The organism is Pseudomonas sp. V98_8, from assembly GCF_029967975.1.
Taxonomy (GTDB): domain Bacteria; phylum Pseudomonadota; class Gammaproteobacteria; order Pseudomonadales; family Pseudomonadaceae; genus Aquipseudomonas; species Aquipseudomonas umsongensis.
The window spans coordinates 1-54,396 of sequence record NZ_JASCAE010000052.1 but is presented as its reverse complement, the minus strand read 5'-3'; the positions used below and the strand labels follow the sequence as shown (position 1 = coordinate 54,396).

The window sequence follows — 54,396 nt, the reverse complement described above, 5'->3', positions numbered from 1 at the left end:
CAGAGCATTGGCGTCTTGGGCAACTCACCGTGCAGGGTCACGTCGAAGGGCAGGGCGTTGCCAAGGCGTGCCATGAAAAACCGCGACCAGCGCTGGCGGCGTTCCATCGAGTGAGCCAGCCCCAGGCGTTCGAACATACCGAACACGCTGGCCATGCTCAGGCCGAGCGCGACCACCAGAAGCACCCGGGCGACTCGCGCGTACACGCGCAAGCGACTCATTAGACAGCCGCCTTGAAGTGTTTGGCGTAACGCGGGCAGAGTTCGTCGCGCTTGAGCAGGATGAACACATCGGCCACCTGGAAATCTTCGTCCCAGCACGGCTCGCCGCAGATCTTCGCGCCCAGGCGCATGTAGGCCTTGAGCAGTGGCGGCATTTCGGCGATCACGTTCGAGGGAATATCCAGGGTGGGCAGCGGCTTTTTCGGTTCGGCCCGCAAGTGTTCGGTGCACAGGTAGCGTTCACGCAGACGCTGCATGATCGCGTGGGCCTGGATCCCGCCGTCTTGCATCGGAATGCTTGCGCAACCCATCAAGTAACTGTATCCGCCCTGGTTCAGGACTTCGGCCAGTTCGCCCCAGAGCACGGCGATGGTACCGCCATTGCGGTAGGCCGGATCGACGCAGGTACGACCGATTTCCAGGATCGGGCCTTTGAGGTGAACGAGCCCGTGCAGGCTGAATTCTTCTTCGCTGTAGAACTTGCCCAGGCTGCTGGCGGCGGCATGGTCGAGCAGCCGGGTGGTCGCCACCAGGCGCCCGGTGTTCAGGTCACGCACGCCGATGTGAGCGCAGTGAACATCGTAGTCGTCCATGTCCAGACCCAATTCCGCGCCCTTGAGCTTGGCGTTGAACTCGCCGCTGAACACGTTGAAACGCAGGGCCTGGGCTTCCTGCAAAGCCTCGGCGCCGACCAGGCGTTCGGCTTGCAGGCGGCGTTCGTTGCCGGTGTCGCTGATGCGTGCGATCTGAGTCATGGCGAATCTCCGTGCGGGCTGCTCACCCGTCTTGGGGTTACAGCGAATCGACTTTCTTTATCCAGCCGTGTTGTGCAAAGTCAGGCTATGTAGCCCCGGTGTCATCGCCGTTAAGCTTTGGTGATGCTTGTATGACAGCCCACGAGGAGCCTCTTATGCCCTGGCAAACCCTGTTGAAACGCCACGCTCGCTTGCCCGCCAACCCGGACCTGGGCGAGGGCTTCGCCACGTTGTTGCAGCAAGTGGGCAATGTCACTCCGTTCGAGTTGGCCGTGGTCGGTGCACGCATGATGGCGACGCCGGGGCTGGCGTTCCTGGTGGGCTATCAGGCGGCGTTGCGCATGCTGTGGCCAAGCGCGCCGTTGAGCCTCGGCGCAATGTGCGCGACCGAGCAACGCAGCCTGCGGGTGGCTGACATGCAGACCCGCCTGCACGATTTGCGCTTGAGCGGACGCAAGGATTTCGTCACCGCGGGCGATGCTGCCGACTGGCTACTGATTGCCGCCCGCAGCGAACAGCAAGGCGAAGCTCCGCGCCTGAGCCTGGCGGTGGTCTATCCCGATGAACCGGGCGTGCGGGTGGAAAAACTGCCGCCGATTCCGTTGATGCCGGACATCAGTCATGGCCGGCTGTTTCTCGACAATGCATTGTGCGAATTGCTCGCGGGGGATGGCTGGGATGCGTACGTCAAGCCGTTCCGAACCCTGGAAGACATCTATGTCTTGAGTGCCATGACCGCCTGGCTGTACGGCGTTGGCCAGGACAGTGACTGGCCGCAAGCCTTGCAGTTGCGCTTGTTGGCGCTGCTGGCCGGGTGCGCGGAAGTCAGTCGACATCCCCCTGTCAGTCCGGCGGGGCATGTGTTGCTCGGTGGTCTGTTTGCGCAGTTCGAAGGGCTCAAGGGTGAGATCAACGCAGCGCTGGCCGATGGCCCGCCACAGTGGGCGGCGATGTGGCAGCGCGATCAGGCGGTTATGGATCTGGCGGCCGGGGCCCGGGGGAAGCGGTTGGCCAAGGCACTATCCGGATCTTCGCTGAATTGACTGACGCCTTCGCGAGCAAGCCCGCTCCCACATTTGATCGCAATCATTCTGGGAACCCGGTTAAATGTGGGAGCGGGCTTGCTCGCGAAGGCGGTCGCAGTAACAACACAAATCCCGGAACTGTCATCAACCTCGACTAGGCTCAGCAGGTTCATCGCCACGAGCCCCCGCCATGCCAAAAGGCCTGTTCCTGTTTTTCATGCTGTTGCTCAGTCTCCCGGCCCACGCTGAAGACTGGCCCACTGAGCAATGGCCCACGGGTCCAGCCATCACCGGTCCGGCGCTTCAAGCACTAGAGGCATACGCCTTCCCACCCCGCGACGACACCACCCGCCGAGGCATCCGCAGCGACGCCTTGCTCGTCATCCGCGACGGCCAGTTGATCTACGAACGCTACGCCGGCCCGACCAACGCCCAGACGCCGCATCTCACCTGGTCCATCAGCAAAAGCCTGATGACCACGGTCCTCGGCGTAGCTTATGGCGACGGCCGGTTCAGGCTCCAGGACCCGGTGGCCAAATTTTATCCGCCAATGGAAAAACACCCGGACCTGACCATGGCCGACCTGCTGCACTGGGCTTCCGGCATCGACTGGCAGGAAGACTACGAATACGCACCGTTGAAGTCGTCGGTGGTGGCCATGCTCTACACCCGTGGTCGCCAGGACATGCCCGCGTTCACTGCCGATCACGACACATACGCCGCACCGGGGCAGGCGTTTCGCTATTCCAGCGGCGACAGCAATCTGTTGTCTGCCGCACTGAAAACCATCGTCGGTCCGGATCGCTACGCGGACTATCCGTGGACCGCGCTGTTCGAGCCTCTGGGCATTCGCCGAGCGATCTGGGAAACCGACGCCACGGGAACATTCGTTGCTTCGTCCTACGCTTACCTCACCGCCCGGGATCTGGCCCGCATCGGTCTGTTGATGGCGCGGGACGGTCGCTGGGGCGATAAGCAATTGCTACCCAAGGACTGGGTTGCATTCAATCGCGAACCCTTCATTGGCTATCGCGCCAATCAGGATGAGGCGGTTCCCGGCGGCCACTGGTGGCTCAATCGTGCAGCAGGCGGTGGCGCCCGACCCTGGCCCGATGCACCTGCCGACACCTTCGCTGCGCTGGGCCACTGGGGTCAGGCGATGTACGTGATTCCCGGTGCAAACCTGGTGATCGTCCGCTACGGCGATGATCGCGACGGCAGCTACCGGCACAATGAGTTGCTCAGGCTTGCGCTCAAGGCGTTTGCCGGGAGTGAGCAGCCATGAGCAGCTTCATGCGTCGCCGTCCTTTCAGTGCGCTGCTGCTGGTCCTGTTGCTCGCCTTGGTCGGCTGGGTCTGGCATGAGCGAGTGGCGCTGATGGCGTTCCCCGACATCATCAGTGCCTACACTGCGAAAGAATATTGCTCATGCCGCTACGTGATGGGTAACGACACCGAGTATTGCCTCAGCTATGTAAAGCAGTGGTTGCCCACCAGCGGTTTTTACGATGACGTCACCAACAAGCGCATCACCGTCAGCGGCATGGGGCGTACTAATCGTGCAGCCTGGATCGGTGAACGCCAGGGCTGCCGCTTGAACCCCTGACTCCACACACAACACCTGTGGGAGCGAGCCTGCTCGCGAAAGCGTCGGCAGGCTCAACGCAAGCAGTGGGGCTGGCAGAGCATTCGCGAGCAGGCTTGCTCCCACAGGGTATTGGGCGAATTTCAATTGATCGGCCCCCCAGGTTCCACGCAGTGGAACCACATTCGATTGTCCTCGTGCGTGACTCGCGGTTATCTGGTGGCGAACGCGACCTGCCGTTGATACGTCGCGCAATCACAGCGAACAAAAAGAACGGGAATACACCCGGCCCGAGGACATTCGACATGACCCGACATCAGCACATCCTTGCCTGGCTCAACGACGTCGCCAGCGACCTGCATGCCACCCGGCAGGATATCCACGCCCATCCGGAACTCGGTTTCGAGGAAAGTCGCACCTCGGCGCTGGTCGCCAGGTCTCTCGAAGAGTGGGGCTACGAGGTTCACACAGGTATCGGCAAGACCGGCGTAGTTGGCGTCCTGCGCAACGGCCGCAGCCCGCGCAAGTTGGGGATACGTGCCGACATGGATGCACTGCCGATCATCGAGAACACCGGGGCGGCCTACAGCAGCCGGCATCAGGGCTGCATGCACGCCTGTGGACACGATGGCCACACCGCGATGTTGTTGGGCGCGGCGCGCTACCTGGCGGCGACTCGCCAGTTCGATGGCACGCTGACCCTGATTTTCCAGCCAGCCGAAGAAGGCCAGGGCGGCGCCGAAGCGATGCTCGCCGATGGCCTGCTCGAACGTTTCCCTTGCGACGCACTGTTCGGCATGCACAACATGCCGGGCTTGCCAGCGGGGCACCTGGGGTTTCGCGAAGGGCCGATGATGGCTTCGCAGGATTTGCTCACCGTAACCCTCGAAGGCGTAGGCGGGCACGGCTCGATGCCGCATCTGGCGGTAGACCCATTGGTGGCGGCGGCCAGCGTGGTCATGGCCCTGCAAACCGTGGTCGCGCGCAACATCGATGCGCAGCAGGCGGCGGTGGTGACGGTTGGTGCATTGCAAGCCGGGGAGGCGGCCAACGTCATCCCCCAGCAGGCGACCCTGCGCCTGAGCCTGCGTGCGCTGAACGCCCAGGTGCGTGAGCAGACCCTCGACCGAGTGCGCGCGATCATCCAATCCCAGGCGCAAAGCTTCGGTTGCAGTTCGAAAATCGAACACCGTCCGGCTTACCCGGTACTGGTCAATCACGCCGCCGAAACCGAATTCGCCCGGCAAGTCGGCGTCGAGTTGGTCGGTGCCGATGCCGTCGATGGCAACACCCCCAAACTGATGGGCAGCGAGGACTTCGCCTGGATGCTGCAACGCTGCCCCGGCGCCTACCTGTTCATCGGCAACGGCGTGTCGCGGCCGATGGTGCATAACCCCGCCTACGACTTCAACGACGACATCCTGCTGACCGGGGCTGCGTATTGGGGCGCGCTGACCGAGAGCTGGCTCAAGCCGGCCTGACCCTTTCACTTTCTACTGCCGCTGGACCGGGCGCGTCGAGTCGCGTTCGGCATCACCCAACAGGTTATTGGAGAGTTCCCCATGCACACTTCGAGCACAGGTGTTTCGCGCACCCGGCAGGTGGTCGCTGCCGTTATCGGCAACGCGCTGGAATGGTATGACTTCATTGTTTACGGCTTTCTGGCGAGCATCATTGCCCGACAGTTTTTTCCGTCGGAAGACGAATACGCGTCGTTACTGATGGCCCTGGCGACGTTCGGCGTCGGTTTTTTCATGCGCCCGGTGGGCGGCATCCTGCTAGGCATGTATTCGGACCGCAAAGGCCGCAAGGCGGCGATGCAGATGATCATCCGCTTGATGACCGTGTCGATCGCGCTGATCGCCTTCGCGCCGAACTATGCCGCTATCGGCATGGGCGCCCCGTTGTTGATCGTAGTGGCGCGGATGCTTCAGGGTTTTGCCACCGGCGGCGAATACGCCAGTGCCACGGCGTTCCTGGTGGAAAGCGCGCCAGCGCACCGCAAGGGGTTGTACGGTTCGTGGCAGTTGGTGGGGCAATGCCTGGCGGTGTTTTCCGGGGCAGGGATGGTGGCGCTGTTCACCCATCTGCTGACCCCCGAGGCCCTGGACAGCTGGGGCTGGAGGATTCCGTTCATGATCGGCCTGTTGATCGGCCCGGTCGGCCTGTGGATTCGCAAGCACATGGAGGAACCGGAAGAATTTCTCGAGGCACGCAAACAAGCCAAAGGCGCGAGCCCGGGTTTGCTGCAAGTGATCCGCGAACATCGCCGCGCCATCCTGGTGTCGATGGGCCTGGCGTGCGGCGCGACGGTGTCGTTCTACGTGGTGCTGGTGAACATGCCGACCTTCGCTCACAAAAACCTTGGCTTGCCGCTGGATCAGGTGCTACTGGTGCAAATGCTCGCGGTGGCGGTGATGACCGTGGTGATTCCGCTGTCTGGCGCATTGTCGGACCGTCTCGGTCGCCGTCCGGTGTTGATGGCTTTCACCCTGGCATTTTTCCTGATGGTGTATCCGCTGTACGTGTGGGTCGCGGCGGCGCCCTCGGTGGAGCGCTTGCTGGTGATGCAACTGCTGTTGTGCAGTTCGATTGGCGGCTTCTTTGGTCCGGCACCGACGGCGCTGGCCGAGCAGTTTCCGATCGAAGTGCGTTCCACTGGCGTGTCGGTGGCCTATAACGTTGCGGTCATGGTGTTCGGCGGTTTTGCTCCGCTGATCGTCACCTGGCTGAGCAAGGTGTTGGCGACACCGGTGGCGCCTTCGTTCTACGTGTTGTTCGCTTGCGTGCTGACGCTGTTGGGCACTTACTGCATGCAGGAAGCACCACGGGCAAAGCGATCCGTTGCACTTGAACTTGGGGTGAAACCTTGAACATGAATCCGATTGTTGAAATGGACGCCGATGCATTGTCCCGCGCTATCCACGGGCGGCAGGTGTCCTGTCGTGAAGTGATGCAGGCCTACCTGGCGCAGATCGAGCGCTTCAATCCACAGGTCAATGCGCTGGTATCGCTGCGACCTGCCGAGGAGCTGCTGGCAGAGGCCGACGCCTGCGACCGACAACTGGACCAGGGCCAGTCCCGTGGCTGGATGCATGGCATGCCGCAAGCGGTGAAGGACCTGGCGGCCACCGCCGGGTTGCGCACGAGCATGGGATCAACGCTGTTCGCCGAACACATTCCACAGCACGATGCCATCAGTGTGGCGCGGGTTCGTGATTGCGGCGCGATCATCATCGGCAAGTCTAACGTGCCGGAATTCGGCCTCGGCTCGCAGACCTACAACAGCGTGTTCGGCACCACCACCAATGCCTACGACCCGACATTGATTGCCGGTGGCAGCAGCGGCGGGGCGGCGGTTGCGCTGGCGTTGCGCATGCTGCCGGTAGCCGACGGCAGTGACATGATGGGCTCGCTGCGCAACCCGGCGGCGTTCAATAACGTGTTTGGTTTGCGTCCGTCCCAGGGCCGCGTGCCGCATGGCCCGCAGCCGGAGGTGTTTGTCCAGCAACTGGCCACCGAGGGGCCGATGGGCCGCACCGTCACCGATGTCGCGCGTTTGCTCGGGACCCAGGCCGGGTACGACCCTCGCGTGCCATTGTCATTGACTCAGTGCCCGCAGGTTTTCCATCAGTCGCTGGCGCGGGACTTCAGCGAGGTCCGCGTGGGTTGGCTGGGCAACTACAACGGTTATCTGCCGATGGAGCCTGGCGTAATGAGCTTGTGCGAGTCGGCGCTGCAGGACTTTGCGAGCCTGGGCTGCAAGGTCGAAGCCTGTCAGCCGGATTTCTCCATGGAACGCCTGTGGCAGACTTGGTTGGTGCACCGTCACTGGCTGGTGCACGGCAATCTCGGTGCGTTGTATGCCGACCCGCGCAAGCGCGAACAACTCAAGCCCGAAGCCCAGTGGGAAATCGAGGGTGGCCTGCGCCTGACTGCGGCCGATGTCTATCAAGCCTCGGTCAGCCGCAGTGAGTGGTATCGCGCCTTGAACGAATTGTTCGAGCGTTACGATTTCCTGCTGTTGCCCACTGCCCAAGTGTTCCCTTTTGATGCACAAACCCCTTGGCCGCGGGTGGTCGGCGGGCAAGATATGGACACCTATCACCGCTGGATGGAAGTGGTGATAGGTCCAACCCTGGCAGGTTTGCCAAGCATGAGCGTGCCGGTGGGATTCAACCCGGCCGGACTGCCGATGGGCCTGCAAATCATTGGCCCGGCCCAGGCTGACCTTGCGGTTTTGCAGCTGGCTTACGCCCATGAGCAGCTAACGCAATGGGTTACGCGTCGGCCACCCGGTTGTCTGCAAACTGCGTAAAACCTTCGGGCAGGCCCGCATCTTGCTGTGCTTCTTAATAAAAAGAGAGCAGCGATCATCCGATCCGGGCTTGGGGATATCGAATCCATGGAAAACAAGGCAGAAACCGGCAGCGTACGTTCCGTCGAGCGCGCTTTGGCGATCGTCGAGTTGCTGGGCGAGCATCAGGCATTGGGCCTGGAGGAGTTGCACTACTTGACCCGCCTGCCCAAGGCCACGGTGTCGCGCATGTTGCTGACGTTGCAGGAGCAGGGCTGGATCTATCGCGGCTTGAGCGACCGGCGCTACCGCTTGTGTGCCAAGCGCCTGTTCGGTGACAGTCGGCAACGCTTCAAGCGGCGCCTGGTGGAAAGCGCCGCGCCGCTGTTGCTGGAGTTATGCGAGCGCACCGGCTTGGTGGCGGACCTGTCGTGCTTCGATGGCGAACGGGTGGAGGTGATGGAAAGTGCGATCCCCTCGGTGCTGCGCAAACGCTATCCGAACAACTGCCAGATCGTCGGCCAGCATGCCAGCCTGTTTCACTCGGCCATGGGCCGAGCCTGCCTCGGTGAACTGGAACGTCATGAGGTGGAACGCCTGGCCGAGCGTGAGCGGGTGAGCGACGAATCGCTGTTCAGCGCCACCGAACAGGCATTGCATCAAGGTTTCGGCCAGCGCACCGAAGGCTACTGGGAATACCCGGTGCGCCTGCCCTTCCTGATTCGTGCGGTGGCCTTGCCGATTCACACCGATGGTCGGCTGGTCGGCAGCATGGCGTTGCACTGGCCGATGGACCAGGCACCGGTGGAGCGCGTGCTGAGCCTGCACCTCAACAGCCTCGCCGCCACGATTGGCGATGTGCAGCAGGCGATGGCTTGATTGACGCCTAACCTGTAGGAGCGAGCCTGCTCGCGATGGTCGTTAACGATAACGCGGGGTTGCAGGATAAACGTGGTGCTCTTGAGTCCATCGCGAGCATGCTCGCTCCTACAAGTTTGCAATTGGCTCGTGGGCAGTTAAGGTTCAGCACAGGTTTATCTGCCCCCACGAGTTTTTATGTTCAAGCGGTCTGTCACCCAAACCCTCGCCTGCCTGCTATTGGCCGGCGCTTCGCTGTCGGCCCAGGCTAACTGGTATCTGGACGGCGAATCCTCGCGGCTGTCGTTCGTCAGCACAAAAAACGCCAATGTTTCCGAAGTGCAGCGCTTTTTAGTGTTGCACGGCAAAGTCGATCCCAACGGCAAGGCCGAGGTAGAAGTCGAGCTCGAATCGGTCAACAGCGGCGTTCCCCTGCGCGACGAACGCATGCGCAAGGAGCTGTTTGAAATCCAGACCTTTGCCGAAGCGCTGATCAGCACTCAAATCGATCTGCGGCCGATCAACGATCTCGCGCCCGGTGCGCAACTGGAATTGCGCCTGCCGCTGACCGTTGACTTGCACGGCAAGCAACACACCTACAACGCCGAACTGCTGGCCACGCGGCTCGATGACCGGCGTTTCCAGGTGGTGACGCTGGAGCCGGTGGTGATCAATGCCCAGGATTTCGATCTGGCGCCCGGCCTGGAAGCGCTGCGCAAAGTTGCCGACTTGTCGGCCATCAGTCTGTCGGTGCCGGTGGGTGCGGTACTGATCTTCACGGCGCGTTGACATGGCCGGCCCGATCTTTCCCTGGCGTGAAGGCAATCGCTTCGAGTTGCTGGTCGATGGCCCGCAATTTTTCCCACGCATGCTGGTGGCGATTGCCCGCGCCGAAGAACAGGTAGAGCTGGAACTGTACCTGGTGGAGGCGGGCGCTTGCGCCGAAGCCATGGTTCAGGCACTGGTCCAGGCCGCCGAACGCGGTGTGCGGGTGCGCTGTCTGTTCGATGACTACGGCAGCCTCGCGTTTACCCTGACCCTGCGCCAGCGACTCATGGCCGCCGGCGTCGAACTGCGCTTCTACAATCGCCTGAGCTGGCGGCGCTGGGTCGGCAATTTCTACCGCGATCACCGCAAGCTGCTGCTGGTGGACCAGAGCATGGCTGTGGTCGGCGGCACCGGTGTGACCGATGAGTTCTGGACGCCAAACGAGGACGTCAGCGAGTGGCACGAGGTGATGGTGGAAATCACCGGCCCGCTGGTGCTCGACTGGCAATTGCTGTTCGATCGCCAGTGGATCGCCAACCGCCATCGTCGCGCCTGGCGACCGGCCTCGCATTTCGGTCTACCACGCCTGCCCCGTGTGCCGGCCATGGGCGAGGGCATGGGCCGGGTCGCCTATGCCGACGCCCGCCAGCACCGAGACATCCTGCAATCGCTGATTCGCGCATTGAACAGCGGGCAGAAGCGGATCTGGCTGGCGACCCCGTATTTCCTGCCGACCTGGAAAGTCCGCCGTTCACTGCGCCGCGCGGCCTCCCGCGGGGTCGATGTGCGGCTGCTGTTGACCGGGCCACGCACCGATCACCCGTCGGTGCGGTACGCCGGGCATCGCTACTACCCGCGACTGCTCAAATCCGGAGTGAAGATTTTCGAGTACCAGCCGTGTTTCCTGCATCTGAAAATGGTCCTGATCGATGACTGGGTGAGCATCGGCTCGTGCAACTTTGACCACTGGAATTTGCGTTTCAACCTGGAGGCCAATCTTGAAGCGTTAGACCCTGAATTGACCCGTGACGTGGTGGCGAGCTTCGTGAAGGACTTCTCGCTAAGCCAGGAAGTCAGCCTGGAGGCATGGCAACGCCGACCGCTGTGGAAACGGGTCAAGCAGCGGGCGTGGGGGTGGGTGGACCGGCTGGTGGTGAATCTGCTGGATCGACGGGGATAGTCGTTTCACCACAAACCAAATGTGCGAGCGGGCTTGCTCGCGAAAGCGGTCTGTCAGTCGACATCATCGTCGTTTGACAGTCCGTCTTCGCGAGCAAGCCCGCTCCCACAGTGGTTTTGTGTTGCTTCAGGGGTTAGAGCAGTTCGAAGCTCTGTTGTGTCACGTCCTGGGAGTCCAGGCCGATCTGCACGTTGAACTTGCCTGGTTCGGCTGCGTACTTGAGTTGGGTGTTGTAGAACTTCAAGTCGTCTTCGGTAATGGTGAAGTGCACGACTTTCTGTTCACCGGCCTTGAGCATGACTTTCTGGAAGTTCTTCAGCTCCTTGATCGGGCGGATCATCGAACCGGTCTCGTCCTGGATATACAGCTGCACCACGGTTTCACCGTCACGCTTGCCGGTATTTTTCACCGTGATGCTGGCGTCGAGCTTGCCGGTCTTGTTCAGGGTGGTCGACGACAGCGCCATATCCGACAGGCTGAAATCGGTGTAGCTCAGGCCGTAGCCGAACGGGTAAAGGGGCCCGGTGGTGTCATCGAAATATTGCGAGGTGTAATTGCCCGGTTTGCCCGGGGTGAACGGCCGGCCAATGGTCAGGTGGTTGTAGTAGGTCGGAATCTGCCCTACCGAGCGCGGGATGGTGATTGGCAGTTTGCCCGACGGGTTGTAGTCGCCGAACAACACGTCGGCGATGGCATTGCCGCCCTCGGTGCCGCTGAACCAGGTTTCCAGGATCGCGTCGGCCTGTTCCTTCTCTTCGAGAATCGACAGCGGACGGCCGTTCATCAGCACCAGCACCAGCGGCTTGCCGGTGGCTTTCAGGGCGCGAATCAGCTCGCGCTGGTTTGGCGGAATGTTCAGGTCAGTACGACTCGACGATTCGTGGGACATGCCACGGGACTCGCCGACGGCGGCAACGACAACATCGGCATCCTTGGCGGCTTTCACCGCTTCGTCGATCAGCACATTGGCCGGACGCGGGTCATCCACCACTTCCGGCGCGTCGAAGTTGAGGAAGTTCAGGTAACCGAGAATTTTCGGATCGCTGGTGATGTTGGCGCCACGGGCGTAGATCAGCGTCGATTTATCACCCAGGGCGTTGGTCATGCCGTCGAACAGGGTCACCGATTGCGCAGGGCGACCGGCGGCGGCCCAACTGCCCATCATGTCGATCGGCGCCTTGGCCAGCGGGCCGACCAGGGCGATTTTCGCGGTTTTCTTCAGCGGCAGGGTTTCGTTCTGGTTCTTCAGCAACACCAGGCTGCGACGGGCCACATCACGGGCCTCGGCACGGTGCAGACGGCTGTCGGCGTAGGTGTCGGCCGGATCGTCCTCGGCCTTGCCGATGCGCAGGTACGGGTCCTTGAACAGGCCCATGTCGTACTTGGCGTCCAGCACCGCACGCACGGCGTTGTCGATGTCGCTCTGCTGGATCTCGCCGGCCTTGAGCAGCCCCGGCAGTTCCTTGCCGTACAGGGTGTCGTTCATGCTCATGTGGATGCCGGCCTTGATCGCCAGCTTCGCCGCCTCACGACCATCGCGAGCGACACCATGCTTGATCAGCTCGAAAATCGCTCCGTGGTCGCTGACGGCCAGGCCCTTGAAACCCCATTCCTTGCGCAACAGGTCGTTCATCAGCCAGGTGTTGGCGGTGGCCGGCACGCCATTGACTGAGTTCAGCGCGACCATGACCCCGCCAGCGCCGGCGTCAATCGCGGCGCGGTAAGGCGGCAAGTAGTCCTGGTACATCTTGACCGGGCTCATGTCGACCACGTTGTAGTCGCGACCGCCTTCGACTGCGCCATACAGGGCGAAGTGCTTGACGCTGGCCATGATGCTGTCGGCGGCGTTCGCGCCCGTGCCCTGGAATGCCTTGACCATCACCCCGGCAATACGTGATACCAGGTAAGTGTCCTCGCCGAAGCCTTCGGAAGTGCGGCCCCAGCGCGGGTCGCGGGAGATGTCGACCATGGGCGCGAAGGTGATGTCGAGGCTATCGGCCGCGGCTTCCTTGGCGGCGATGCGCCCGGACAGGCCGATGGCGTCCATGTCCCAGCTCGAGGCCAGGGCCAGCGGGATCGGGAAAATGGTGCGGTGGCCGTGGATCACGTCGTAGGCGAAGAACATCGGGATCTTCAGGCGGCTGCGCATGGCCGCGTCCTGCATCGGACGGTTTTCCGGGCGGGTGATCGAGTTGAACGTACCGCCGATGTTGCCTGCCGCGATTTCCTTGCGAATCAGCTCCCGGGGCATTTCCGGGCCGATGCTGATCAGGCGCAACTGGCCGATTTTTTCATCGAGGGTCATCTGCTTCATCAGGTTGCTGACGAAAGCGTCCTTGTTCTCCAGGGGTGCGGGCGTCGTGGCGGCCAGTGCGTTATGACTGGCCAGGCTGACGAACAGGCCCAGCAAACACAGCTTCTTCATGAATAGTTTTCTCAAGGGCCCAAGCGGCGATGTAAATGCCGGCCAGCCAAAATTTAGGGAGCGACTATTGTTGTTCGGGGGCTGCTTGGAAAAGCGGCAACCGAATGCCCGATGCGATTTTTGCGCAGGGCATCTTTTAGCCCATTGCCCGGATGCAATCCAGTGGCGCGGCCGATTATGCCCCAAGAGCCGGCCGAGAGGGTCGCCGGTTGTTTTTTCCATGAAATGTGAAGGGAGTACCACCCTGATGAATGTTCGACAGTCCTACCGGTCGAGGCTGCAAGTCGTCACCTTGCTGATGCTGGCCACGTTGCTGACCGCCTGCGGCATCAACAACATACCGACCCTCGATGAACAGGCCAAGGCGGCCTGGGGCCAGGTGCAGAACCAGTATCAGCGCCGTGCCGACCTGATTCCCAACCTGGTGGAAACCGTGAAGGGCTACGCCGCGCATGAGAAGGAAACCCTGACGGCCGTGATCGAAGCCAGGGCCAAGGCCACCTCGATCCAGGTCGATGCCTCCACACTCGACAACCCGGAAAAGCTCAAGCAATACCAACAAGCCCAGGATCAACTCAGCGGCGCCTTGAGCCGCCTGATGGTGGTGTCCGAGCGTTATCCGGACCTGAAGGCCAACCAGAACTTCCTGGCCTTGCAATCGCAGCTTGAAGGCACCGAGAACCGGATCAGCGTGGCCCGACGCGATTTCATCCTGGCGGTGCAGAAATACAACACCGAGATCCGCACGTTCCCCGGTCGCCTGTGGCACAGCGTGCTGTACAGCAGTCTGCCGGAACGCGAGACCTTCGAGGCCACACCGGGGTCGGAAAAGCCACCTGAAGTCAAATTCTGATCTGGATGAATAACCCTGTAGGAGCTGCCGCAGGCTGCGATCTTTTGACTTTGCTTCTCAAGATCAAGATCAAAAGATCGCAGCCTGCGGCAGCTCCTACGGTTGGATCGATGAGGTTGCCAATGCGAGCGTTGAAGATCGGCCTGGTGCTGTTGCTGTGGGTGTTTGCCCTGGCGGTCCAGGCTCAATTGAAGTTCCCGGAGCTGACCGGGCGGGTGGTGGACAACGCCCAGATGATCGAGCCTTCGGTGCGCGAGCAGTTGACGCAACAGCTTCAGGCCCATGAAAAAGCCACCGGTGAGCAGCTTGTGGTCGTGACTTTGCCGGACTTGCAGGGCACCGACATTGCCGACTTCGGCTATCAACTGGGCCGTTACTGGGGGATCGGCCAGAAAGACAAGAACAACGGCGCGCTGCTGATTGTTGCCCGTGATGAGCGCAAACTGCGCATCGAAGTCGGTTACGGCCTGGAAGATCGCCTGACGGACGCCCAGAGTTCGGTGATCATCCATCAGGTCATCACCCCGGCGTTCAAGGCGGGCAATTACAGCAAAGGCATCAGCGACGGGGTGGCAGCGATGCTGGTGGTACTTGGCGGCAATCCCCTGGACGAACCCTCGACTGTCTACGAGTCCGGCGGCGATCCGGGCGATGATTTCATGTCGCGGCATCCGGGGCTGTTCATATTCCTGGTGTTGTTGTTCATCCTGACAGTATTCGTTTGCCAAATGCTCGGTATCCTTCCGGCTGGTCGCGGCGGCTCCGGTGGTTCCGGTGGCGGTTTTGGCGGCGGTGGATTCGGCGGTGGTGGCGGTGGGGGCTTCAGTGGTGGAGGGGGCAGTTTCGGTGGCGGCGGTTCGTCGGGCGGCTGGTGATGACACAGCAAAAAAAACAATAGCGAGCAGGCATTCAACGACATGGCATTACTGACTGAACACGAACAACGCAAGGTTGCCGAGGCGATTGCCCGGGTCGAGCGCGACACCGATGCGGAACTGGTCACAGTGCTGGCGGCCCGTGCCGATGACTATGTATACGTCCCGCTGCTCTGGGCCAGCCTGCTGGCACTGGTGCTGCCCGGGATCGTGCACTACCTGACCGGCTGGTTGACCTTGCACAGCCTGCTGCTGGTGCAATGGATCACCTTCATCGTGCTGTGCCTGGTATTGCGAATACCGAAAATCACCACGTACCTGGTTCCGCGTTCGGTGCGTCACTGGCGTGCCTCGAACCTGGCGCGCCGGCAATTCCTGGAGCAGAACCTGCACCACACGGTGGGCAGTACCGGAATCCTGATTTTTGTCTCCGAAGCCGAGCGCTATGTGGAAATCCTGGTGGATGAAGGTATTTCCAGTCGGCTGGACAACAGCCATTGGGATGCGATTGTCGCGGCGTTCACCCGGCAGGTGCGACAGGGTCAGACGTTGCAGGGTTTTGTCACCTGCGTCGAGGCGTGCGGTGAGTTGCTCAGGGTGCACGTTCCGGTGACGCATGAGCGTAATGAGCTGCCAAATCGACTGGTGGTGCTCGGCTAGGGCTGGTTATCGAACACTTTTGTAATGCTTGGCGGTACAACTGCGGCAAGTTGTTTGGCTACTGTTCAGTCTTCAACATCTCCCTCCAATACCGAACGCCCTGTGATGGGTGTTCTGACGCAGAGGGAGTATTTATGTCAACGCATCTACCGCTCGACTCTTTTGCCGGTGCCGCCCCCAACGGCGGGAGAGATGTATCGCCGGTCCATCTGACAGCGAAAGAAATACAAGCCTTAATATGGTGTTACAAGGGCAAGACTTCCTGGGAGATCGCCAGGATCCAGAATTGCTCACCCACCACGATCAATTTTCACTTCTTCAACATTCGCCGAAAGTTTGCTGTCAGGTCCCGTCATGCCGCCTTGCTCAAAGCCATAGAATCGGGAGTTATTGTCATCGACGACGTCGATGAGCGAGGCCTCCATGAACTGGACTGATTCGGCTTATAACAGCATCAGTGGGCTCCTGCTGGGGTTGGGGGTCGCGACGCTGCCTGCAATTGATGGCGAAGCGCTATTCGGTGCATCGCTTGGAGCGTGGCTGGTCACTACCACTCGCGTTGACTTCAAGGCCTGGCAGCGTATTGGTTCCTGGGTGCTATCGGCGGGGGTCGGTTATCTATTTACCCCCGTGGCGTTGCCGCTGGCGCCTTTCCTGACTGCTGGGGTAACGGCATTTATGTGTGCGCTGATCATTATTCCCATCAGCATCAAGGTGATGCAGTGGGTCGACAGTGCTGGCCTGGGCGAAATTATTGAGCGCCTTAAAGGGCGACGCTGAGGGATGTTAATTCATCATGGTCAAGTGTCCTGGCAATATTGCCCGTCTTAAGTGTCTTCAAGTAAAGCGCATATGACCTTATGTTTCGCGCAGCTGTTGAAGTGTTGACAGGATAGACGCCATCTCTGAAAGTTTGAGTTCCATTTCACGCAGGCGGCGTTTTTCCTCCAGAGCATGTTGTATGGCGTTGCGATCTTCTTCATTGAGCAATCGCCACATCGCGAGAATTGTATTTTCCCGTGTGACTGTTTCCTGGTTTTGTTCCAAGGCATTGCCAGCAGTGCTTTGCCGCAGGATCGGTCCTTCGCCAAGCAATAACCAGTCAAGTGAAATGCCGCGGGCCTGGGCGATTTCTACGCATAATGAGTACGGTGTGCTGTCTCGACCTTTCCAGCTGCTGAGGGTTTGCGGACTGACTTTCAGCGCAGAAGACAGGGAAGCATCACTTTTTGTACCAGTAATTTGTTTTAGGCGGGCTAAAACAGTCTGAGATTTTTTGCTACGCAATTTGAGCCTCTACCTTTTGACACATGCTTTTTGAGTGCTTAATGTATGCGCAATGAGTATTTTTATAATGAGTAATCAATCTTCAACTATGAGTCAGATGAATGTGATGTCGAAACTTCCTAATGGTAGCAGGGTGATTTCCTACATGTTTGGTTCTTGCCCATCGCACCGTTTTCCGCTGCACTTTCTTTTATCAGGTGAGCGTCACTTGCAGCGCCAGGTTGCAGCGATCCTCGCTCGCAGCAGTATTGCGTTTGATTATGTTGATTACCACCCGATGAACAGTGGGACCCAGCATGAGTACTTACAAAATGGTGTGTCCGCATTGCTTGAGCCGCATGCGAATCCGCACCAGCGAAGGCCGACATATTTTCCTGCGGGTGGCTTACTTGCAATGCACGTCGGAAGCCTGCGGCTGGTCGGTTCGGGCCGAGTTCGAAATGACCCACGAGCTCTCTCCCAGTGGCATGCCCAATCCTGCCGTACGCCTGCCTTTCGCCGGACCCGATTTGCGGCACGCCGCTCGGCCCGTTGCGCCAATTGAGTCGACGACGTCGGCGCCTCTGGAGTCATGAACATGGGCGCAACTGTTGAAGACGATGATTTGAACGAGCAATTGTTGACCATTGCCCAAGGGTTTTTGGCGCGCCATGAAAGCGATGCGGTCGTTGATGATCAGGTGCTGTTCTGTCGTGCCGTGAAGCACTTGCAAGGGATTGACGTGCCGATGCACCTGGCGGAGCGGCTGGTCAGCCATGCTTATGGGGAGCTCAAGTCCTGCAATGATCGACGACGCCTGGACATCGGCGCCAGCTCCGAAACCGTCGCTGTCATCACTGATCCGGCCAATGGCCTGACGTGGGCCGTACCGGTAGGATTGATCGTCAGGCATGTGATCAATTCACCGAGCAATCGCAAACTTCGGCTGGTGGAGCCCTGAGGTATCGGCCATTACACTGCAGGTCTGGGGGGGATGAACGGGCCTGCGAAAAATAACCCCGTGCCCAAAACCCGCATCCCCCCTAAAATACCGGGCATTCTCCGATTTGCTCTGCCCGAGGCCGTTTTTTACATGTCCGTCACCGCCACCCCCGCCAGCCTCGCGCCGGACCATCACGCCCAGTTCATCGACCTGCTGCAATCGAGCCTGGATCAGAACGCCTTCATCAAGCTGGTGCTGGCCAAGTACGCTGGCGATGAAGCGGACTTGCAGCGCATCATCATCAAGCCGGTGACGGTCAAGGCGCAGGCTTGCCTGTCCTTCGTCTATCGGTACAAGACCCGCGACATCACCAAGAACCTGCCATTGGCCGAAAGTGTGGCCCTCATCAAAGACTTGTTGCCGGCATCGTTCAAGAATGCGCATTTGTTGTCATTGACGGATGAAGCCCAGCTCGAATACAGCAAAAAGGGCAAATCTTCGCTGTTCAAGAGCAAACCCCAGCAATTGCGTGAAGTGCCACCCGCCGGGCACAACCGTGAGAAAAACCGCTTTCTCGATTTGAACCGACCCTTTCTCGCCGACTTGGGCGTCACCAACAAGCAGCATGAATTAATCCCTGCGATGTCGCGCAAGTGGAAGCAGATCAACAAGTTCATCGAAGTTTTCAGCCATGCGCTGACCTCGTCGCCACTGGCCCTGGATAGCCCGGTTCGCGTGGCCGACTTCGGCTCCGGCAAGGGTTACCTGACGTTTGCGATCCATGACTATCTGCGCAACACCCTGAAGGCCGAGGCGAAAGTGACGGGTGTCGAGTTGCGTGAAGACATGGTCAGCCTGTGCAACGCCGCCGCGGCAAAGCTCGAGCACCCGGGGCTGGTCTTCAAGTGCGGTGATGTACGCAGCGTGGCACCGAGCGAGCTGGATGTGATGATCGCGCTGCATGCCTGCGACATCGCCACGGATTATGCGATTCACACCGGCATTCGTTCCGGTGCCTCGATCATCATGTGTTCGCCGTGCTGTCACAAACAGATTCGCCTGCAAATCCAGAGCCCGGCATTGCTCAAGCCGATGCTGCAGTACGGCTTGCACCTGGGACAGCAGGCGGAAATGGTCACCGACAGCTTGCGTGCGCTGTTCCTCGAAGCCTGCGGTTACGAGACCAAGGTGTTCGAGTTCATCTCGCTGGACCACACCAACAAGAACAAGATGATCCTGGCGGTCAAGCGTGCCGAACCGGGTGATCCGGCCCAGCTGTTGGCGAAGATCCAGGAACTCAAGGCGTTCTACCACATCACCGAGCATTGCCTGGAAACCCTGTTGCGGGCTGACGGTTACCTCTGAAAGCCGTTCGATTTACGCCGTGGCAATGCGTGCGGGCTTGACCGCCGTCTTGCGTCCCAGCACGACGGTCAGGATCACCCCGCCAGCAAACAACCACGTAATCGGTTCGACGTGTTCGCCAAAGAACAGCGCGGAAAAGCCGATGGTGAAGAAAATCTGCAGCAACTGGATCTGGCTGACCCGGGCAATGCCACCGATGGCCAGCCCGGCATACCAGGCAAAGAACCCGATGAATTGCGAAAACAGCGAGACGTAGCCGAAGGCCCACCAGGTCTTGGACGAAATCTCGCCCTGGTGTTGCAACCCAAGGTACAGCACCGGCCCGATCAATAGCGGGGTCGACAGCACCAGTGCCCAGCAGATCACTTGCCAGCCGCCCATTTCCTTGGCCAACCGGCCACCTTCGGCGTACCCCAGGCCGCCGACCGCAATTGCGCCGAGCATCAACAGGTCGCCCGCCTGAATGCTGCCGGCCCCGCTGATCAGTGCGTAACCGAGCACCAGCGCACTGCCCAGCGCGGCGCAGGCCCAGAAGGCTTTCGACGGGCGTTCGTGGGACAACCACGCGGCGTACAGCGCCACACACAGTGGCTGCAAGCCATTGACCAGCGCGCCATGGGACGCCGGCAAGGTTTGCATGGCCCAGGCCGATAGGACTGGAAAACCGAGGATCACCCCGGCAATCACCAGCGTCAGGCCTTTGACCTGCTTCCAGGTTGGCCATTTCTCGCGCCGCCACAACAACAGCAACGCCGCGGGAACAGCCGCGAACAGTGCCCGGCCGAGGCCATTGAGCAGTGGATGCATCTCTTGTACGACGATGCGCGTGAAGGGCAGGGTAAGGCTGAAGATCACAACGCCGAGCAGGCCCAGGGCCATGCCGGTGTTTTCGCGGGTGGACATGATGGCAACCAGAATTTAATAGATGCTGTTATCTAGCCATAAACCCAAGGTAGCCGGCTGTTACAGCTAGGCGCAGAGTTATCCGTACAGTTGGGAGCGAAGCTCCCAACGTAGGAGCTGCCGCAGGCTGCGATCTTTTGATCTTGTTTTTAAGATCAAGGTCAAAAGATCGCAGCCTGCGCCAGCTCCTACCAAGTGATCGGCGTAGTAGCAGGTTATTACCCACCCCCACGGATAAGGACTACCTTGAATACTCCTGCTTGCCCATGCATTTCCCAGAGGAGTCCTCCCCATGGCCGCGAAAAAAATTCTGATGCTGGTCGGCGATTACGTCGAAGACTATGAAGTGATGGTGCCGTTCCAGGCCCTGCTGATGGTCGGTCACACGGTGCATGCCGTTTGCCCGGACAAGAGCGCCGGCCAGACCGTGCGCACCGCTATCCATGACTTCGAAGGCGACCAGACCTACAGCGAAAAACCCGGTCACCTGTTTGCCCTGAACTTCGATTTCGCCAAGGTCAATGCGGCGGATTACGACGCCGTGCTGATACCCGGAGGTCGTGCGCCAGAGTACTTGCGCCTGAATGAAAAAGTGTTGGAACTGGTGCGCGATTTCGACAAGGCCGGCAAGCCGATCGCCGCCGTGTGCCACGGAGCACAATTGTTGGCCGCCGCCGGGATTCTTGAGGGGCGTGAGTGCAGCGCTTACCCGGCCTGTGCACCAGAAGTGCGCCTGGCGGGCGGTACGTTTATCGATATCCCGGTGACGGACGGCCATGTTCAAGGCAATCTGGCGACGGCACCGGCCTGGCCTGCCCACCCGAGCTGGCTCGCCGGTTTTCTCGGCTTGCTGGGCACAAAAATCACGCTGTAACAAAGGACCCGTCCATGTGCGAGCTCTACGTCAAGGCCGATCCGATTCTCTACGAATCACGCTCCCGCTCGCTGCGCATTTGCGGGGTGGTCACCACCTTGCGGCTGGAGAATCAGTTCTGGGACATCCTCAGCGAAATCGCCGAGAGCGACGGTATGACCACCAATCAGCTGATTGCCAAGCTGTATGAGGAGGTCATGGACTACCGTGGCGAGGTGGTCAATTTCGCCTCGTTCCTGCGGGTGAGTTGTACGCGATATTTGAGCCAGCGGCGGATTGCTCCTCCTCAGATGAGTGTGGTGCGAACGGCGTGAAAATCAAAAGATCGCAGCCTTCGGCAGCTCCTACAGGGATCGATGTAGGAGCTGCCGAAGGCTGCGATCTTTTGATCTTGTTGTTCCGGTGGTCTTTACTCTGAAGCGCGCAACCTCTCAATCGCCAAGGAGAAAAGAACATGTCCGGATGGTACGAAGTGAGCAAGAGCAGCAGCGGTCAGTTCAGGTTCGTTCTGAAGGCGGCGAACGCCGAAACCATTCTGACCAGCGAGTTGTACAGCACCCGCGCCGCGGCCGACAAAGGCATCGCGTCAGTCCAGGCCAACAGTCCGCTGGATGAGCGCTACGAGAAGAAAACTACCAAGGATGGCCATCCTTATTTCAACCTCAAGGCCGGCAACCACGAGATTATTGGCAGCAGCGAAGCCTATTCCTCTGCATCCGCGCTTGAGAAAGGCATCGCCAGTGTAAAGGCGAACGGCCCGACCAAGGTGATCAAGGACAAGACCTTGCCGGTGCTCTAACACTCAACACAAATCCCCTGTGTGAGCGAGCCTGCTCGCGAATGCGGTTTAACAGTCAGCAAGATGTTGACTGACACGCCGCCATCGCGAGCAGGCTCGCTCCCACAGGAGGAATGCATGCCATTGTGGGAGCGAGCCTGCTCGCGAAGGCATCAGCTCAAACCACTAAACTTCCACTGGAACCGCTAGCTTCGGGCTACCCAGCGCATGGGTCTTGGAATCAAAAAACCGCAACTCAACCCCAGTCCCCTCGAACAGCTTCGCGTAATGCCGCTTCTGGTGCTGGACGAACGCCTTGCTGCGCGGGTAAATCGAGATGGCCACACTCTTCGGTTTCGCCACGCGCAAGGCGTGCACGATGTGACTGTCCTGCTCGCCCAATGCATGCCCGAAAATGCACAACCCGCCGCCATGGCCGAGTAACTGCTCGTAGCAGAACGACAGGTAGTCGGAACTGCGGATGGTCTTGAGCTTGTCTGCGCTCGGCCCTTCATTGATGAACAACGGTACATCGTCAAGGGTCTTGATCGTGTTGTTGATGGCGAAATTGCCCAGCAACGTGCCTTCGGTCGACATCAATTTGCGCGCCGTGCCGTCCTGGTTGCGCACCAGGTGCAGACCGCCGTGCAAGTACAGCAAACGGGTTTTGTCGGTGGCGGTAACGCTCAGGTCGAAGGAAGGTTCTGCCCCCTGGAACAGATCGCTGATCGCTTCGGGATGCTGCTGGATCGCCCAGTAATTGAGCAAGTCGTAGTTAGTGGTGAACACCGTACGATAACGGCCCAGTTCCTCACCGATGGTCGCCAGGCTTGAGGCCTCGACCAACCGCCAAGGAATGTGGACGGCGTGCACGGTGTTGATCAGCGCTTCCTTGATCGCGTAGTAACGATTACGCGGTGCGGCAGAGCTGACGGCCAGGGCCTTGTTGACCCGGCTGGTGGTTTTCAAAGCGCTGAGCACCTGCTCGAAACTGCGTGTCTGCAGCGCATCGAACACACTCAACTCGGATGGGCTGAGGGGTTTTTCTTCGACGGTGCGGGCGTTTTCGAACAGCGAGTCGTAACCGAAGTCATCCCACACCGCACGGCTGGCCCCATTACCCACCAGCAAACCGTCGAACGCAGCGCCGCTGCGCAAGACGTTCCAGTCTTCAAGTTGGGCGTCGACATCCTGGAAATCGGTCATTGCGGTGCTCATCTCGAAGCAAAAGGTCTGATGGGCGGCGACTTTATCATGGTCGGGCACTGAGCCTGGTCTGCATCACTCAGATCATCGCGCCAATCGCGGCAGCCGTCAGTTGATGGACGAATCCGCTCAGCGCCATCGCATAAGCACCGTCGACCGGCGCTGTTGTGGGACTTGCCGCAGAAGCTGCGCACGCCCGACACGTTCTGACGGTTACTGAAACCTGCAGCGCCTGCAGATAGCAATGCATTCCCCTGTGGGAGCGAGCCTGCTCGCGAAGACTGACTGACAATCAACATTGAACGCTCGGTAACTACTTCAACCCGCAGCCGCCAAAGACTTGGCCGGCATGGCCCCAAACTGAATCAACACCACCCCGCCGATCAGCAACACCGCCCCAGCCAATCGCGGCAGCGTGATGTGCCGCTCCACCAACCCAAACCACCCAAAGTGATCCAGCACCAGCGAGGCCACCACTTGCCCCGCCAGCGCCAACGCCATGAATCCCGAAGCGCCAAGCTTGGGCAGCAACACCAGCGCCAGTGAAATAAAACACACCCCAAATGCACCACCGGCCCACATCCACAGCGGTGCCTTGCCGATGAACGCCATCGATGGCAATGGCAAACGCATCGCCAGCATGATCGGCAGCAACACCAGGATGCTCACCATCAATGAAGCGAGGGTCGCCCACAATGGATGACCCAGGCCGCGCCCGAGATTGGCGTTGATCGCGCTCTGGAACGGCACCACCGCTCCGGCGAATGCAGCAAGGAGCAACAGACCCACCCAATGCAACGTACTCATTTTCATTCTCCAACAGGTTTTGCTGGACTCTAGAGCATTCGTCGCGCAGATTTAAATTCCGTTTTGCTATCTAGAACATGCATCAGATGAATGATCTGCGGCGCATCGATCTCAACCTGCTGGTAATCCTTGACGCCTTGCTCAACGAGCAACACGTGACTCGTGCGGCCGAGCGCCTGCACCTGAGCCAGCCTGCTGTCAGCCATGCCCTGGCACGCTTGCGCGATCTGCTCGGTGATCCGTTGCTGGTGCGCGCTGGCGCCAGCCTGGTGCCGACTCCTCGAGCGCTGGAGCTGATGGTGCCGCTGGGTGAAGTGTTGGCCCAGGTGCAATCGCTGCTGGCACCGAATGCCTTTGATCCGGCCACGGCCAAACGCACTTTTCGCCTGGCGATGTCTGATTACGGTGCCGCTATCCTCCTGCCGGGTCTGATCCGTACGCTGCGCCGCGAAGCGCCCGGCATCGACCTGCAGATCAGCCACGCCAGCCGTGAAGGCATGCTCGAAGGGGTGCTCAACGGTGATATCGATGCTGCCGCTGGGGTGTTTCCGGAAATGCCCAACGAATTGCGCAGCACGCCGTTGTTCGAAGAGCACTATGTCTGCCTGCTGGACCGCAACAGCCTGGCTGACGCGAGCGTGCTCGAGCTTCGCACCTATTTGAGCCACCCCCACGTCTTGCTGGAAATGCGTGGCAGCGGTACTCCGGAAATCGAGCGCGCCTTGACCCGCCTGCGCGAGCGTCGCCGAATCGCCGTCAGCCTGCCGCACTGGAGCGTCGCCCCGCAATTGATCAGCGGCACCGACCTGATCCTCACGGTCGCCTCCCGTGCCTTGCGCGATATCGACGAGCAGTCATTGATTATCGTGCCGCCGCCGTTTGATATCCCGTCGTTCACCTTTGTCCTGGTCTGGCACAAACGCCGGGGCAGCGATCAGGCGTTGAAGTGGCTGAATGCGCAAATCGAGCGAGCCTCAGCTGATATAGACTGGCGCCCATTCACCCAAACAGCGCAAAAGGACTTCCCATGACCCCCTCCCTGCTAATGGCTGTTCTCGCCTCGGGCTTCATCTATGGCATCACGCCAGGGCCTGGGGTACTGGCGGTGTTCGGCATCGGCGCCGCCCACGGAAGGCGGGCGGGGGCGGGGTTTCTCTGCGGGCATTTGTTGGGCGACGTGGTCTGGTGCAGTACCGCATTGATAGCGATTGTCGGTGCGCGGGAAATCGGCAGCACTGCCTTCGATGTACTGGGCGTGCTCAGCGGGCTCTACCTGTTCTGGCTCGGCTGGCGCGCGGTGCGCGCGCGCCAGCGGGTAGGCGAGGCGCCGCAGGGGCCTGCGCGGCAACCATTCTGGCACGGCATTCTGTTCGGCCTGACCAATCCGAAAGCTTACCCGGTGGCAGTGGCCACCTTCACTGCGCTATTGTCCAGCCGGGCAGAATTGCTGACCTGGTCGATGTTGCCGTGGCTGATCGTCTTGAGCTTCGTCGGCGGCCTGCTGGCCTACGCTATCCTCATCGGCATCGTTGGCGCGCGGCGGGTGCGCACCTTGTATCAACGCCATGAACTGGCTATCACCCGGTTATGCGGGCTGATGTTCATCGGTTTCGCCATCAACGCCCTGGCGCATGCACTGCCGGGGCTGGTGACGAACAAAGCGTAACGCTGATTGAAGGGATACGTCGGTTGTGCCGTCGGCGCTCAGGCGCCTGACCGGTCAGGGAGGGTTTCCAATGGCTGCAATGTCCGGACAAAATTACGGCACCATGACCAGCACAAACTCCGCGCCGTTGGCGAGCTACATTGATCTGCTGCTGGACGCCGTTTGCGCGGTCGACAAACAAGGCCGCTTCGTATTTGTCAGCGCGGCGTGCGAGCGCATTTTCGGCTATACCCCCGACGAACTGATCGGCCAGCCAATGATCGACCTGGTGCACCCGGCCGATCGCCAGCGCACCCTCGACGCCGCGCGGGAAATCATGGGTGGCGAACCCAAGCTGAATTTCGAAAACCGCTACCTGCGCAAGGACGGCCGGGTGGTCAATATCCTGTGGTCGGCGCGTTGGTCGGAGGTCGATCAGCTGCGCATCGCCGTGGCCCGCGACATTACCGAGCGTAAGCTGGCCGAATCCCGACAAGCGGCGTTGTATGCGATTTCCGAAGCGGCACATGCCGCGGAAGACTTGCTGGCGTTGTTCAAGCGTATCCATCTGATCATCGGCGAATGGCTACCGGCGTTGAATTTTTCCGTGGCGCTGTACGACGAGCAGTGTGGACAGCTGAATTTTCCCTATCACGTCGACGACCACGAACCGCATCCCGAACAGCCCGGAACCATCACCGCACGCCTTTGCGCGGAGGTCGTCCACAGCGGCCTGCCGATCCTGCTGACGCCGGATCAGAGCGACCTGCCCTTGGAGTTCGAGTCGCTGGTGAGTGGGCAGCATTCGCCGTGCTGGCTGGGTGTACCGCTGAACTCGCAAAACGGCACGATTGGTGCCCTGATCGTCAAAACCAAGCCGGGCGATGAGCGCTACACCGAACAGGACAAGGAGTTGCTGCAATACGTTTGCGCGCAAGTCGCGACGGCGATCGAGCGCAAGCAATTGCACACGCGCCTGCAGCACATGGCCCAGTACGACCAGTTGACCCAACTACCCAACCGCGAACTGCTACGGGACCGACTGAAGCTGGCCTTGGCGTCGGCGCTGCAAGAGCGCGGACGCATGGCCCTTTTGTACGTCGATCTGGACCGCTTCAAACAAGTCAACGACACCCACGGGCACGCGGTCGGCGACATGTTGCTGCAAACCGTGGCCAATCGGCTCAAGGGCTGCGTGCGTGAGACCGACACGGTGGCGCGTATTGGCGGTGACGAATTCGTGGTGTTGCTGCACAGCATCCACGCCTCGGGGGATGCCGACTGTGTGGCCGGGAAAATTCGCCAGGTACTGTCTGCGCCCATGCGCCTGGACGGACACAGCTTGCATATCCAGCCAAGCATCGGCGTCGCCCAATACCCCGAACACGGCACTGAAGAAAAGCAGCTGTTCAGGCACGCCGACGAGGCGATGTACAGCGCCAAGCGTGAGCAACACCTGCGGCTCATCTGAAATTATCGCCACCGTTCGTCGTGGCGATAGCAGCTTTTCTAAACCTTTTGATGGATGGAAATTCAGATTCTATGCGGGCAATGGCTCGCCGAGATCATCATCAAGAGGTAGAGAATCATGCCTAACTCAAGAAACTCGAGCTCGGGACACGCCAACGATCGAACGAAGACGTCTGAAGCCGGTCGTAAAGGTGGGAAAACCACGACCACGACTGTTGATAAAGACTCCACGAAGTCCGAGATGGGCCGCAAACCCGGCCAGAAATCCAAGTAATGGATGCAGGTGGTTCTGATTGAGAAGCGGGAGCGAAAGCTCCCGTTTGAATTTTTACTGAGGAGGGCGCGACCATGAACCCTATGGCCACCCGATTACGCAACTGCGGTCTAGCCGCGTTACTGGGCCTGTGTGTCAACAGTGCCTTCGCCCAGACGCCCACCGAATTCATCAACGATGCGTCGGCCAAAGGCATCGCTGACATCGAAGCCAGCCGACTGGCGCACCAGAAGTCCGAATCCAAGGAGGTCAAGGACTACACCATCGTTGTGATCAACGATCGCACGACCGCCAACCAGCACCTGGCCAAAATCGCCAAGCAACTGGATCTGCCGGTGGCACCGCGTGAAGAAGTGATGGAAAAAGCCAAGGCGCTGATGCCGCAAGTCATGGAAGGCGAGACCTTCGACCAGGCCTACGCGGCCAGTCAGGTCAAGACCACCCAGGAAGCCATCGAGCAGCTGGAGCAAACGGCCCAGACCACCGAGGTGCCGCAAATCAAGGCGTTCGCAGAAGAGACCCTGCCAAAGCTGCAGAATCACCTGCAAATGGCCAGGGCCTTGCAAGCCAGTCGCTAACGCTTCGCGTGCGCGGGTGACGTGCGGTCACCCGCGCACGGTCGATCAGCATTTATTCAGATCCTGTTTGCCTTTTTCCTGGACCACCGTGCCATCAATGGAAATGGTCTGGCCTTCGCCAAGGCTGCGGTAGTGCTTTCTCAAGGCTTCCAGCTCCTTGAGGTCCAGGGCTTCGAGCCCGAGCATCGCGTTCTGCGCTTCTTTCGTCACTCGCAGCAACTCATCGACCTTCAGGTGCAGAATGTCGGTGTCGCGGTTCTGTGTGTTCTGGATCAGGAACACCATCAGGAAGGTGATGATGGTGGTCGAGGTGTTGATGACCAGCTGCCAGGTATCGTTGAAACCGAAGATCGGCCCACTGAATCCCCACAGCAAAATCAGGATGATCGCCCCGAGGAATGTCGATGGGCTGCCGGTCCACAAAGCAAGTTTCTGTGCGATTTTTGCGAATTTCATGGCCGTTTTCCTTATAAGAGGGCGCTTGAATTTCAGACAGTGGCGGCGGGGTGAAAATTCGGCTTATTTCAGATCAAAAGATCGCAGCCTGCGGCAGCTCCTACATCGGATCAACCCGTAGGAGCTGCCGCAGGCTGCGATCTTTTGATCTTGAAGTTTTACCCATTGAAAGGCTCGCAATGTGTTGCTGGCGTTGTATGGTTACGATTGAAATTTTTTGCCCGTGCCGAAAAAAACAAATGCATCGACAGGAGAACGCAATGAGTTGGTCCGCCAGACAATACGTCGCTTTCGAAGATGAACGCACCCGTCCCGCCCGCGACCTGCTGGCCGCCATCCCGGTTGGGACAGTGCGCTCGGCCATCGACATCGGTTGTGGACCGGGAAACTCGACCGAGTTGCTGGTGGAGCGCTTCGCTGATGCCACGGTGCGAGGCCTGGACAGTTCCACCGACATGATCGAGGCTGCGCGCAAGCGCCTGCCACAGGTGCGCTTCGATGTCGCTGACATCGATACCTGGAATGACACTGGCCCATTCGATGTGATTTTTGCCAACGCGGTACTGCAGTGGGTGCCCGATCACGCAACGTTGCTGCCGGCGCTGGTGAGCAAGCTCGCACCCGGTGGCAGTTTGGCAATCCAGATGCCCGACAACCTCAATCAACCCTCACACCGCTTGATGCGCGAAGTCGCGGCGGACGGTCCCTGGGCGGGCAAACTTGCCGAAGTTGCCGGACAGAGAACCGAAATGGCCGATGCCAGCGTTTATTACTCGATGCTGAAAGCCTGTTGCACCCGCGTCGATGTCTGGCGCACCACGTACCATCATCTGCTGGCGGGCGGCGCGTCGGGGGTGGTGGAGTGGTTCAAGGGCAGCGGATTGCGACCCTTCCTCGAACCGCTGGATGAGGCCGAACGCACGCAGTTTCTGCAGCAGTATCAGGCTGCAATTGCACAGGCCTATCCGGCATTGGCCGATGGTTCGGTATTGCTGCCGTTTCCGCGGTTGTTTCTGGTGGCGACTCGCTGATTCATCCATCAGCGCGGAACACTGACCAACATCATCAGGCGGCTGCTTTTGGGCCAGTGCCGGTTGCGCGGCGACCTCGGTATCTGAGGGGCCCCATTCGTTGACGAAAAACCGGCCACGCGGGCCGGTTGATAGATCGCTGCAATCAGCTTATCAACGTTGTTGCAATACCTTGAGTGCGGCCGAAGCCAGAAAACCCGAACGGCTTTTCTCTTCCGGGTGGTGCAGCACATACTCATCAATACGGTTGAGCAGGTAACCGGGCAGTGTGATGTTCAGCTTCTGGGCCTTGCCTAGATACTTGGTAACGTCGATGTCCACCAGTGCCCATGCGCACCCCGCGTACTTGGGATTGGCTGCGTGCAATGTCACTTTATTCGCAGGAGGAATGGGTGAACCGTCTTCGGCCAGAATCTCGAAATGGCCTTCAATGGCTTCTCGGGCCATCGCCATCGCATCATCCAGATCTTCCCCGGCGGAAAAACAGCCCGCAATGTCAGGGACTTCAACACCCCAGGCATGCTCCTCATCTCCCATTGAAATCGCAATCGGGTAAAGCATTGTCATTGTCCTCCGAGGACTCAGCGCAGCGTTAATCAGAGCAGCGCCTGTTGCAAAATACTAATGGCCGTTTTCTTGAGAAGATCTTTCTTCGGGTGAGGGACGGTCACCAGCCCCGGTTTGGTCGGATGCTTGAAGTGATGGTGGCTGCCTCTGATACGTACCAGATACCAGCCGTCCGCAACGAGTTGGCTAATCAAAAATCGGCTATTCACATCACCTCCCTGTGGTGAGCTTGTGGTTACTATACCCACTGATTTTTTTTAATCAACACTATAACCACCAAAGTCTTCCTGGCTCGGTGGGGCAGCGATAGGAATCGAGTCTAGGGGGGCAATGCGAAAAAGCCTTGGACAACCCAAATGGATGTATTGCGAAGGTTTTCCGTCAGGCTTTCCAGCCGATGCTCCTGTGCTCTCTGGAAGGTCCTGAAACCTAGGCGAAAACGCTAGTGTAAGCAGAGCGGCTGGGGGCACTGCAGTGGCGACCCGCGGAAATGACAAGCTGGAATCTCACCAAACTCAAGGCATAAAAAAAACCGGCCCTGAAGGCCGGTTTTATTCATACCTGCATCCCCCGTCTAAAAACAACGTGAGACAAAAATTCGATTGGAGCGGGTGAAGGGAATCGAACCCTCGTTATCAGCTTGGGAAGCTGGAGTAATGCCATTATACGACACCCGCTCAGAGCGGTGACTTTGTACCAGATGTGCGCGTGGAAATGAAGTTTTTCTTTGCGTTTGATGGCTTTAGCTCGGGTGAATTACGTCCACAGACCGTGTGACGGTCATTCGCGGGCAAGCCTCGCTCCTGCAGGGGAGGGTGGGGCTTGCTCGCGATGACGCTACTTCACAGGGACAATGCATGGTGGTCCTGAACGTGGTGGAAACGCGGTCGGCTTTCGTGCTGTGCTGGCTTCAGGAACCCCAGCAGTGCATTGCGGCTGTCTCGGCAGGCGGCTTTGTGCTCCATGTCGAGAAAGTGGCCAGTGGCATCCAGGGTCGTGAAGGTGGCGTGTTGCACGTGGTCGGCGAACAACCGTGCGCCCTCGGCGGCGGTGTATTCGTCCCATTCGCCGTTCATGAACAGCACCGGTACGTTGATTTGCTGCGCCGCCTTGAAGAAGCACTGGCGGTCGCTGTGCAGCAAGTCGTTGATGTGGAAGTGCATCTGCCCGTATTCGTGATCGGCCAGGCTGCTGACGTGGCGGTAGTTGAAGCGCTTGAACAGCGTCGGCAAGTGCTTGCCGATGGTGCTGTTGACCAGGTTGCCGACCCGGTCGCCGTCGCGGCTGCCCAGGTAATCCACGCCGCGCTCGAGGTAATCGAGCATGTGCGCATTGATCTCCGGGGAGAACGAGCTGATCACGGCTTTTTCGATGCGCCGAGGCTGTTGGGCCAATGCGACCAGCGTCGCGGCGCCACCCCAGGAAAACGACAGCACGTGTTCGGCGGCGAAGTGGTCGATCAGTTCCAGGAGGATCTGCCCTTCGACTTCCTTGGTCAGCAATTTCTCATGCAGGTTGTGGGCTTTGGATTTGCCCGCGTAGGGCTGGTCGTAGCAGACGACATTGAACTGTGGGTGGAGGTTTTTCACGGTTTGTGCAAACGACGCAGTCGTGGCAAGCGAGCCGTTGACCAGAATAATGGTCTTTTCTGCGGCGTCTGCGCGATAGAACTCCGTGTAAACCCGATACTGACCCTGTATATCCAACACAGCGATTTCTGGCCTCATGTCATAAGACTCCTGGCAAGCGGGTATGCGCGCAAATGAGATTGCACGAGCTTTGTGACAGGTAGGCATACGCCTTGAAATTGTTAGCCCATGTCGATCCATGCAGCCCGGTCGACGGGTATTGTTATTGGCGGGCAGTCTGCCGGGTGAGGCCGGAACCCAGGGGTTCCTACCGGCAAAAAGTTTCTTGGATGTAATCCGTGACTCATCGGTCACATTTCGGCCGACGTCCTGATTCAAGCAGGCGTCACGTCATCGCGCAAGTGTCTTTGGTAAATTGTTCGACAACTTCTGCTGAGCGGTAGATTGCTTAGATCAATTCGATCTCATGGTTGCTCAAAGGGCGGTATTCGCCTGGTTTCAGCGCGTTGTCGAGCGTCAGCGGGCCCATGCGTTCGCGGTGCAGGCGCGTCACTTTGTTGTTGAAGTGACCGAACATGCGCTTGACCTGGTGATACCGGCCTTCGACGATGCTCAGGCGCGCGCTTTTGGGGCCCAGAAGCTCTAGCCCAGCGGGTTGGGTGGTGAGGTCTTCGAAGGCGAAATACAGCCCCTCGCGGAATTTGATCGCGTATTCGGGGCCGATGTCTTGCTCGGTTTCAACGTAGTAGACCTTCGCCAGTTTGGTCTGGGGCTGGGTCAGGCGTCGCGACCAACTGCCGTCATTGGTGATCAGCATCAGGCCGGTGGTGTTGAAGTCCAGGCGGCCGGCGATGTGCAGGTCATCCTTGTCCGGCTCCGCGATCAGGTCCAGTACGGTGCGGTGTTGGAGGTCGCGGGTGGCGCTGACACATCCGGCGGGTTTATGCAGCATGAAGTGACGCAGCGCCTTGCCGGCTTGCAGCACTTCGTCGTCGACTTCGACGCGGCTGAATTCGCGGACGTCGGCGTGGGGATCGCTGACGGTCTGGCCGTCGATCCTGACGCGTTTTTCCACCAGCAACAGGCGCACCTGCTTTCGGTTGAAGCAGGGCAGGTTGCTGAGAAAACGGTCGACGCGCATGACTTGAAGATCGGTGAGAAAAGGGCGGCGTATCTTACGTGATCGGCCGGGCCGTTGCTTGCAATTGCGCTTCGACCTCGGCGCAACGCGGGCACAGGCAGGCTGCGTTGCGCAGCTCTGCAGGCAGCGCCTGGAGCACCGCCGGATCGATGCTGACGCCGTAGCACCAGCACGCCCGGTCCGCGGTTCGCGGGTCGGCCAGGGTGCAATCGTTGGGTGCGCCGCAAGCGGGGCAGAGGTCAGGCTGGGTCATAGGCAGGGTGTGGGAGCTCCACGCAGGTTCGGTTGCGGCCCGATTGTTTGGCCCGATACATCGCATGATCGGCCCGCGACAGCAGGGTGTGCAAGGTGTCATCGGGTTGCAGGGAGGTCAGGCCGATGCTGACGGTCAGTTGCAAGCGGTTGCCATTGTACGCATAGGGCTGGTGTTCCACATGCTGGCGTATTTTCTCGGCGATCACTTGACCCGCCTCTGCGTCGGTGTCCTTGAGCAGCACGATAAATTCCTCGCCGCCCCAGCGACTGACGATGTCGGAGTGGCGCAGGCAGCTTTCCAGGTCACGGGCGAAGCCGATCAGCACCTGATCGCCGGCCAGGTGGCCGTAGGTGTCGTTCAAGGCCTTGAAGTGGTCCAGGTCCAGCAGCAATGCCGTCAGCGGCCTGGGTTCGCGCTGGGCTTCTTGCATCGCTTGCGCGGCCAGCAGGTCGAAGCCGCGACGGTTGGGCAGCTCGGTCAGGCTGTCGAGCGTTGCCTGGGTCTGGATCTGGCTTTGGTAGCGTTTGATCACGCGGTTGAGCAGGGCCAGCACGGTCAATGTGACCACCAGGCAAATCAGCAAGTTGAGGTATAACGAGCGACGGATGTCGTTGAGGTCGCCGTCTTCGCGCTTATCGACGAACAGGTACCAGTTCAGCTCCGGGATGAACCGCACGTTGAGGAAATGCCCCTGGCCTTGGCCCGAGTATTCGTAGCTGCCGCTGTGGGGCTTGGGCAACTGGCTGAGCAGGTTTTTCATGCTGTCGAGTTCGGCCAGGGTCTGCCCGGCCAGGGCACCTTGCGGTCCGCCCTCGGCCCCGGTGAGCACCAGGCGGCCGAAGGTGTCGACGAAGTACACGCTGCGCTGGTAGCGCTGCTGGTATTTGTCGATCAGCTTGATCACCGCGTCGACCGTCAGCCCGACACCCGCGGCGCCGATGAAGCGGTTGTGGTAGTCGTAGACCTTGTAGTTGATGAAGACGGTCAGGTTGTCTTTGTTGGCGAGGTCCGGATCGACGTTGATCTCGTAGGGGTCTTTCATGTCACGGACACGAAAGTACCAGGCATCTCGGGGTTCGGTGGTCTTGACCTGCTTGAGCACGCCTTTGGCGTGGTAGTAGGTCAGGCTGGCGTCGGAAACGAAAAACGCCGTGTAGGCGCCGTAGTGGGTCATGACCTCGTTGAGGTAGCGGGTCATCTGACCGGTGTCGCGCTCGCCATTGACCACCCAGTCGCGCATGAAGGTGTCGCGGGACATCATTGAGGAAATCAGGATTGGCCTGACCAGGTCTTTCTGGATTTCCGAGTAGACGGTGTCCGAGGTCAGCGGCAGTTCGGTATTGACGATGTTGTCGCGGATCGACGCGCGCGAGGCGTAGTAACTGAGAAAGGAGGTGGCCAGGAAGCCTGCACCCAGCAACGCGACCAGCGTGAGGACCAACGACCGTTGGGAGTACAGCGGCGAGCGAAGCGGCATGGCAGTTCCATTGTCAGCTATCCGGTGGCGAGCATTCTAAGGACTGTCGGGGGAAATAGCTGCTCCATGTACGTCGCGAATGGTCGTTCCTGTGTTTTGACACAGATCGTTCCCACGCTCTGTGTGGGAATGCCTCAACGGACGCTCCGCGTTCGGCTCTGGATGGGACGCGGAGCGTCCCTGGCTGCATTCCCACGCAGAGCGTGGGAACGATCTCAGGTCCGGGATTGCAGGTAGGCACGCCAGCCGCCCAGGTGGCTGATATCCACCGCCCCTTCCAACCCATAGGCCTCACAGATAAACCCGCTTTCCCAGCGACCATCCGCCAGTTGCACCTTACCCAACCCCAACGGTGCCGGGATGCCGGTGAGGAACGAGCCCAGTTCGCTACTCGGCAGTTCCCAGACTTCCACGGCAATCGCCACGCCGCCGTCCTTGACCCGAACCATGCCCGGACGAAACGGCGGGCCACCGGCCAAGGCATACAGTTGGTAGTCGGGTGAGCTGAACGTACTTTCCACCAGGCGCGCACCGCGCTGTTTGAGCTGCCAGTTCAACGCCAGGCCATCCAGGTGCGCGCCACAGACCACCAGCCGCGCCCGGTCATTGCGCGCAACAGCCGTCGGTGCCGGTGCCGCCAATCCTTGCTGGCGCTGCAAGCCATCGGCCAGGCTCAACAGGTATTGATCGGTGAACGCCCGTCCGAACAGGGTCACGCCCCAGGGCAAACCGTTGTCCATGAACCCGCTGGGCACGGCGATGGCGGCGTAGTCGAGCAGGTTCATGAAGTTGGTGTAGTAACCCAGTTCGCTGTTGCGCTGGACCGGTTCGGCGTCGAGTTCCGCCAGTGTGACCGGGCGGCCAATGGTCGGCGTGACTACGCAATCGAGGCCATCGAGTGCCTTGTCGCACAAGGCTTTCAGTGCTTGCAGGCGATACTGTGCGCGGAAGGTTTGCACGCCGTTGACCGCCGGCGCCTTGGCCAATACGGCGCGGATCACCGGCAACACGGCTTGCGGATTTTCTTCCATCAGCTCGCCGGCCACGCTGTAGCGCTCGGCCACCCAAGGGCCTTCGTAGAGCAAGCGCGCCGCTTCGAGGAACGGCGACAGATCCAACTCCACGGCCTGGCCGCCCAAAGCCTTGAGTTGCTCGACGGCGTCGGCGAACAACAACGGGCCTTCAGCGCAGCCGAAAAATGCCAGGTCTTGCGCCCGGGGCACACCGAAACGGAAGGCACGCATTGCACCGAACGCCGAGCCGTCATTCCACGACGGATTGCTGCGGCTGTACTCGTCCCGGGGGTCGAGTCTGGCGGTCAATGCAAGCAACTGACTGGCCTCCCGGGCGGTTGCGGTGAACGTCGTCACGCAATCGAGGGTGCGACAGGCCGGCACCACGCCGGCGGTGGAAATCAGGCCCTTGGTGGCTTTCATCCCGACCAGATTGTTCAACGCCGCCGGCACGCGCCCGGAGCCCGCCGTGTCGGTGCCCAGGGAAAAACTCGCCACACCGAGCGCCACCGCCAGTGAAGAACCGGCGCTGGAACCACCCGACGGATACTCCGGCAACACACTGTTGGGGCATGCTCCATAGGGCGAGCGAGTGCCGTTAAGGCCGGTGGCAAACTGATCGAGGTTGGTCTTGCCCAGGGGAACTGCGCCCAACGCCAGCAGTTGCTCGACGATGGTCGCCGAACGTTGCGGTACGTAGGCGAATGCCGGACAGGCCGCCGTGGTCGGTATGCCCGCCAGGTCGATGTTGTCCTTGATCGCGAACGGCACGCCGTACAGCGGCAGGCTGTCGATGTCGCGGCCGTCGAGGGCGGCGAGGTAGGGCTCCAGTTCTTCGGCGCTGAGCAAATGGATGAACAGGTGATAGTCCGGGTTCAGTGCCGCCGCTTTGTCCCGAAGGCCCGGCAGCAGTTGCCGGGGCGTGGTGCTGCCATCGCGGTAGGCGTTGCGCAGGGCGTCGAGTTGCAGATTGATGTTCATGGTATTTGTCCTTTCGAAATGGCTTCAGTCGAGTTCCAGCACCACGACGCGTTGTCCGGCACGCACCGCCGAACCTGGCTGCACGCGAATCTCACGCACCACGCCGGCCACCGGCGCGAGAAGCGGGATTTCCATCTTCATCGACTCCAGGATCACCAGCACGTCTCCGGCCTGGACGCGATTGCCAGCCTGCACCTGAACCTGCCAGAGGTTGCCGGCGATATGGCTGTCGATGCTCTGCTGACCGTTGGCCAGAGGCGCGTCTTCGGTCACCTCCGGGGCCAATTCCTCGCTGTCGAAATGTGCCTGGCCGCTGGCGATCCAGCGTTCGCGTTCGGCATTGAATGCGCCTTTTTGCTGATCGCGAAACGCGTTGATGCCTTGGGCCTCCTGCGCCAGGAAGGCCTGGTAATCGGCGAGGTTCAGCTGACTGTGCTCGATGTCCAGGGGGAAGCGTCCGAGGGGGAAGTCCCGGCGAATGCGCAGCAGTTCATCGGCGCTGACCGGGTAGAAACGGATCTGGTCGAAGAAGCGCAGCAGCCATGGCTTGCCATCGAAGGCGGCGACTTCGCGGTAGCGATTCCACATCTGCAGCGTACGCCCGACGAACTGATAACCACCGGGGCCTTCCATGCCGTACACGCACATGTAGGCGCCACCGATGCCCACCGAATTTTCCGCGGTCCAGGTGCGGGCCGGGTTGTATTTGGTGGTCACCAGGCGATGGCGCGGATCGAGCGGAGTGGCGACCGGTGCGCCGAGGTACACATCGCCCAGGCCCATCACCAGGTAGCTGGCGTCGAACACCGTGCGCTGCACCTCATCGAGGTTCGGCAGGTCGTTGATGCGCCGGATGAACTCCAGGTTGCTCGGGCACCAGGGGGCGTCCTTGCGCACGGTGGTCATGTATTTCTCGATGGCCAGCTGACAGGCCGGGTCGTCCCAGGACAGCGGCAGATGGACGATGCGCGAGGGGACCTGCAGGTCCTTGGCGGCGCACACGGCGTCCCATTCGCCGGCAACGATGCCGAGCAAGTCGGCAAGCGGCAACTGCTCGGGTTGGTAGTGCACTTGCAGCGAGCGAATGCCCGGGGTCAGGTCGATCACGCCGTGCAGGTGTTTGCTTTCCAGGGCTTGCATGAGGGCGTGGGCGCGAAAGCGCAGGACGAGGTCGAGTTCGGGGGCGCCGATTTCGAGAAGAATGTGAGTATCCCCCGACAGCCTCGCGACCAGTTGCGTGTCTCCCTGGCCAATGTCCAGCACAACAGGCGACACAATCCCCTGTGGGAGCGAGCCTGCTCGTGAAGAAGTTGATGCGGTGTCTGATCTGGCCCCTTCGCGAGCAGGCTCGCTCCTACGGGGGGTATTCCATTTCAGGGCGAGGTTGCGGGCGGTCTTGAGATCGACGGGGATAAATTGCACTTTGTCCCCGGCCTTCAATTGGCCAAGCTGCCAGAGATCCGCCTCGATCACCGTCACCGGGCAGACGAATCCGCCCAGGCTCGGACCATCCGGGCCGAGGATCACCGGCATGTCGCCAGTGAAGTCCACTGAGCCGATCGCGTAGGGATTGTCGTGGATGTTCGACGGATGCAAGCCGGCTTCACCGCCGTCGGCGCGCACCCATTGCGGTTTCGGCCCGATCAGCCGTACGCCGGTGCGGCTGGAGTTGAAATGCACCTCCCACTGAGTCGCGAAGAAGGTGCCGATGTAGTTTTCAGTGAAGTATTCCGGTGCCCCATGGGGGCCGTAGATCACGCGTATTTGGCGTACGGCAGGCAACTCGGCGATTTCAGGCAGTTGCGCATCGACGCTCCGGTCGTTCAACGTCAGCACATGCAGCACATCACCCGCCCGCAATGCACGGCCGCCATGCCCGCCAAACTGGCCGAGGGTGAAGGTACTCTTGCTGCCCAGGTAATCCGGAACCTGCAAGCCGCCGCGCACGCACAGATAGCTGCGCGCGCCAGCACCGGCAATCGTCCCGAGGCTCAACGTGGCACCGGCTGGCACCAACATTGCCGTGTTCATCGGCACGCTTTCGCCATTCAACGTCAGCGCAATCACCGCGCCCGTGACGGCAACGACCGCGTCGCAATTGAAGCGCAGCAAGGGCCCGCTCATGGTGATTTCCAGCGCTGCGGCGCCTTCATCGTTGCCCAGCAGAAGGTTACCCAGGCGCAGCGCACGACTGTCCATCGGCCCCGATGGCGGCACGCCTACCGCCCAATAGCCGAGGCGACCGGGATAGTCCTGGACGCTGGTCTGGGTGCCGGCGCTGAGCACTTCGAAGGTGTTGGCCTGATACGCCAGGGCTTCCAGGCAACGGGTCCAGGGCTGACCGCTGGCGAAGGGCGCATCGAGCAGGATCTGCCTCAGGTAGTCCCGGTTGGTTTGGACCCCGTAGAGCAGGCTTTCGCCCAAGGCCTGATGCAGATCGGCTGCGGCTTGCTCACGGGTCGGGGCCCAACTGATGACCTTGGCGATCATCGGATCGAAGTAGGGTGGGATCTCGCAACCGGCCTCGACCCAGGTGTCGATGCGCAGTTCTACGCCGTTGGCCGGCGGAAAGTGCACCGCCGTCAGCAAACCCGGACTCGGTTGAAAGTCCCGCCCTGGATCTTCCGCATACAACCGTGCCTGAATCGCATGACCCTGCGCTTTCAAACCCTGGCTCAACGCGCTCAACGGCGGCAGGTCACCCGCTGCCAGTTGCACCATCCAGCGCACCAGGTCGACGCCCCAGACTTGCTCGGTGACGCCGTGTTCCACCTGCAAGCGGGTGTTCACTTCAAGGAAGTAGAAACGCTGGGCATCGCTGTCAAACACGAATTCGACCGTGCCGGCGCTGCGGTAATTCACCGCCTTGGCCAGTTTGATCGCCGCCGCGCACAGTTCATCGGCCATACCCTCTGGCAGGTTCGGTGCCGGGGTTTCTTCGAGGACTTTCTGGTTGCGCCGCTGCACCGAGCAGTCGCGCACGCCGAGGGCAATCACCTCGCCACGGCCGTCACCGAACACCTGCACTTCCAGATGTCGGGCGCGCTGGATGTACTTCTCGATGAACACCCCGGCGTCGCTGAAATTGTTCTGCCCCAGACGCTTGACCGCTTCGAAGGATTCGCTCAATTCGGCCGCGCTGCGGCACACGCGCATGCCGATGCCACCACCGCCGGCGGTGCTCTTGAGCATGACCGGATAGCCGACTTGCGCGCCGGCGATCAGTGCCGCATCGAGGCTGTCGAGCAGTTCGGTGCCTTCGAGCATCGGCACGCCGTGTTGTTTGGCCAGGGCGCGGGCGGTGTGTTTGAGGCCGAACACGCGCAACTGCTCCGGGGTCGGGCCGATGAAGGCAATGTCGGCGGCCTCGCAGGCTTCAGCGAACGCAGCGTTTTCCGAGAGAAAACCATAGCCTGGATGGATTGCGGTGGCGCCGGTGGCCTTGGCGATGGCGAGGATTTTTTCCACTGCCAGGTAGGTGCCGGCGGCGGCACCCTCACCCAGGCTGTGGGCCTCGTCGGCTTGCAGGATGTGCAGGCTCGCGGCATCGGCTTCGCAATACACGGCAACGCCTGCAACCTGCAGTTCGCGCAAGGTGCGCAGGATGCGGCAGGCAATGGCGCCACGGTTGGCGATCAGGACTTTTTTGAACATGGCATAACCCCTGGAGGGGTGCGGGCCGTCCCGCAGTTTTTCGATGAGCGCCAGGGTCGTCCCCGACGGAAAAATCAGTTTTTCTTCAAAACACCGCTGAACCCTTGTGGGAGCGGGCTTGCTCGCGAACGCGGTGTATCAGTTGGCATTGATGTTTCTGACACACCGCATTCGCGAGCAAGCCCGCTCCCACATTTGGATTTGTGGCGGGCTTATTTTTTGAGGCACTGCCCTGAGCGGGCCTGGCACAGGGCAAACAACCAGCGGCGCAAACGGCTCAGTTCCATACCAGCACCTGCGCAGGAGTCGGGTTATAGGCATTGCACGGGTTGTTCAGTTGCGGGCAATTGGAGATCAGCACGATCACGTCCATCTCGGCGCGCAGGTCGACGTATTTGCCCGGTGCGGAAATCCCGTCCTCGAAGGTCAGCCCGCCGTCAGCCGTGACCGGTACGTTCATGAAGAAATTGATGTTCGGCCCGATGTCGCCTTTACCCAGGCGCCCGTCGTGGACGCAGGCACGCAGGTAGTTGTCGCGGCAACTGTGCATGTAGCGTTTTTCCAGGGCGTAGCGCACGGTGTTGCTCTCTTGCGCGCAGGCACCACCGAGCGTGTCGTGGCGGCCGCAGGTGTCGGCGATGATCGTCAGCATCGGCTTGCCGAGGTTGGAATACAGCACGCTGCCGGTGCTCAGGTACACGCTGTTCTGGCGGCGCAACGTGCGCTGCACGTCGTAGCGCTCCCTGGGATTGGCGACGCTGTAGAACAGGGTGTCGACGGCCTGGTTGCCTTCCAGATCGAGGATGCGCAGGGTCTGGCCGGCCTTGACCTCCATCAGCCAGGGTTCGCCGGCGGGGATGGTGGCGCGGTAGACCGCAGTTTCGGGTTGCCTGCTTGTAGTAACGTCGGCAGTGGCGATTGCGAGTGACATGGCAGCGATCCTCAGGCGAACAGACGGTCGGTGTTGATGAAGCCGCGCTCGTTTTCCGGGCGCGAGGTGCGGCAGTGTTCGGCGACGCTGGGGTCGGCGTTCATCCAGCTGAGCTTCAGTGGTTTGGGGGCATATTCCGGCGTCGGGTCCATCGGGTGCTGCAGGGCGGTGAGCACCACCAGGGTGTCCATCGGTGCGTATAACTCGATGTAGTCGCCAGCTTTGGAATTGCCTTCAACGAAGTGAAAGCGCCCGGCGTCATCGACGTTCACCCGGCTGAACAGGTTGAGGGTCATCAGCAGGTCGGACAGGCCCAGCCCCCACTTGCCCAGCTCCACCAGCAGGTTGTCGGTGCCGTTGCGGAAGAAGCCGTTGCGCAGTTCCTGATAGCGGCCCTGGCCGTATTTTTCGGCCACTTCTTCAGCGCAGAGCACGCCGCCGAGGCTGTCGCTCCAGCCGCAGGTGTCAGCGGTGATTGCGGCCAATATGCGGCCCATGTCCGAGTACAGGCAATGGCCGGCGGTGAGCTTGGCGGTGTGTTGGCATTTGAGGCTGTCGGGCAGGTTCAGGCGTTCGGTTTTTTCATTGGCGTTGAGCAGCGTCAGGCTGACGTTGGCACCGCCGCGCAGGTCGGTCAGGCGCAGCAGTTGGCCGCGCTTGAGCACGAAGGAGCGATGGCCGCCGCCGGGCAGCATTTCTTCGGCGAAGGGCGGGAACAGTCGGGTCGAATCAGTCATTGTGCAAGTCCTCTCAAGCGGTTCTAAGCGTGCCTGCCAGTTGCACCGGCAAGGCATCGACGGCGGCACGGCAGGCGCGGCGGTCGCTGTTCAAAGGGATGTCGTAAGTGATGCGTGCGCCATAGGCGCCGGGGGCGTGCGGGTCGACGCGGACCTTGTCGAACACCAGCAAGCGGGTGCCGAGGCTGAAACCTTCGGACAGGTCATGGGTGACCATGAAGACCGTCAGTTGGGTCTCGCGCCACAGCTCCAGCAGCAAGGCGTGCATGTCCTTGCGGATGCCCGGATCGAGGGCGCCGAAAGGCTCATCGAGCAGCAGCACCCGCGGTTTCATGATCAGCGCCTGGGCGATGGCAAGGCGTTGCTGCATGCCGCCGGACAGTTGCGCCGGGTACTTGTCCAGCGAATGACCGAGGCCGACTTTGTGCAGCAGCACCGAAGCCTGTTCGCGGGCAGCTTTTTTGGCACTGCCGAACAACCTGCCCAACAGCGCTGAACGCGGCAGTTCCAGGCCAAGGGCGACGTTGTCCAGCACGCTCAAGTGCGGGAACACCGAGTAGCGCTGGAACACTACGCCACGACTGGCATCGGGCTCGGCTGACAGTGGTTGACCGTCGAGGAGAATCACGCCGCGACTGGCTTTTTCCTGACCGAGCAACAACCGCAGGAAGGTCGATTTACCGCAACCGGAAGCGCCGACCAGGGTGCAGAACTCACCCTCGTTGACGCTCAGGTTCAGGCCTTCAAGCACCACCTGGTCGGCGTACTGCTGCCAGACATTTTTCACCGTGATGAAACTCATGCCCGCGCTCCTTCATACCAGGGGAATGCGCGCAGGGTCAGGCGCTTGAGCCCCCAATCCATCAGCCAGGCGAGCAGGGTGATCCACACCACGTAGGGCAGGATCACGTCCATGGCCAGGTAGCGGCGGACCAGGAAAATCCGGTAGCCGAGGCCGTCGGTCGAGGCAATGGCTTCGGCGGCAATCAGGAACAGCCACGCCGAACCCAGCATCAGGCGCAGCGAGATCAGCAGGCGTGGCAGCAACTGCGGCAGGACCACCCGCAACATCAGGGTCCAGGTCGATGCCCCGAGGGTCTGGGCCTTGATCAGCAGTTCCACGGGGATTTCCCGGGCGCGCTGTTCGAGGTCGCGGGCCAGCGCCGGGGTGATGCCGATCACGATCAGCATCACTTTCGACAATTCCCCCAGGCCGAAGACGATAAACAGGATTGGCAGGATCGCCAGCGGAGGCACCATCGAAAGCACGGTCAGTAACGGCGACAACGGCGCGCCAAACAATGGCAGGGTGCCCGCAGCGATGCCCAGGCACAGCCCGGCCAGCGCACTGATGCCCAGGCCGATGGCCAGGCGTCGCAGGCTCGCGGCGCTGTCCTGCCACAGCAGGTATTCGCCGGTGCGGCTGTCGGCAACGAAGGCCAGGCGCTTGACCGCGTCGCTCATTTGCAGGGCGCTGGGCAGCAGTTTGTCGTTGGGGTTGTTTGCCAGGCGCTCGGCCGAGCCCATGAAGTAGGCGAACAGCAGCAGGGCGAAAGGCAGGATCACCAGCAACAGGCGACTCGGGCGATCCGGGTGGCGATTGATCAGGCGCATGGCCAAGTCCTCTGGTTACAACTTGGCGTCGGCGGCCATTTGCACGTAGCTGGGGTCGAAACGCAGCTTGAGGTTGCCCTTGTCGCCGCTGGTCACCCCATTGGCGAAGGCCATGCCGACCGCGCTGGTGTCCTTGGCGCCTTCACCGAGCAAGCCGTGCTGGAAGGAGAATTCCGCGACCTTGCGCATGGTTTCCGGCAGTTGCTTGCTGGTGCTGAACGCCAGGGCTTCCTGAGGAGTGGCGAACAATTTGGTGGTGTCCAGTTGCGCCTGGAAACCGGCCAGGTCGGTGCCCGAGGCTTTGGCCATGTGCTCCAGTGCGGCCTTGCCCGTGGCATTTTTCGCATTCATCAACTCGACCACTTCGAACCAGGCGCCGGTTAACGCCTTGCCCAAGGCGGGGTTGTCCTTGAGGGTCTGGGAGTTGACCACCATCATGTCCATGATCTCGCCGGGGATCTGGCTGGAATTGAACACCTCGGTCACCCCGGGCTTGGCCTTGATGTCCGAAAGCATCGGGTTCCACGTGGTGACGGCGTTGACCTGGTCGGTGTTGAAGGCGGCGGAGATATCGGCATCCGAGGTGTTGACCACTTTCAGGTCTTTCTCGGTGAGGTCCACCGAGTCCAGGGCCCTGGCCAGCAGGTAGTGCGACACCGAGAGCTCGACCAGGTTGACGTCCGCACCCTTGAGGTCGGCGACTTTCTTGCCTTCGCCCTTGAGCACGATGCCATCGTTGCCGTTGGAGAAGTCGCTGACGATCAGCGCGGTGCTGTCGACGCCGCCAGCGGCCGGAATGGTCAGCGCATCCATGTTGGTCATGGTGCAGCCATCGAACTGTCCGGCGGTGTACTGGTTGATCGATTCGACGTAGTCATTGAGCTGCACGACATCGATCTGGATGCCGTATTTCTTCGCCCACTTGTCGACGATGCCTTGGCTGCCGGCGTATTCCCAGGGCATCCAGCCGGCGTAGATCGTCCAGCAGACGCTGAAGTGGTCTTTTGGGGCGGCGTGGGACGAGACGCTCACGAGGGCTGCGAAGGCCGCGGCGAGGACGGCGGGTAAACGATGCTGGGACATGGTGGTTCTCCAGTTGATCAAGGGCGGACAGGAAGGCAGCGGCACCGCGAACGGTGGCTTGTCTCCCGGGCTTTTGTCCCGCCGTGTAACCTCAACTGGAGGTCGCCAACTCTCGGACCAGTCACTCGCGCTTGCGAGCCGGAACCCTAGTCAGCCATTGCAAATTGTGGTGCCGCGAACCTGTGATGACTCCTGCACGTCTCTGCTAAAGCGAGAGACGTGCCAAGTCGAGCGGAGCGCTCTGGCACGCGGGATTGGTCGATTGGTGATGTAGGCAGACAGTGTGTGTTTGCCTTGCAATGGTGCGCGACTGCACCGCAATGGGACGTGCCGGCCGCTGATCCGAAGGTTGCCGGGGCATTGCACTTGGTCGGGGATAATGAGTCAAAACAGGTGTCAGCCGGCCTGTACCGGTTGTGGGGCTTTCAGGAGGCCGCCATGTTTCGTCGATTGTTGCTCGGCTGCGTACTCGGCTTGGGCCTTGCCGGTTGTTATTACTATTCCGGTGGTTACGACGTCGCGTATCCCGCACCTTATTACTATCCCGGTTATTCGCCTTACTCCTACTACAGAGGCCCGCGTTTCTATGGGGGCTATCGCTATTACTATTGGGGTGGTCACGCGCCACGTTATTACGGCGGTGGATATCGTCATGGCCACCACTAGTCAGCGTGTGAATGGATGAAAAACCTTTCATCGGCGAGATGTTTCAACGTGTTGCGGGAGCGCACCGGATCGTCAATTCGATGTCTGATCTATCGACAGTCGCAGAATCTTTGACTGTCGCCTGCCAGCGTCGCTGGTATGGCTCACTCGCGGTCCAGGAGGCCGCCAATGTATCGACGAATTCTTCTGATTGCCGTGTTGGGTTTGTCACTGGGTGGATGCGTAGCTTATTCCGATGGAGGCGGTTACTACGGTTCAGAGGTCTACTCATCGCCGGCGCCCTATTACGCTGGCGGCAACTCCTACTACTCCAATGGCGGCGGTTACTACACGCCACCGCGCCGGTACTACGCGCCGCCTGCCCGGTATTACCAACCAACGCCGCGCTATTACCACCAGCCGCGGGTTTATCAACCGGCGCCGCGCTATTACCAGCCGGCTCCCCGTTACTATCAGTCCCGGCCGGACTACAGGGCGCATCAGAACCAGGGTTGGGACGGTCGCAACCGCGGCGGCTGGGACAATGATCATCGTCGCGGGCGAAACGACAATCACGATCGTCGAGGCGGCCGCAATGGGCGTGGCGATCACGACGGCCGGGGTAATCACCGCTAATCCGGTTGAAATCCATACCCTCCTGAAGGAGCAAGCATGCTCGCGATGGACGTCAACGATAACGCGTGCTTAAAGGTTAAACGCGTTGTCATGACGTTTTTCGCGAGCATGCTCGCTCCTCCAGAGTCATTTTTTTCAGTACTCTGACAGGTCCGCCAAGGGATGCCGACCTTCCCAGATTTTGTGAAAATGAGCCTCCACCACCGCCTCCGGCACATTGTTGACGTCCGGCCAATGCCAGCGAGGTTTCTGATCCTTGTCGATCAATCGCGCACGCACGCCCTCGCTGAATTCCGGATGGCGACAGCAGTTGAGGCTCAGGGTGTATTCCATCTCAAACACCTGCGCCAGAGACATATGCCGGGCACGTTTGATCTGCTCCCACACCAGATGCGCGGTCAGCGGCGAGCCTTCGCTCATGGTCTGCGCAGCGCGGTTGAGCAGCATGTCGGTGTGATCGAGCAGCGTGACAATGGCTTTCCAGGCACAACGCACATCACTGACGTCCAGCAATTCATCGATCTGTTCGCGGCGCGGCAACCACTGGGCCTCGGGCATTTGCGCAACGGCTTTCTGCTGCAAGGCCTTGAGCAGGCTGTTGAGCTGCATTGGCGTCTGTTCCTGCCAATTCAATTGCAGCAGGCCTTCGATCAGTTCCTGCTGCTGCTCGTCGAGCAGGAAACGGTCGGCCAGGTCCAGATCGATCGCGTCGCGACCGTTCATGTGGGCGCCGGTCAGGCCGAGGAACAAGCCGAGCTTGCCCGGCAGGCGAGACAGGAACCAACTGGCGCCCACGTCTGGATAAAGGCCGATACTGATCTCCGGCATCGCCAATCGACTGCTCGGTGTGACAATGCGAATGCTTGCCCCCTGCAACAGGCCCATGCCACCGCCGAGCACATAGCCGTGGCCCCAGCAGATCAACGGTTTCGGATATGTGTGCAGGCTGAAGTCCAGGCGATATTCGGAGTTGAAAAAGTGCGCGGCCAGCGTCGGCACTTCGCCCGGATGGGCCCGGCAGGCCTCGACCAGGCTGCGCACTTCACCGCCGGCGCAGAAGGCCTTGATGCCGTTGCCGCGCAGCAGGACGCAAACGATTTGCGGTTCCTTGGCCCAGGCGTCCAACTTGTCGCGCATGGCATTGATCATCGGCAGGGACAGGGCATTCAACGATTTTTCGGCATCCAGGGTGGCAATGCCAATGCGGGCGCCGTCAGTGCCGGTGAGTTCTTCGAAGTGCAGATTCATCGTGACCTCGCTCGGGAATTTGAGGGTTAAGTATGATCGCTGTGTGGGAAAGTGCCGGATTGGTGTCAGATCAATTGACAAGCGTGATGGGCTTTCCTAGGGTGCGCCCCATTGTTTTTGCCGGATATAACCATGACTGCTGACGACCGTATCAAACTCGAACCGAGCTGGAAGGAGGCACTGCGTGCCGAATTCGACCAACCCTACATGGCAGAGTTGCGAAAATTCCTCCAGGACGAGCGCGCGGCGGGCAAGGAAATCTATCCGCCGGGCCCGATGATCTTCAACGCGCTCAATTCCACGCCGCTGGACAAGGTCAAGGTGGTCATTCTCGGTCAGGACCCCTATCACGGTCCCGGCCAGGCCCACGGCCTGTGCTTTTCGGTGCAGCCGGGCGTCCCGGCGCCGCCGTCGCTGGTCAATATCTATAAAGAGTTGAAGCGCGACCTGAACATCGACATCCCCAATCACGGCTATCTGCAAAGCTGGGCCGAGCAGGGCGTGTTGATGCTCAATACCACCATGACCGTGGAGCGTGCCAACGCCAATGCGCACAAGGACAAGGGCTGGCAGTTTTTCACCGACCGGATTATCGAAGTGGTGAGCCAGCAGCAGCCGCATCTGGTGTTCATGCTGTGGGGCGCCCATGCCCAGAGCAAACAGAAGTTGATCGATGCCACCAAACACCTGGTGCTGACCTCGGTGCACCCGTCTCCGCTGTCGGCCTATCGTGGCTTCCTCGGGTGCGGGCATTTCAGCCGGACCAACAAGTTTTTGGAGCAGAATGGCGAGACGCCGATCGAGTGGCGGTTGCCGCCAATTTGATGCGTTGAATGGTCGGGCCCCTTCGCGAGCAAGCCCGCTCCCACATTTGTTCCGTGTTACACCTGTGGAATGCGATCAAATGTGGGAGCGGGCTTGCTCGCGAATGAGTCGACTCGGTCTGTCAGGTTGACTCAGACTGACGGTTCCAATACCTGAACAACGGCTCCGCCAGAAACAACACAAACAGCAACCGCATCACCTGCATCGCCGTCACCAGCGGCACCGACAGTTGCAAGGTTTCGGCCGTCAGGCTCATCTCGGCAATCCCGCCGGGCATCATGCCCAGGGTCAGCGAGCGCAAATCCAGGTGGGTCAGCGCACTCAATCCCAGTGCAGCCGCCGTGGCGATCAGCATGGTCAGCAGCGTGCCGATCAACGTGCGCCCCATGAACGACGGCGCGCGACGGAAAAACTGCCGATTGAAGTGACAGCCCAAGCCGCTGCCAATCAGCCATTGGCCGATCTGGCTGCCGCCGTTGGGCAAGCCGATATGCAGGTCCCAGCCGATGCTGACCGCTGCGCTGACCAGCAAGGGCCCGAACAGCCATGGGTTGGGTTGCCGCAGGCGTTCCCAGATCCAGGCCGCCACCGCCCCCGCCGGAAACAATAGCGCCAGCCAGCGCCAATCGATGCTGCCGGCGTGGGACATTGGTGCGCCGTCCCCCAGCAGGTATTTGAACGCCGCCGGAACGCAAAGCACCACCACCAGTACCCGCAAACTCTGGCCCGCCGCCACCCGGCTGAGCACCGCGCCGTTGCGGGCACCGAGGTTGACCATCTCTCCGGAACCGCCGGGCATGCTGGAAAAAAACGCAGTGGCACGATCTTCGCCGGTGCGACGCATTAGCCAGACACCGACCACCGCCGAGAGGCTGGTGACCAGCGCACCGAAGAAGATCAGCCCGAAATGACTCAGCACCTGCTCCATCACCACCGGGGTGAAGTGCAGGCCGATACCGATGCCGACGATCCACTGGCCGCACTTGCGGCCGCCAGGGATCTCCGCCAGTTGCCAGGGTGTCAGGCAGCGCACCAGGATGATCGCCAGCAACGAGCCGACCATCCACGGTAGCGGCCAGCCGACCTGGCTGGCGAGGAAACCACCCAGCAGGCCGACCAGCGGTGTACCCCACCAGGCTTTGAACGGTGTTCGATCAGACATCGGCGATGGCGCGTTGCGCAGCCGAACGCTTACGCCAGATCCGCAGGATCGGCATCAACAGCATGATCGCTGTTAGGACCCAGCAACCGAAAGTGATCGGGCTCGACCAGAGGATTTCCAGCGCACCGTTGGAAATCGACAGGGCGCGGCGCAGGTTTTGCTCCATCAGGCCTCCGAGAATGAACCCCAGCAGCACCGGCGACAGCGGGAAGTCCAGCTTGCGCAGGATATAGCCGAAGATGCCGATGCCGATCATCAGGAACAGATCGAAAGTGGTGGCATGCACAGCGTAGACGCCGATCCCGGTAATGATCGCGATCACCGGCACCAGTGCCCAGTTCGGCACGGCGAGGATACGGGTGAAGATGCGGATCATCGGGATGTTGAGGATCACCAGCATGATGTTGGCAATGAACAGCGAGGCGATCAGGCCCCAGACAATGTCCGGTTGCTGCTGGAACAGCAGCGGGCCCGGGGTGATGTTGTACAGCGACAGGGCGCCGATCATCACCGCCGTGGTGCCTGAGCCTGGAACACCCAGGGTCAGCATCGGTACCAAAGCGCCGCACGCTGCGCCGCCGATGGCCGTTTCCGGAGCGGCCAGGCCGCGCATGTCGCCTTGGCCAAACGTACCCTTGGCGCCTGCGATGCGTTTTTCCGTCATGTAGGCCACGGCGCTGGCCAAGGTGGCACCGGCTCCCGGCAACACGCCCATGATGAAACCCAGAACGCCGCAACGGATGTTCACCACGAACACCGACGCCGCTTCCTTGAAGTTGAACATCATGCGCCCGGTGGCTTTCACCGCTTCCTGGCCGTGATGGGTTTTTTCCAGCAACAGAAGAATTTCACTGATGGAAAACAGGCCCAACACCAGCACCACGAACTGAATGCCGTCAGTCAGGTGGATATTGTCCCCGGTGAAACGGTACACGCCACTGTTGGCGTCGATGCCGACCGTCGACAGGAAAAGTCCGATCAATGCTGCAATAAAGGTTTTCAACGGTCGGTCACCGGCCATGCCGCCCAGGCAAACGATCGCAAACACCATCAGCACGAAGTATTCCGCCGGCCCGAAGGCAATCGCCCATTTCGCCAGTAGCGGGGCAAACAGCACCATGCCGCAGGTGGCGATGAAGGCACCGATGAATGAGCTCCACGCCGACAGCGACAGCGCCACGCCGGCCAGGCCTTTGCGCGCCATCGGATAGCCGTCGAGGGTGGTCATCACGGTGGACGCTTCGCCCGGTATGTTCAGCAGGATCGAGCTGATCCGGCCGCCGTATTCGCAACCCAGGTACACGGCCGCCAGCAGGATCAGCGCCGATTCCGGCGGCAGGCCGAGGGCGAATGCGATGGGGATCAGCAATGCCACGCCATTGATCGGCCCCAGGCCCGGCAACAGGCCGACCACCGTACCGATCAACGTGCCGCAGAGGGCGGTTACCAGGTTGTACGGGCTCAGCGCGACGCCGAAGCCCTGACCCAAATAGCCAAGAGTATCCATATCAGTTCTCCAGAACGTCGAGCACGCCCAAGGGCAACGGTACGTCCATCAGCTTGTCGAACAGCAGGTAAAGGCCGACGGCCATCAAGCTGATGATCACGATGCTGGGCAGCCAGCGGCCGCCATACAGGCGCGCCATCGGCACACCGACGAGGATGCTGGCAACGATGAAGCCAAGCGGTTCGAAGGTGCCGGCGAACACCAGCAGCAGCGCCACGCAGATGGCGATCTTGGTCAAGGTTTCGCGATCCAGCGGCGGCTCGTCATCACTGTGCTTGATCGGTGCGGGACGAAACACCATGTACAACAGCGCCGAGCTCATCAGGCCGAGCATCAGCAACGGGAAGGCTCGAGGGCCCACCGGTTCGTAGGAAAAGGCCGCCTGATACGGCCAGGCCATCAGCGCCAGGCCGACACAGGCCAGCAACAGCACCAAAGCAAAAATGCGTTGTAAGAGCATGGGGAACTCCTGGGTCACGGCGGCGCTAGCCCGCCGTGACCGCTAGACAGAGACGATCACTGGATCAGGCCGAACTCTTTGGCCAGCACTTTGTAGTCCGCTACCTGCTTCTTCACGTAGGTGTCCAGCTCCGGGCCGGTCATGGCGAACGGGAACAGCTCACGCTGATCGCGCAGCTTGGCGAACTCGGGTGAGGCCAGCAGTTTGTCGAAGGAGTCCTTCCACCAGGCATAGTCTTCATCGCTGACTTTTGGCCCCAGGTAGAAACCGCGAACCACTGGCCAGACGATGTCGTAGCCTTGTTCCTTGGCGGTCGGGATGTCTTTCATTTCCGGCTCGTCCAGGCGCTTGTCGGAGAACACCGCGAGCAGACGCATGTCGCCGCTCTGGATGTGCGGCATGGAGTCGGAGATGTCGGTGCTGCCGACCTGGATGTGGCCGCCGAGCAAGGCAGTGGCGATTTCACCGCCGCCTTCGAGCGCCACGTAACGCAGGTCGCGCGGGTTGATGCCGGCGGCCTTGGCGATCAGGGCGGTCTGCATCCAGTCCTGGCTGCCAACGGTGCCGCCGGAACCGATCACCACTTTGCTCGGATCTTTCTTCAGCGCCTGGACCAGATCGTCCAGGGTCTTGTAGGGCGAATCGCTCTTCACGGCGATGGCGCCGTAGCTGGTGCCAACGGCGGCCAGCCAGCGCACGTTGGTTTCATCGAAGCGACCAAACTTGCCCTGGGCCAGGTTGAGCAGCGAACCACTGGACCAGGCCACCAACGTGCCGGCATCCGCCGGGCGCTGGGCGACTACCGCGTTATAAGCCACCGCGCCGACACCGCCAGGCATGTAGGTCACGCGCATTGGTTTGGTCAGCAGCTTTTCGTTGACCAGCGCGCTTTGCGCCAGTTTGCAGGTCAGGTCGAAACCGCCGCCGGGCGATGCCGGTGCGATGCATTCCGGGCGTTTGGGCTCGGCCATCAGTGGGCCGGCGCACAGCATGACGCTGGCGGCGAGGGCGAAACGGCGCAGTGATCGATTCATTGTTGTCTCCACAGGAGTTGTTGTTTTTTGGGATGTTTCAGATGCAGCGGTTTCGCTTCGCGCAGGCGTTGACGGCGCCGGCAAGCGAATACGAGGGGGTTCGAGAAAAGGGGCGCGGCGGGCAAATGTGGAACTGGGTGGACAGCATGGCGAAGTACCTCGTTATTGTTCTTATTGGCGAAAACGCATCGAGGCGTTTTTCGGGAGCTACATTTCAAAGCACGATCGATGGCTGCGAGATAAACCATCCGTAGATCGACTCTAACGGTCCAACCTTTCGCTAACCTTTCATCGGGCTTTCACGGTTTTTCAGGCTTCACAGTGGCGGATGCCGCTGTAAACTCCGCGCCAAAGAATGGCGTCGACCATCCCTGAACGAGGTAATGATCCATGCGTGTCCTGCTCGTCGAAGACCATCTGCAGCTCGCTGAAAGCGTCGCCCAGGCGCTCAAGAGCACCGGTTTGACCGTGGATGTGCTACACGACGGCGTGGCGGCCGACCTGGCGCTGGGCAGCGAGGAATACGCCATGGCGATTCTCGACGTCGGCCTGCCGCGCATGGACGGTTTCGAAGTGCTGGCGCGCTTGCGTGCCCGGGGCAAGAATCTACCGGTGTTGATGTTGACCGCCCGCAGCGACGTCAAGGACCGGGTCCATGGCCTGAACCTGGGGGCGGACGACTACCTGGCCAAGCCTTTCGAACTCACCGAGCTTGAAGCCCGGGTCAAGGCTTTGTTGCGCCGCAGTGTATTGGGTGGCGAGCGCCTGCAGCGCTGCGGTGTGCTGGCCTACGACCTGGAGACCCGGCGCTTTACCCTCGGTGAGGAACTGCTGACCCTGACCTCCCGCGAGCAAGCGGTACTCGAAGCCCTGATCGCCCGTCCTGGCCGGGTGATGAGCAAGGAGCAACTGGCTTCACAGGTCTTCGGCCTGGACGAAGAGGCCAGTCCGGACGCCATCGAAATCTACGTTCACCGCTTGCGCAAGAAACTCGACGGCCACCCGGTGGCGATCGTAACGTTCCGCGGTCTCGGTTATTTGCTGGAAAGCCGTGATGCATAAGGCCAGCAGCCTGCGCTGGCGGTTGCTGTGGAACCTGGCTTTGCTGCTGGTGGTATTGATGCTGGCCAGTGGCTTGAGTGCTTACTGGAACGGTCGAGAAGCGGCCGACACGGCCTATGACCGCACGTTGCTGGCCTCGGCGCGGACCATCGCCGCTGGCCTGTCCGAGCGTGATGGCAGCCTCAGCCTGGACGTGCCTTACGTGGCCCTCGATACGTTCGCCTACGACAGTGCCGGGCGGATTTTCTACCTGGTCAACGACATCAACCAGAAGCTGATCTCCGGTTACGAAAATCTGCCACCACCACCACCCGGCACACCCCGCACCGATGATTACCCGGCGCTCGCGCGTTTTTACAACGCGACTTATCGGGGACAGAACGTGCGTGTGGTCAGTTTGCTCAAGGCGGTCAGCGAGCCAAACATGAACGGCATGGCGGAAATCCGCGTGGCGGAAACCGACGAGGCCCGCGTCAGCATGGCCCGCAGCCTGGCCGGCGATACCTTGCTGCGCCTGGGCATGCTGGCGGTCGGGGCCCTGATGATCGTGTGGTTTGCGGTCAGTGCGGCGCTGCGCCCGCTGGAGCGATTGCGCACCGCCGTGGAGGAACGTCAGCCGGATGACCTGCGGCCGCTGCCCCTGGTGGAAGTACAACGCGAGTTGTGGCCGCTGGTGCGTGCGCTCAACCATTTCACCGAACGCCTGCGCGGGCAGTTCGAGAAGCAGGCGCAATTCATCGCCGACGCCGCCCATGAATTGCGCACGCCGTTGGCGGCACTCAAGGCCCGGCTGGAATTGGGCTTGCGCTCGAACGAGCCGCAAACCTGGCGCAGCACGCTGGAAACCGCTGCCCAAGGCACTGATCGCCTGACCCACCTGGCCAATCAATTGCTCTCGCTGGCCCGGGTGGAAAACGGCGCCAGGGCGATTGCCGAGGGCGGCGCGCAGCTGCTCGACCTCAGTCAATTGGCCCGCGAGCTGGGCATGGCCATGGCGCCGCTGGCCCATAAACGCGGCGTGGCCCTGGCGCTGGAAGCTGACGAGCCGGTCTGGTTGCGCGGTGAACCGACCTTGTTGAATGAGCTGTTGAGCAATCTGGTGGACAACGCCCTGGCCCACACGCCACCGGGCGGCAACGTCATTTTGCGGGTCCTGGCGCCGGCGGTGCTGGAGGTCGAGGACGACGGGCCGGGCATTCCCCTTGATGAGCGCGATCGGGTGTTCGAGCGCTTTTACCGGCGCAATCAGCAAGTGGCCGGTTCAGGCTTGGGGTTGGCGATTGTTGGCGAAATCTGCCGGGCGCACCTGGCGCAAATCAGCCTGCATGATGGGGAGAAGGCGGGGTTGAAGGTGCGGGTGAGTTTTATGGCTGGGGATTGATGGGGCCTGTTCTGGCCTCATCGTCGGAACGCCGCCCAGTGCAGGTTCCTACAGGGTTATCCGACACGGTTAATCCGGGATACCAATACAGAAAAGCCCTACACCATCCTCAGAAACGTCCTATTTCCAGCTTCCTTCCATTTCGCCAAAGCTTTCACCCCTCAGGACCCGGGTGAACGCCAAACCCTTCCTGTGTGCATCCCCCACAGACCAGGAAGGACTGACCATGAGCACCCAACCGCGCATCTTCTTCAACCACACCCGCCACAAGTTCGCGATCCGTTGGTTCGACGCCG

General features: G+C 60.7%; 58 protein-coding genes, 1 tRNA gene and 1 riboswitch (1 of these 60 only partly in view). Of the genes, 32 read left to right on the top strand and 27 right to left on the bottom strand.

Going from position 1 to position 54,396, the window contains the following annotated elements:
- Both QLG10_RS17630 and olsB read right to left on the bottom strand, forming a co-directional pair.
- On the bottom strand, positions 1 to 221 hold the beginning of the coding sequence (locus QLG10_RS17630; RefSeq protein ID WP_110748960.1) for a lysophospholipid acyltransferase family protein. The gene continues 571 nt to the left of window position 1, outside the view; 221 of the gene's 792 nt are visible here — the first part of the coding sequence; the start codon lies at positions 219 to 221; its stop codon lies beyond the left edge, outside the window.
- The gene (gene olsB, locus QLG10_RS17625) at positions 221 to 976 is read right to left on the bottom strand and encodes an L-ornithine N(alpha)-acyltransferase (protein WP_188264238.1); all 756 of its coding nucleotides are present in this window, start codon (positions 974 to 976) and stop codon (positions 221 to 223) included. The genes QLG10_RS17630 and olsB overlap by 1 nt, the downstream gene beginning before the upstream one ends.
- Before the next feature lie 155 nt (positions 977 to 1,131).
- Here olsB and QLG10_RS17620 point away from each other — a divergent pair, with 155 nt between their 5' ends.
- The 9 genes from QLG10_RS17620 to QLG10_RS17580 all read left to right on the top strand — a co-directional run bounded on the left by QLG10_RS17620 (position 1,132) and on the right by QLG10_RS17580 (position 10,688).
- Positions 1,132 to 2,019 carry an acyl-CoA dehydrogenase family protein gene (locus tag QLG10_RS17620; RefSeq protein ID WP_282487754.1) on the top strand — a complete coding sequence of 296 codons (888 nt, stop codon included), beginning with the start codon at positions 1,132 to 1,134 and terminating at the stop codon, positions 2,017 to 2,019.
- Between the two features lie 172 nt (positions 2,020 to 2,191).
- Positions 2,192 to 3,286, top strand: coding sequence for a serine hydrolase (locus QLG10_RS17615; protein ID WP_282487753.1), 1,095 nt, complete (start codon positions 2,192 to 2,194; stop codon positions 3,284 to 3,286).
- Positions 3,283 to 3,606 carry an amidase gene (locus QLG10_RS17610; RefSeq protein ID WP_110748967.1) on the top strand — a complete coding sequence of 108 codons (324 nt, stop codon included), beginning with the start codon at positions 3,283 to 3,285 and terminating at the stop codon, positions 3,604 to 3,606. Before QLG10_RS17615 ends, QLG10_RS17610 begins: the two co-directional genes overlap by 4 nt.
- Positions 3,607 to 3,890: 284 nt before the next feature.
- Positions 3,891 to 5,066, top strand: coding sequence for a M20 aminoacylase family protein (locus QLG10_RS17605; RefSeq protein WP_248678302.1), 1,176 nt, complete (start codon positions 3,891 to 3,893; stop codon positions 5,064 to 5,066).
- Positions 5,067 to 5,147: 81 nt separating this feature from the next.
- A complete protein-coding gene (locus QLG10_RS17600) occupies positions 5,148 to 6,458 on the top strand; it encodes a citrate-proton symporter (protein ID WP_168757364.1) in 1,311 nt (436 codons plus the stop codon).
- A 2-nt stretch (positions 6,459 to 6,460) separates the two neighbouring features.
- Positions 6,461 to 7,903, top strand: coding sequence for an amidase (locus tag QLG10_RS17595; RefSeq protein ID WP_282487752.1), 1,443 nt, complete (start codon positions 6,461 to 6,463; stop codon positions 7,901 to 7,903).
- Positions 7,904 to 7,990: 87 nt separating this feature from the next.
- Positions 7,991 to 8,761, top strand: coding sequence for an IclR family transcriptional regulator (locus QLG10_RS17590; protein ID WP_110748977.1), 771 nt, complete (start codon positions 7,991 to 7,993; stop codon positions 8,759 to 8,761).
- 177 nt (positions 8,762 to 8,938) lie between these two features.
- Positions 8,939 to 9,529: a YceI family protein gene (locus QLG10_RS17585; protein ID WP_110748979.1), complete on the top strand. Its 591-nt coding sequence runs from the start codon at positions 8,939 to 8,941 to the stop codon at positions 9,527 to 9,529.
- Between the two features lies 1 nt (position 9,530).
- The gene (locus QLG10_RS17580) at positions 9,531 to 10,688 is read left to right on the top strand and encodes a phosphatidylserine/phosphatidylglycerophosphate/cardiolipin synthase family protein (protein ID WP_110748981.1); all 1,158 of its coding nucleotides are present in this window, start codon (positions 9,531 to 9,533) and stop codon (positions 10,686 to 10,688) included.
- Between the two features lie 133 nt (positions 10,689 to 10,821).
- On the opposite strand, the gene bglX is transcribed toward QLG10_RS17580, so the two are convergent.
- Positions 10,822 to 13,113, bottom strand: a complete 2,292-nt coding sequence (bglX, locus tag QLG10_RS17575) for a beta-glucosidase BglX (protein WP_188264235.1) — start codon at positions 13,111 to 13,113, stop codon at positions 10,822 to 10,824.
- A 247-nt stretch (positions 13,114 to 13,360) separates the two neighbouring features.
- On the opposite strand from bglX, the gene QLG10_RS17570 reads away from it, so the two are divergent.
- From QLG10_RS17570 to QLG10_RS17550, 5 genes are all read left to right on the top strand, one after another.
- Positions 13,361 to 13,966 carry a LemA family protein gene (locus QLG10_RS17570; RefSeq protein ID WP_110748985.1) on the top strand — a complete coding sequence of 202 codons (606 nt, stop codon included), beginning with the start codon at positions 13,361 to 13,363 and terminating at the stop codon, positions 13,964 to 13,966.
- Positions 13,967 to 14,088: 122 nt separating this feature from the next.
- Positions 14,089 to 14,841: a TPM domain-containing protein gene (locus QLG10_RS17565; protein ID WP_282487751.1), complete on the top strand. Its 753-nt coding sequence runs from the start codon at positions 14,089 to 14,091 to the stop codon at positions 14,839 to 14,841.
- A 42-nt stretch (positions 14,842 to 14,883) separates the two neighbouring features.
- Positions 14,884 to 15,501, top strand: a complete 618-nt coding sequence (locus QLG10_RS17560) for a TPM domain-containing protein (RefSeq protein ID WP_110748989.1) — start codon at positions 14,884 to 14,886, stop codon at positions 15,499 to 15,501.
- 134 nt (positions 15,502 to 15,635) lie between these two features.
- Complete coding sequence (locus QLG10_RS17555) at positions 15,636 to 15,938, top strand: helix-turn-helix domain-containing protein (protein WP_110748991.1); 303 nt, start codon at positions 15,636 to 15,638, stop codon at positions 15,936 to 15,938.
- Positions 15,925 to 16,281 (top strand): putative holin, encoded by a 357-nt coding sequence (locus QLG10_RS17550; RefSeq protein WP_110748993.1) that lies wholly within the window; start codon positions 15,925 to 15,927, stop codon positions 16,279 to 16,281. Before QLG10_RS17555 ends, QLG10_RS17550 begins: the two co-directional genes overlap by 14 nt.
- 78 nt (positions 16,282 to 16,359) lie before the next feature.
- Here the strand turns inward: QLG10_RS17550 and QLG10_RS17545 are convergent, their stop codons facing one another.
- Positions 16,360 to 16,788, bottom strand: a complete 429-nt coding sequence (locus QLG10_RS17545) for a helix-turn-helix domain-containing protein (RefSeq protein WP_110748994.1) — start codon at positions 16,786 to 16,788, stop codon at positions 16,360 to 16,362.
- Between the two features lie 296 nt (positions 16,789 to 17,084).
- On the opposite strand from QLG10_RS17545, the gene QLG10_RS17540 reads away from it, so the two are divergent.
- From QLG10_RS17540 to QLG10_RS17530, 3 genes are all read left to right on the top strand, one after another.
- Positions 17,085 to 17,363, top strand: coding sequence for an ogr/Delta-like zinc finger family protein (locus QLG10_RS17540; protein WP_110748996.1), 279 nt, complete (start codon positions 17,085 to 17,087; stop codon positions 17,361 to 17,363).
- Between the two features lie 2 nt (positions 17,364 to 17,365).
- Positions 17,366 to 17,728 (top strand): hypothetical protein, encoded by a 363-nt coding sequence (locus QLG10_RS17535; protein WP_110748998.1) that lies wholly within the window; start codon positions 17,366 to 17,368, stop codon positions 17,726 to 17,728.
- A 132-nt stretch (positions 17,729 to 17,860) separates the two neighbouring features.
- Positions 17,861 to 19,075, top strand: a complete 1,215-nt coding sequence (locus QLG10_RS17530) for an SAM-dependent methyltransferase (RefSeq protein WP_282487750.1) — start codon at positions 17,861 to 17,863, stop codon at positions 19,073 to 19,075.
- 12 nt (positions 19,076 to 19,087) lie between these two features.
- Here the strand turns inward: QLG10_RS17530 and QLG10_RS17525 are convergent, their stop codons facing one another.
- On the bottom strand, positions 19,088 to 19,978 hold the full coding sequence (locus QLG10_RS17525; RefSeq protein ID WP_110749002.1) for a DMT family transporter: 891 nt from the start codon (positions 19,976 to 19,978) through the stop codon (positions 19,088 to 19,090).
- 292 nt (positions 19,979 to 20,270) lie between these two features.
- Here QLG10_RS17525 and QLG10_RS17520 point away from each other — a divergent pair, with 292 nt between their 5' ends.
- The 3 genes from QLG10_RS17520 to QLG10_RS17510 all read left to right on the top strand — a co-directional run bounded on the left by QLG10_RS17520 (position 20,271) and on the right by QLG10_RS17510 (position 21,651).
- Entirely contained in the window at positions 20,271 to 20,852 is a 582-nt protein-coding gene (locus tag QLG10_RS17520; RefSeq protein ID WP_020798383.1) for a DJ-1/PfpI family protein, read from the top strand.
- Between the two features lie 14 nt (positions 20,853 to 20,866).
- Complete coding sequence (locus QLG10_RS17515; RefSeq protein ID WP_020798384.1) at positions 20,867 to 21,166, top strand: ribbon-helix-helix domain-containing protein; 300 nt, start codon at positions 20,867 to 20,869, stop codon at positions 21,164 to 21,166.
- Between the two features lie 140 nt (positions 21,167 to 21,306).
- Complete coding sequence (locus QLG10_RS17510; RefSeq protein ID WP_110749004.1) at positions 21,307 to 21,651, top strand: YegP family protein; 345 nt, start codon at positions 21,307 to 21,309, stop codon at positions 21,649 to 21,651.
- A gap of 165 nt (positions 21,652 to 21,816) precedes the next feature.
- Here the strand turns inward: QLG10_RS17510 and QLG10_RS17505 are convergent, their stop codons facing one another.
- Positions 21,817 to 22,836, bottom strand: coding sequence for a DUF4917 family protein (locus QLG10_RS17505; RefSeq protein ID WP_110749006.1), 1,020 nt, complete (start codon positions 22,834 to 22,836; stop codon positions 21,817 to 21,819).
- Between the two features lie 318 nt (positions 22,837 to 23,154).
- The gene (locus QLG10_RS17500; protein WP_110749007.1) at positions 23,155 to 23,643 is read right to left on the bottom strand and encodes a DMT family transporter; all 489 of its coding nucleotides are present in this window, start codon (positions 23,641 to 23,643) and stop codon (positions 23,155 to 23,157) included.
- 77 nt (positions 23,644 to 23,720) lie between these two features.
- Here QLG10_RS17500 and QLG10_RS17495 point away from each other — a divergent pair, with 77 nt between their 5' ends.
- The 5 genes from QLG10_RS17495 to QLG10_RS17475 all read left to right on the top strand — a co-directional run bounded on the left by QLG10_RS17495 (position 23,721) and on the right by QLG10_RS17475 (position 27,610).
- Positions 23,721 to 24,674 (top strand): LysR family transcriptional regulator, encoded by a 954-nt coding sequence (locus QLG10_RS17495; protein ID WP_110749009.1) that lies wholly within the window; start codon positions 23,721 to 23,723, stop codon positions 24,672 to 24,674.
- The gene (locus QLG10_RS17490; RefSeq protein WP_020798394.1) at positions 24,671 to 25,309 is read left to right on the top strand and encodes a LysE family translocator; all 639 of its coding nucleotides are present in this window, start codon (positions 24,671 to 24,673) and stop codon (positions 25,307 to 25,309) included. The genes QLG10_RS17495 and QLG10_RS17490 overlap by 4 nt, the downstream gene beginning before the upstream one ends.
- 103 nt (positions 25,310 to 25,412) lie before the next feature.
- On the top strand, positions 25,413 to 26,759 hold the full coding sequence (locus tag QLG10_RS17485) for a sensor domain-containing diguanylate cyclase (RefSeq protein WP_188264255.1): 1,347 nt from the start codon (positions 25,413 to 25,415) through the stop codon (positions 26,757 to 26,759).
- Positions 26,760 to 26,876: 117 nt separating this feature from the next.
- Positions 26,877 to 27,032: a stress protein gene (locus QLG10_RS17480; protein ID WP_080725380.1), complete on the top strand. Its 156-nt coding sequence runs from the start codon at positions 26,877 to 26,879 to the stop codon at positions 27,030 to 27,032.
- 74 nt (positions 27,033 to 27,106) lie between these two features.
- Positions 27,107 to 27,610 carry a DUF4142 domain-containing protein gene (locus QLG10_RS17475; protein WP_110749011.1) on the top strand — a complete coding sequence of 168 codons (504 nt, stop codon included), beginning with the start codon at positions 27,107 to 27,109 and terminating at the stop codon, positions 27,608 to 27,610.
- 45 nt (positions 27,611 to 27,655) lie between these two features.
- On the opposite strand, the gene QLG10_RS17470 is transcribed toward QLG10_RS17475, so the two are convergent.
- The gene (locus QLG10_RS17470) at positions 27,656 to 28,066 is read right to left on the bottom strand and encodes a low affinity iron permease family protein (protein WP_020798397.1); all 411 of its coding nucleotides are present in this window, start codon (positions 28,064 to 28,066) and stop codon (positions 27,656 to 27,658) included.
- A gap of 260 nt (positions 28,067 to 28,326) precedes the next feature.
- Between QLG10_RS17470 and tam the strand changes: the two genes are divergently transcribed.
- The gene (gene tam / locus QLG10_RS17465; protein WP_110749013.1) at positions 28,327 to 29,097 is read left to right on the top strand and encodes a trans-aconitate 2-methyltransferase; all 771 of its coding nucleotides are present in this window, start codon (positions 28,327 to 28,329) and stop codon (positions 29,095 to 29,097) included.
- A 153-nt stretch (positions 29,098 to 29,250) separates the two neighbouring features.
- Here tam and QLG10_RS17460 read toward each other — a convergent pair whose 3' ends face one another.
- The 14 genes from QLG10_RS17460 to QLG10_RS17395 form a co-directional block, all read right to left on the bottom strand.
- Positions 29,251 to 29,658: a type II toxin-antitoxin system HicB family antitoxin gene (locus QLG10_RS17460; protein ID WP_110749014.1), complete on the bottom strand. Its 408-nt coding sequence runs from the start codon at positions 29,656 to 29,658 to the stop codon at positions 29,251 to 29,253.
- Positions 29,659 to 29,693: 35 nt separating this feature from the next.
- Positions 29,694 to 29,873: a type II toxin-antitoxin system HicA family toxin gene (locus QLG10_RS17455; RefSeq protein WP_077184214.1), complete on the bottom strand. Its 180-nt coding sequence runs from the start codon at positions 29,871 to 29,873 to the stop codon at positions 29,694 to 29,696.
- 394 nt (positions 29,874 to 30,267) lie between these two features.
- Positions 30,268 to 30,341 (bottom strand) — tRNA-Gly (locus tag QLG10_RS17450).
- A 165-nt stretch (positions 30,342 to 30,506) separates the two neighbouring features.
- On the bottom strand, positions 30,507 to 31,391 hold the full coding sequence (locus tag QLG10_RS17445; protein ID WP_188264227.1) for an alpha/beta hydrolase: 885 nt from the start codon (positions 31,389 to 31,391) through the stop codon (positions 30,507 to 30,509).
- A 310-nt stretch (positions 31,392 to 31,701) separates the two neighbouring features.
- Entirely contained in the window at positions 31,702 to 32,394 is a 693-nt protein-coding gene (locus tag QLG10_RS17440) for a pseudouridine synthase (protein ID WP_282487748.1), read from the bottom strand.
- A gap of 34 nt (positions 32,395 to 32,428) precedes the next feature.
- A complete protein-coding gene (locus QLG10_RS17435) occupies positions 32,429 to 32,647 on the bottom strand; it encodes a cysteine-rich CWC family protein (RefSeq protein ID WP_248677110.1) in 219 nt (72 codons plus the stop codon).
- Entirely contained in the window at positions 32,634 to 34,127 is a 1,494-nt protein-coding gene (locus tag QLG10_RS17430) for a sensor domain-containing diguanylate cyclase (protein ID WP_282487747.1), read from the bottom strand. The genes QLG10_RS17435 and QLG10_RS17430 overlap by 14 nt, the downstream gene beginning before the upstream one ends.
- Positions 34,128 to 34,342: 215 nt before the next feature.
- The gene (gene atzF / locus QLG10_RS17425; RefSeq protein ID WP_188264223.1) at positions 34,343 to 36,121 is read right to left on the bottom strand and encodes an allophanate hydrolase; all 1,779 of its coding nucleotides are present in this window, start codon (positions 36,119 to 36,121) and stop codon (positions 34,343 to 34,345) included.
- A gap of 24 nt (positions 36,122 to 36,145) precedes the next feature.
- The gene (gene uca, locus QLG10_RS17420) at positions 36,146 to 39,775 is read right to left on the bottom strand and encodes an urea carboxylase (RefSeq protein WP_282487746.1); all 3,630 of its coding nucleotides are present in this window, start codon (positions 39,773 to 39,775) and stop codon (positions 36,146 to 36,148) included.
- A 277-nt stretch (positions 39,776 to 40,052) separates the two neighbouring features.
- Complete coding sequence (locus tag QLG10_RS17415) at positions 40,053 to 40,706, bottom strand: urea amidolyase associated protein UAAP2 (protein WP_033039025.1); 654 nt, start codon at positions 40,704 to 40,706, stop codon at positions 40,053 to 40,055.
- Between the two features lie 11 nt (positions 40,707 to 40,717).
- Positions 40,718 to 41,443, bottom strand: coding sequence for an urea amidolyase associated protein UAAP1 (locus QLG10_RS17410; RefSeq protein WP_110749027.1), 726 nt, complete (start codon positions 41,441 to 41,443; stop codon positions 40,718 to 40,720).
- Between the two features lie 13 nt (positions 41,444 to 41,456).
- Positions 41,457 to 42,245 carry an ABC transporter ATP-binding protein gene (locus QLG10_RS17405; RefSeq protein WP_110749029.1) on the bottom strand — a complete coding sequence of 263 codons (789 nt, stop codon included), beginning with the start codon at positions 42,243 to 42,245 and terminating at the stop codon, positions 41,457 to 41,459.
- On the bottom strand, positions 42,242 to 43,057 hold the full coding sequence (locus tag QLG10_RS17400; RefSeq protein WP_282487745.1) for an ABC transporter permease: 816 nt from the start codon (positions 43,055 to 43,057) through the stop codon (positions 42,242 to 42,244). Before QLG10_RS17400 ends, QLG10_RS17405 begins: the two co-directional genes overlap by 4 nt.
- A 15-nt stretch (positions 43,058 to 43,072) precedes the next feature.
- On the bottom strand, positions 43,073 to 44,140 hold the full coding sequence (locus tag QLG10_RS17395; RefSeq protein WP_282487744.1) for a putative urea ABC transporter substrate-binding protein: 1,068 nt from the start codon (positions 44,138 to 44,140) through the stop codon (positions 43,073 to 43,075).
- Positions 44,141 to 44,200: 60 nt separating this feature from the next.
- Positions 44,201 to 44,301: riboswitch (guanidine-I (ykkC/yxkD leader) on the bottom strand.
- Between the two features lie 277 nt (positions 44,302 to 44,578).
- On the opposite strand from QLG10_RS17395, the gene QLG10_RS17390 reads away from it, so the two are divergent.
- Positions 44,579 to 44,806 carry a hypothetical protein gene (locus tag QLG10_RS17390; RefSeq protein ID WP_179055500.1) on the top strand — a complete coding sequence of 76 codons (228 nt, stop codon included), beginning with the start codon at positions 44,579 to 44,581 and terminating at the stop codon, positions 44,804 to 44,806.
- A 168-nt stretch (positions 44,807 to 44,974) separates the two neighbouring features.
- Positions 44,975 to 45,421, top strand: a complete 447-nt coding sequence (locus QLG10_RS17385; RefSeq protein WP_033039019.1) for a hypothetical protein — start codon at positions 44,975 to 44,977, stop codon at positions 45,419 to 45,421.
- Positions 45,422 to 45,556: 135 nt separating this feature from the next.
- Here QLG10_RS17385 and QLG10_RS17380 read toward each other — a convergent pair whose 3' ends face one another.
- Complete coding sequence (locus tag QLG10_RS17380; protein WP_188264218.1) at positions 45,557 to 46,669, bottom strand: enoyl-CoA hydratase/isomerase family protein; 1,113 nt, start codon at positions 46,667 to 46,669, stop codon at positions 45,557 to 45,559.
- A gap of 132 nt (positions 46,670 to 46,801) precedes the next feature.
- Between QLG10_RS17380 and ung the strand changes: the two genes are divergently transcribed.
- Positions 46,802 to 47,494 carry a uracil-DNA glycosylase gene (gene ung / locus QLG10_RS17375; protein WP_282487743.1) on the top strand — a complete coding sequence of 231 codons (693 nt, stop codon included), beginning with the start codon at positions 46,802 to 46,804 and terminating at the stop codon, positions 47,492 to 47,494.
- A gap of 121 nt (positions 47,495 to 47,615) precedes the next feature.
- Here ung and QLG10_RS17370 read toward each other — a convergent pair whose 3' ends face one another.
- From QLG10_RS17370 to QLG10_RS17355, 4 genes are read right to left on the bottom strand one after another with little or no spacing between them, the layout of a single operon-like run.
- Positions 47,616 to 48,656, bottom strand: coding sequence for an AbrB family transcriptional regulator (locus QLG10_RS17370; RefSeq protein ID WP_282487742.1), 1,041 nt, complete (start codon positions 48,654 to 48,656; stop codon positions 47,616 to 47,618).
- Entirely contained in the window at positions 48,649 to 50,163 is a 1,515-nt protein-coding gene (locus tag QLG10_RS17365; RefSeq protein ID WP_033039007.1) for a tripartite tricarboxylate transporter permease, read from the bottom strand. The genes QLG10_RS17370 and QLG10_RS17365 overlap by 8 nt, the downstream gene beginning before the upstream one ends.
- A gap of 1 nt (position 50,164) precedes the next feature.
- Complete coding sequence (locus QLG10_RS17360) at positions 50,165 to 50,623, bottom strand: tripartite tricarboxylate transporter TctB family protein (RefSeq protein WP_282487741.1); 459 nt, start codon at positions 50,621 to 50,623, stop codon at positions 50,165 to 50,167.
- A gap of 56 nt (positions 50,624 to 50,679) precedes the next feature.
- On the bottom strand, positions 50,680 to 51,657 hold the full coding sequence (locus QLG10_RS17355; RefSeq protein WP_282487740.1) for a tripartite tricarboxylate transporter substrate binding protein: 978 nt from the start codon (positions 51,655 to 51,657) through the stop codon (positions 50,680 to 50,682).
- Here QLG10_RS17355 and QLG10_RS17350 point away from each other — a divergent pair.
- The 3 genes from QLG10_RS17350 (at position 51,645) to QLG10_RS17340 (ending at position 54,100) form a co-directional block, all read left to right on the top strand.
- Positions 51,645 to 51,911, top strand: a complete 267-nt coding sequence (locus tag QLG10_RS17350) for a hypothetical protein (RefSeq protein ID WP_282487739.1) — start codon at positions 51,645 to 51,647, stop codon at positions 51,909 to 51,911. The genes QLG10_RS17355 and QLG10_RS17350 overlap by 13 nt on opposite strands.
- Positions 51,912 to 52,047: 136 nt before the next feature.
- On the top strand, positions 52,048 to 52,719 hold the full coding sequence (locus tag QLG10_RS17345) for a response regulator (protein ID WP_008055965.1): 672 nt from the start codon (positions 52,048 to 52,050) through the stop codon (positions 52,717 to 52,719).
- Entirely contained in the window at positions 52,712 to 54,100 is a 1,389-nt protein-coding gene (locus QLG10_RS17340; protein WP_248677103.1) for a sensor histidine kinase, read from the top strand. Before QLG10_RS17345 ends, QLG10_RS17340 begins: the two co-directional genes overlap by 8 nt.
- Positions 54,101 to 54,396: the final 296 nt, after the last annotated feature.

Bases quoted from the DNA above. Each gene is read 5' to 3' on its own strand.
- olsB (WP_188264238.1), bottom strand. From the start codon at position 976: ATGACTCAGATCGCACGCATCAGCGACACCGGCAACGAACGCCGCCTG.
- QLG10_RS17620 (WP_282487754.1), top strand. From the start codon at position 1,132: ATGCCCTGGCAAACCCTGTTGAAACGCCACGCTCGCTTGCCCGCCAAC.
- QLG10_RS17615 (WP_282487753.1), top strand. From the start codon at position 2,192: ATGCCAAAAGGCCTGTTCCTGTTTTTCATGCTGTTGCTCAGTCTCCCG.
- QLG10_RS17610 (WP_110748967.1), top strand. From the start codon at position 3,283: ATGAGCAGCTTCATGCGTCGCCGTCCTTTCAGTGCGCTGCTGCTGGTC.
- QLG10_RS17605 (WP_248678302.1), top strand. From the start codon at position 3,891: ATGACCCGACATCAGCACATCCTTGCCTGGCTCAACGACGTCGCCAGC.
- QLG10_RS17600 (WP_168757364.1), top strand. From the start codon at position 5,148: ATGCACACTTCGAGCACAGGTGTTTCGCGCACCCGGCAGGTGGTCGCT.
- QLG10_RS17595 (WP_282487752.1), top strand. From the start codon at position 6,461: ATGAATCCGATTGTTGAAATGGACGCCGATGCATTGTCCCGCGCTATC.
- QLG10_RS17590 (WP_110748977.1), top strand. From the start codon at position 7,991: ATGGAAAACAAGGCAGAAACCGGCAGCGTACGTTCCGTCGAGCGCGCT.
- QLG10_RS17585 (WP_110748979.1), top strand. From the start codon at position 8,939: ATGTTCAAGCGGTCTGTCACCCAAACCCTCGCCTGCCTGCTATTGGCC.
- QLG10_RS17580 (WP_110748981.1), top strand. From the start codon at position 9,531: ATGGCCGGCCCGATCTTTCCCTGGCGTGAAGGCAATCGCTTCGAGTTG.
- bglX (WP_188264235.1), bottom strand. From the start codon at position 13,113: ATGAAGAAGCTGTGTTTGCTGGGCCTGTTCGTCAGCCTGGCCAGTCAT.
- QLG10_RS17570 (WP_110748985.1), top strand. From the start codon at position 13,361: ATGAATGTTCGACAGTCCTACCGGTCGAGGCTGCAAGTCGTCACCTTG.
- QLG10_RS17565 (WP_282487751.1), top strand. From the start codon at position 14,089: ATGCGAGCGTTGAAGATCGGCCTGGTGCTGTTGCTGTGGGTGTTTGCC.
- QLG10_RS17560 (WP_110748989.1), top strand. From the start codon at position 14,884: ATGGCATTACTGACTGAACACGAACAACGCAAGGTTGCCGAGGCGATT.
- QLG10_RS17555 (WP_110748991.1), top strand. From the start codon at position 15,636: ATGTCAACGCATCTACCGCTCGACTCTTTTGCCGGTGCCGCCCCCAAC.
- QLG10_RS17550 (WP_110748993.1), top strand. From the start codon at position 15,925: ATGAACTGGACTGATTCGGCTTATAACAGCATCAGTGGGCTCCTGCTG.
- QLG10_RS17540 (WP_110748996.1), top strand. From the start codon at position 17,085: ATGAGTACTTACAAAATGGTGTGTCCGCATTGCTTGAGCCGCATGCGA.
- QLG10_RS17535 (WP_110748998.1), top strand. From the start codon at position 17,366: ATGGGCGCAACTGTTGAAGACGATGATTTGAACGAGCAATTGTTGACC.
- QLG10_RS17530 (WP_282487750.1), top strand. From the start codon at position 17,861: ATGTCCGTCACCGCCACCCCCGCCAGCCTCGCGCCGGACCATCACGCC.
- QLG10_RS17525 (WP_110749002.1), bottom strand. From the start codon at position 19,978: ATGTCCACCCGCGAAAACACCGGCATGGCCCTGGGCCTGCTCGGCGTT.
- QLG10_RS17520 (WP_020798383.1), top strand. From the start codon at position 20,271: ATGGCCGCGAAAAAAATTCTGATGCTGGTCGGCGATTACGTCGAAGAC.
- QLG10_RS17515 (WP_020798384.1), top strand. From the start codon at position 20,867: ATGTGCGAGCTCTACGTCAAGGCCGATCCGATTCTCTACGAATCACGC.
- QLG10_RS17510 (WP_110749004.1), top strand. From the start codon at position 21,307: ATGTCCGGATGGTACGAAGTGAGCAAGAGCAGCAGCGGTCAGTTCAGG.
- QLG10_RS17505 (WP_110749006.1), bottom strand. From the start codon at position 22,836: ATGACCGATTTCCAGGATGTCGACGCCCAACTTGAAGACTGGAACGTC.
- QLG10_RS17500 (WP_110749007.1), bottom strand. From the start codon at position 23,643: ATGAGTACGTTGCATTGGGTGGGTCTGTTGCTCCTTGCTGCATTCGCC.
- QLG10_RS17495 (WP_110749009.1), top strand. From the start codon at position 23,721: ATGCATCAGATGAATGATCTGCGGCGCATCGATCTCAACCTGCTGGTA.
- QLG10_RS17490 (WP_020798394.1), top strand. From the start codon at position 24,671: ATGACCCCCTCCCTGCTAATGGCTGTTCTCGCCTCGGGCTTCATCTAT.
- QLG10_RS17485 (WP_188264255.1), top strand. From the start codon at position 25,413: ATGACCAGCACAAACTCCGCGCCGTTGGCGAGCTACATTGATCTGCTG.
- QLG10_RS17480 (WP_080725380.1), top strand. From the start codon at position 26,877: ATGCCTAACTCAAGAAACTCGAGCTCGGGACACGCCAACGATCGAACG.
- QLG10_RS17475 (WP_110749011.1), top strand. From the start codon at position 27,107: ATGAACCCTATGGCCACCCGATTACGCAACTGCGGTCTAGCCGCGTTA.
- QLG10_RS17470 (WP_020798397.1), bottom strand. From the start codon at position 28,066: ATGAAATTCGCAAAAATCGCACAGAAACTTGCTTTGTGGACCGGCAGC.
- tam (WP_110749013.1), top strand. From the start codon at position 28,327: ATGAGTTGGTCCGCCAGACAATACGTCGCTTTCGAAGATGAACGCACC.
- QLG10_RS17460 (WP_110749014.1), bottom strand. From the start codon at position 29,658: ATGCTTTACCCGATTGCGATTTCAATGGGAGATGAGGAGCATGCCTGG.
- QLG10_RS17445 (WP_188264227.1), bottom strand. From the start codon at position 31,391: ATGAGGCCAGAAATCGCTGTGTTGGATATACAGGGTCAGTATCGGGTT.
- QLG10_RS17440 (WP_282487748.1), bottom strand. From the start codon at position 32,394: ATGCGCGTCGACCGTTTTCTCAGCAACCTGCCCTGCTTCAACCGAAAG.
- QLG10_RS17435 (WP_248677110.1), bottom strand. From the start codon at position 32,647: ATGACCCAGCCTGACCTCTGCCCCGCTTGCGGCGCACCCAACGATTGC.
- QLG10_RS17430 (WP_282487747.1), bottom strand. From the start codon at position 34,127: ATGCCGCTTCGCTCGCCGCTGTACTCCCAACGGTCGTTGGTCCTCACG.
- atzF (WP_188264223.1), bottom strand. From the start codon at position 36,121: ATGAACATCAATCTGCAACTCGACGCCCTGCGCAACGCCTACCGCGAT.
- uca (WP_282487746.1), bottom strand. From the start codon at position 39,775: ATGTTCAAAAAAGTCCTGATCGCCAACCGTGGCGCCATTGCCTGCCGC.
- QLG10_RS17415 (WP_033039025.1), bottom strand. From the start codon at position 40,706: ATGTCACTCGCAATCGCCACTGCCGACGTTACTACAAGCAGGCAACCC.
- QLG10_RS17410 (WP_110749027.1), bottom strand. From the start codon at position 41,443: ATGACTGATTCGACCCGACTGTTCCCGCCCTTCGCCGAAGAAATGCTG.
- QLG10_RS17405 (WP_110749029.1), bottom strand. From the start codon at position 42,245: ATGAGTTTCATCACGGTGAAAAATGTCTGGCAGCAGTACGCCGACCAG.
- QLG10_RS17400 (WP_282487745.1), bottom strand. From the start codon at position 43,057: ATGCGCCTGATCAATCGCCACCCGGATCGCCCGAGTCGCCTGTTGCTG.
- QLG10_RS17395 (WP_282487744.1), bottom strand. From the start codon at position 44,140: ATGTCCCAGCATCGTTTACCCGCCGTCCTCGCCGCGGCCTTCGCAGCC.
- QLG10_RS17390 (WP_179055500.1), top strand. From the start codon at position 44,579: ATGTTTCGTCGATTGTTGCTCGGCTGCGTACTCGGCTTGGGCCTTGCC.
- QLG10_RS17385 (WP_033039019.1), top strand. From the start codon at position 44,975: ATGTATCGACGAATTCTTCTGATTGCCGTGTTGGGTTTGTCACTGGGT.
- QLG10_RS17380 (WP_188264218.1), bottom strand. From the start codon at position 46,669: ATGAATCTGCACTTCGAAGAACTCACCGGCACTGACGGCGCCCGCATT.
- ung (WP_282487743.1), top strand. From the start codon at position 46,802: ATGACTGCTGACGACCGTATCAAACTCGAACCGAGCTGGAAGGAGGCA.
- QLG10_RS17370 (WP_282487742.1), bottom strand. From the start codon at position 48,656: ATGTCTGATCGAACACCGTTCAAAGCCTGGTGGGGTACACCGCTGGTC.
- QLG10_RS17365 (WP_033039007.1), bottom strand. From the start codon at position 50,163: ATGGATACTCTTGGCTATTTGGGTCAGGGCTTCGGCGTCGCGCTGAGC.
- QLG10_RS17360 (WP_282487741.1), bottom strand. From the start codon at position 50,623: ATGCTCTTACAACGCATTTTTGCTTTGGTGCTGTTGCTGGCCTGTGTC.
- QLG10_RS17355 (WP_282487740.1), bottom strand. From the start codon at position 51,657: ATGAATCGATCACTGCGCCGTTTCGCCCTCGCCGCCAGCGTCATGCTG.
- QLG10_RS17345 (WP_008055965.1), top strand. From the start codon at position 52,048: ATGCGTGTCCTGCTCGTCGAAGACCATCTGCAGCTCGCTGAAAGCGTC.
- QLG10_RS17340 (WP_248677103.1), top strand. From the start codon at position 52,712: ATGCATAAGGCCAGCAGCCTGCGCTGGCGGTTGCTGTGGAACCTGGCT.